Genomic DNA, 57,281 nt, shown 5'->3' on the forward strand with positions numbered 1-57,281 from the left:
CGAGCAATGACCGTTGAATGTGCTCCGCGAAGTTTTGGGATAGATCCGCCGATCGATAAGCAGGGGGGGGGCGTCCTACCTGCGTGGTCGCATTCAACGGAGCCGTCGGAGAAACCAGTGTAGAACGAATCCGGAGGGTAAGCGGTGAATCCGCTTACCCCTCAGTAGAGCCAAAAGAGCGGCCCGGTTCAGGCATAACGCCTGGGCAGAGCCGCTTTTTGTTGCGCCCCGGACAGGAATCGAACCTGCGACCAAGAGATTAGAAGGCTCCTGCTCTATCCGCTGAGCTACCGAGGCTGATGGCCGGCTACTGTTCACTCACTTGTCCACTCCAATTCCGGAGTCTCCAAATGTGTCCAGTGTGTGCCCACTCTCGTGGACGCCACTGCGGCCGGTGCTTAGTCTAGCAATTCGTTCAAGGCCGGGCGCGATGGCGGCCGCGGTCGTGCTGTCCGTCGTCGCCCAGGGCTGCGACGCACTGCCACAGGGAAGAAGGGTGTACCGATCAGACCCCGTTCCGTCCTGCCGCCCGTCGCCCAGGCTGCGCCGTCGGGGCGGCACAGACTTCCGCGGCTGGGCGTCCGGCGGGCGCCCAGCCGCGGAAGGTACTTGCTACTGGCCGGTTCCGGTGTCGGCGCCACCATCGACCGTGCCGCCCTGCCCATCCAAGCCCTGTTCCGGGATGTCTTCCGGTGCCGGTGTCTGGCTCGGCTCCGGTGCCTGACTCGGTTGCGGGGCAGGCTCGGCAGTCTGGCTTGTTTCCGGGGCAGGAGTTGGGCCCTGTTCGGTGCCGTTAGATCCGCCGCTTCCGGGCTCTTCAGTCTCGGTTGAGCTGTTGCCGCCGACCGAGGGATCGTCCGTGGTCACGGCGTCGTCGGCGTCGCCATCTCCAGTCTTCGCGGGCTCCTCGTCCTGCTTGGCCGGCTTGTCCGTTTGATCCGTGGCCTCCTGGTCTCCGCCCAGGGTGCCAAGGGTCGTCTTGTGGGCGCTTGAGGCATGGTCGATACCCGTAGTCGAGGAGACCAGGCTGGAAATCGGCTGGCTGGTGCCGAGCTCCACCGCGGTGATGCTGACCATCGCGATGGCGAAAGCCGCGGCGCTGGCCAGTCCAACCTTGACCCACGTCATCGGGGCGATGGGCTTTCGGGCGGGTTTAGGCTGCGGTTCGATCGGTTCGGACGGGGCGCTGGCGGCCACCTTTTCGACGTTCCGCAGGGCGCTCATTCGAGCCTTAGGGATTTTCTTCATGGCCACAGTGGCGGCCGAGCTCAGCGTCCGGGCATAGAGCGCGGCGCCAACGGTCGCGACGACGGAGCCAACTGCGGCGCCGATCAGTGTTCCGGCGACGCCGAGAAAGGACCCCACCAATGCGGAGGTTACCGCGGCCAGCGCCGAGGCGATAGTTTGGGCGCCACTCAGTCCGAGAGTGGGCTTGGGCTTGTCGTCGGCAGCGGAGTCGTCAGCCATTTGATACCTAATCCGGTCGGAGATTATTACGGATAGGTAACGATACCTGCCCGCGGACGGTTCCCGGCACGGCCGTTGTTTGAGTGAGACGCTGCCCACACCCGCCCTCCACAAGGACACCGCCCGGCGCCGCGGTCCACATGCCGCGTGGCCCGCTTCACCGCAGGCGCTGGAGCCGCGAGGCTCGATGGTGTCGGCAGGGCGCCGGCGCTACAGCGGACGGGAGAAGAGCATGAGCGACTACATTACGGTGCGCGGGACGGTTGGTACCGAGGTGCAGCAGCGGCGCACGCACGGCGGAGATGCCGTGGCGGAGTTCCGGCTGGCTTGCTCGGGGGACTGGCTGAACCGGGAGACCGGCGAGTGGGTCAAAGGGCAGACCAACTGGTACACCGTTCAAGCGTTCCGGGGCCTGGCGGAGAACCTGTGGCGCAGCCTGGCCAAGGGCGATCCGGTGGTGGTCAGCGGCAAGCTCAAGCTGCGGCAGTGGTCGACCGAGGACGGGAGACGCGGAACCGCTCCCGAGATCGACGCCGACACAGTCGGCCACGACCTGCGCCGCGGCTCTGCCTCGTTCACCAAGATCGCTGTGCCGGCTGCATCGCGCGAGGCCGCTGACGCCGGGCAGGGCGGCGCCGACTACCGCGCGATGGCCCTGGCCGGTGCCCGCGCCGGGGACGGAAATCCAACCGACGGAGAGTTCGGCCTCGAGCCAGGCTTGGGCGGCAGCGGCGGCAACGCCGACGAGGACCGGCAGGAGGAGGCACAGCTACCCCGGGCGAGTTGATCGGCTGGTGGAGTCAATGGGCCGCCGGGACAGGGGAATGCGGTGCGGCAGAATATGTGATCGTGGCGCGCAGCGACTAGCCTTGAGGGCATGGCGGAATTCATTTATACGATGTCCAAGGCCCGCAAGGCCGTTGGCGACAAAGTCATTCTGGACGACGTAAGCATGTCGTTCTTCCCCGGCGCCAAGATCGGTGTCGTCGGCCCCAACGGTGCGGGCAAGTCTACAATCCTGAAAATCATGGCCGGCCTGGACACCCCCTCCAACGGCGAAGCCAGGCTCAGCCCCGGTTACACCGTCGGCATCCTGCTGCAGGAGCCGCCGCTGAACGAGGAGAAGACCGTCCTGGGCAACGTCCAGGAAGGCGTCGGCGAAATCTACGGCAAGATCCAGCGCTTCAACGAAATCTCGGAAGAGATGGCCAGCCCGGATGCCGACTACGACGCGCTGCTCGAGGAAATGGGCAAGCTGCAGGAGGCCATCGACGCGGCCGACGCGTGGGATATCGACTCCCAGCTGGAGCAGGCCATGGACGCGCTGCGCTGCCCGCCGGGCGATGCCGACGTGACCGTGCTCTCCGGTGGCGAACGGCGGCGCGTGGCACTGTGCAAGCTGCTGCTGCAGAAGCCCGACCTGCTGCTGCTCGACGAGCCCACCAACCACCTCGACGCGGAAAGCGTGCTGTGGCTGGAGCAGCACCTGAAGTCCTACCCGGGCGCCGTCCTCGCCGTGACCCACGACCGGTACTTCCTCGACCATGTGGCCGAATGGATCGCCGAAGTGGACCGCGGCCACCTCTACCCGTACGAGGGCAACTACTCCACCTACCTGGAGAAGAAACGCGCCCGGCTCGAAATCCAGGGCAAGAAGGACGCCAAGCAGGCCAAGCGCCTGACCGAGGAACTGGACTGGGTCCGCTCCAACGCCAAGGGCCGCCAGACCAAGTCCAAGGCCCGTCTGGCCCGCTACGAGGAAATGGCTGCCGAGGCCGAGCGCACCCGGAAGCTGGACTTCGAAGAAATCCAGATCCCGCCGGGACCCCGGCTCGGCCAGCTGGTCATCGAGGCCAAGGACCTGTTCAAGGGCTTCGGCGACCGCGAGCTGATCAAGGACCTGTCCTTCTCGCTGCCGCGCAACGGCATCGTCGGCGTGATCGGCCCTAACGGCGTCGGCAAGACGACCCTGTTCAAGACGATCGTCGGACTCGAACCGCTGGACGGCGGGGAGCTGAAGATCGGCGATTCCGTGAAGATCTCGTACGTGGACCAGTCCCGCGGCGGCATCGACCCGAATAAGACCCTGTGGGAGGTCGTCTCCGACGGGCTCGACCACATCCAGGTCGGCCAGGTCGAAATGCCGTCCCGCGCCTACGTCTCCGCGTTCGGCTTCAAGGGCCCGGACCAGCAGAAGAAGGCCGGCGTGCTTTCCGGCGGTGAGCGCAACCGGCTGAACCTGGCGCTGACCCTGAAACAGGGCGGCAACCTGCTGCTGCTCGATGAGCCGACCAACGACCTGGACGTGGAAACGCTCTCCAGCCTGGAAAACGCGCTCCTGGAATTCCCCGGCTGCGCCGTGGTGGTCTCGCACGACCGCTGGTTCCTGGACCGAGTGGCCACGCACATCCTGGCCTACGAGGGCACCGAGGAAGAGCCCGCGAACTGGTACTGGTTCGAGGGCAACTTCGACTCCTACGAGCAGAACAAGGTCGAGCGGCTCGGCCCGGACGCGGCCAAGCCGCACCGCGTCACGCACCGCCGCCTGACCCGCGACTAGCACGGAAACATGGAACGGCCGGGCCCCGCTACGGAGCCCGGCCGTTCTGTTTGGCCGGTTTTCTGTCGCCCGTCGGGCGGGCGACTCCGGCTTACGGAATCCGGATCATGCCTTCCTGGGCGACCGTGGCGACGAGTTCCCCGGCCCGGTTAAAGATCTTGCCGACCGCGAGGCCGCGCGCACCGGAGGCGCTGGGGGAGGACTGCACGTAGAGCAGCCAGTCGTCCACCCGGACCGGCCGGTGCCACCACATGGCGTGGTCCAGGCTGGCGACGCTCATGCCCGGCGTGACCCAGCTGACGCCGTGCTGGCGCAGGATGGGTTCCAGCAGGGTGTAGTCGCTGCCGAAGGCCAGCGCGGCCCGGTGCAGGCCCTGGTCGTCGGGCAGCGGCCCTTTGGTCTTCATCCAGACGGCGTTGACCGCCTGGCGTTCGCCTTTGGCCTGGACATAGAGGGCGTCCTGGACATGGCGGACGTCGAACGGGCGGTGGTAGGCCATGTGCCGGGCCACCGGGTGGTCCACCTTGCCGAGCAGATCTGCGGTGCTCGGCAAGGTTTCCGGGTCCGGGATTCCGTCCGGGAAGTCTTCCTGGTGTTCGAGCCCCTCGGCCGGGGTCTGGAACGAGGCGATCATGGACAGGATCGGCACGCCGTTCTGGTAGGCATGGGTGCGGCGGGCGGAGAACGAACGGCCGTCGCGCAGCCGTTCGACGCCGAAGGTAATCGGCAGGTCGGCGTCGCCGGCGCGCAGGAAGTACCCGTGCATGGAGTGGATGGGCCGGTCCGGTTCCACGGTCCGTACGGCCGCGATGACCGACTGTGCCAGCACCTGGCCGCCGAAGACCCGGCCGCGCGGCTGCTTTTCGGAAACGCCGACGAAGATTTCCTCGTCCGAGTTCGCGCCGTCGGCATCGGAGAGGTCCAACAGCTCCAGCAGCACCGCCGTCGGATCGACGTGTTCCTCGATGGCGGTCATGTAGTCTCCTTGCCGATTACCCGCGGGTACGAACACCTCCGACAGTAGTTGGCACCGCTCAACCGCTCAACTCCGGGGCGCCCCCGGATGCCGGAGGACGCCGGTGAGCCAGCAGCGGGTTAGTTGCGGCTCCCGCGCTTTGAGAGGATGGCATCATGCCTACCGTTCCGCACCATGCCCCGAGGTTTCCGATCCAGCTGAGGTTCAGCGACATTGATTCCTACGGCCACGTGAACAATGTGACCTACCTGGGCTATCTGGAAACGGCCCGGGTGCTGCTGCACCAGCTGCGGCCGGAGCTGCCGGCTACCGCCGGCCACGAGCCGGGTGCGACCCTGCGTGAACTGGGCGGCGCCGGGAACCAGACGCTGGTGGGACGGCAGGAAATCGAGTACCGGGTACCGCTGGACTACCGGACCGAACCGGTGCACGTGGGCGTCTGGGTGACGAGGATCGGTTCTTCGAGCTTCGACCTGGGCTACGCCGTTGTGGATGCCGACACCGGGGAATGCGGCACCGTACATGCCCTGGGAGCCTCGACCATGGTGCTGGTTGCTGCGGCGACGGGAAGGCCGGTGCCGCTGCCGGACGCGTACCGCGCCGCCTTGCAGCTGTGGGCCGGGCCGCCGGTTCCGTTCCGCAACAGTGCGGGCGCGGCCGGTACGACCGAAGAGGCCGCAGAATGATGTCCTCCGGAACACCCGTCCTGCAGCTGTCCGATGTTCAGGTCGCGGCCGACTTGAAGACCTTCGTCAGCCGGTCCCGTGCCGCCGGTGACGGCGCCATCCACCTGCAGGCCTTCGGCAGTGTGCTGGCGGCCTATGTGTGCCTGATGCGGCCGCGGATTCTGGGCGAGGCGACACCGACGATCCTGGGGCTGCGGGTCATGCCGCTGGCGGCGCCGGCCGCCGTCGAGGAGACCGTCACGCTGGCCTCGGTCGGAGACCGGCTGGCCAGGATGGGGAACGAGGAAACCGGCCTTGCCCTTCCGCCCACGACCGTGACGGAATCCTGGACGGGTGTGCTGCCGCCGCGGTCCGGGTGGGAACACGTCGGCGGCCTCCAGGCCGAGGTGTTGGAGGAGGCTGCCCGGGCGGGCATCCGGGAGATTTCGGAGGCCCTGCCGGACAACCCGGGACAGCTCATCGTCAACAACGCACGCAGCACCGTCTGGAGCAGGCCGCTGACCGCGGCCGGCGGGCTGCCCGAATCGGCGGAGCTGCCGGCCGGGGCGGCGTTTGCCGCCCTCACCCTGGGCTTCCTCGACGGGAACCCGGCAGCGGTGTACCGGAACGGCCGCTGGCTGCGGCTCAGCACCGGCCGCGGCCACGTGCTGGTGCGCAGCGGCGCCTCGCTGTAGCGGAAGCCGGCCGCGTCGCAGGAGCAGGTCAGGCGCTGTTGACCATGGAGTGGGCGGCGCGCTCGAAGTAGTCCCAGAGCGTCTGTTCGTGCAGCGGCGGCAGTTCCAGGGCATCCACGGCGCGGCGCATGTGCTTGAGCCAACGGTCGCGGGCGTCGAAGTCCACCTTGAACGGCTGGTGCCGCATCCGCAGCCGCGGGTGGCCGCGCTGTTCGCTGTAGGTGCCGGGGCCGCCCCAGTACTGCTCCAGGAACATCCGCATCCGGACCTTGGCCGGCCCGAGGTCTTCCTCGGGGTACATCTGGCGCAGCACGTCGTCCTCTGCGATCCCGTCGTAGAAGACGTCCACGAGCTTCACGAACGTCTCGTGCCCGCCGACGGCGTCGTAGAAGTTGTCCGTGTACGAGGGCTGCCTGAACGCGTTCGCGGCGGCCGGCGCCGGGGTCAGCGTGGCCAGCGGCTGGCCGAAACGGGACGGAAGGGCCGCGCCGTCGGCCGGCTGTGCCGAACCGGGGCGCGCGGCGGGCAGTTCGGGGGTCTGGGGTGTTTCGCTCATCGATGGTCTCTGTTCGCTGATGCTGTCATGACCATTGTCTCAGCCCGAGACGACCCGGGGTTCGTGGTGGACGGGGAAGTTCACGCTGCGCGCAATGAAGCAGACCTTGTTGGCATCCGTGTGGAGCCGCTGGGCGAGTTCGGCCTGGCCCGGATCGCCGATGGCCACGCGGGGCCGCAGCGTCACGGACGTGAATTCGCCGCTGCCGTCGCGGTTCAGGCGCAAGGTGCCCTCGGCGTCGTCGTCGTAGGCCGTCACCACCAGCCCGTTCTTCACCGCGACGTGCAGGTAGGAGAGCATGTGGCACTGGGACAGGGCCGTGAGCAGCAGCTGTTCCGGGTTCCAGCGGTCCTTGTCGCCGTGGAAGGTGGGGTCGGCGGTGCCGGCCAGCTCCGGCAGCCCTGCCGCGCGCACCACGTGGTCCCGCCCGTAGCCGCGGTAGCTCGCGGTGCCTTCGCCGCGGTTGCCGGTCCAGTGGAGGGAAACTGCGTAGCGGTGCTCGGAAAGGTTCATGCCGCCATTAAACCCCGTGCTCCTGCAGACCGGCGGTACCGGCCGTGCCGCAGCTGCTTGGAGACCGCCTCTGCCCGGCGCAGACGTTTCAGCGGCAGGCGGTGATTTCGTAGAGCGACGCCGTGCCGTGGGAGGCGATCAGGCGGAAGCCCCGGGAGAAGTCGATGTCCTGGAACCCCGGCCAACGGTGTTTTTCGCTGTGCTGGTAGCCGCGGATCGGCTGGTCGTCGTACAGGTGGGTGGCACCGGTGCTGAGCAGCGCGTCGCAGACCCGCGGATCGGATGCGATATCGCGGAAATGGTGCCGCAGGTAGTCCTTGTCCGCGCTGCCGGCGCTGCTGACGTTCTGGAAATAGACGGTTCGGTGGCCCGTGAGGGAGTAGATGTAGGGCAGGCCGTTGAAGGGATCGCCGATGACGATCGCGTCGTCGGGCAGCAGCGGTTCCAGGGAGCGGATGAACTCCTGCTCGCCGCCCATCAGCGCGCGCCCGTCGCCGTGCTCCGTGATGCCGTAGCGGATCGAGGCCGCCTCCACCCGGACGTCGTGCCGGAAGCCGCCGGAGGTCACGAAGACGGCGGCCAGGACGGCAAACGCCAGCACCGCGGCCACCGATTGGCGCCAACGGGGCTGATTGCGGGTTTGGATAAGCCCGGCCAGCAGCGTGCACAGCCGCTCAAGGGCCAGGGCAGCGAAGACGATGCCGAAGGTGTGGACCAGCGGGGCGATCCGGGGCGGGTCGGTGTACCAGAAGCCGCTGAGCCAGCGGAAGGGGCGTTCTTCCGGGCCGGCCGCGAGGATGAAGAGCAGGATGGCCGCCGCCATTCCCGCAACGGCCGGCCGGGCGCGGGGGATGAAGCAGGCCCAAACGGTTCCGGCCGCCATGAGGATCCCGACGACGACGGCGTAGCTCTCCGGGGTGGCATCGTCGCTGTCCGGCTGGCGCGGCAGGTCGAAGAACAGCCACGCCAGGGCGTCGGCCCAGCCCGCGGTGGACCCGCGTGGATACGACAGGACGGCGGCCAGGAGGGTGGAGGTGGCCAGGACGAATCCGGCGGCACCAGCGGCGGCCGCCAGCAGCCCCGCCGCAGCGTAGAAAAGCGCGCGGCGGCTCCGCCATAGCCGGGCCAGGCGGAGCACGACGAAGCGCGCCAGGTAAAACCCGCCGAGCACCAGCAGGCTGCCGGCGGCGGAGGGGTGTATCCAGGTCGCGCCCAACGCGACCACCGCCAGCGCGGTGAGGTCCGCCGTCGTCCTTCGGTGCCCGCTGCGGGACGGGGGACTTTCGCCGGCTCCTGCCGCGGCCGGAGCGGCAGTACGGACAGCGGTTTCGGCGCCAGGGTCGGCCGCGCCCGGAGAAACGGGACGGACAGCAATGGCGCTCCGGGTGCCCGCGGCATCCGCATGCGCCTTTGCCTCCACGGGCACCCGGTACTGCAGTTCGATGCCGAGCGCGAGGATGGCCGGCAGCAGCGCCGCCGCGAAGCCGTTGGGCCACTGCCCGGCACGGAACATCTGGACAACAGGGAAGGCCAGCATGGAGGAAGCTATCACCGGCGCGAGGACCCACACGAGCGGCCGGGCGGGGAACAGCGCCCGGGCCAGCAGGGCCAGGGCGGCCGGCCACACCAGGCAGCCGATGACTAGGCAGGCCAGGTTCCCCGCCGTCACCACGTCGTCCGGGACCAGCGACACCATCGCATGCCAGCCGGCGGGATAGAACGACGGCGGCGCCCCGCCGAAGATCGGCCAGATGCTCCACGGGCTGGCCTGGCCGTTGTCCTTGATCCATTGCAGGACGTTCACGTGGTAAGTCGGGTCCCAGCCCTGCGAGACGCGGTGGATCGAGCCCATCGCCTCGAGCATCACCCGGCCGAGGACGAGCGCCGCGAGGGCGAGCGACGCCGCCAGCAACCACGTCACCGAGCGCGGGACGGCGAGGCGCGCCGCGGGTGGAGGAGCGATGGCCCGCCCGAGGAGCCGGCACCCGCCGATGCCGAGCGCCGCCAGCACGATGGCCGAGAGCAGGTTCCAGCGCACGCCGGCCGCCAGGCACACCATGGTGCCGACAGCCGCCAGCGCCGTCCCGGCGGCCGGGGCCAACACGAGGGAGCGGATGGCGGGCTGGCGCAGCGCCCGGAGGGCCAGGAAGCCGGGCAGGTAGAAGACGGCGAGCATGACAGCCAGCTGTCCGGCAACTGCCATGAGGACTCCCTTGCGCCACCAACCGTTGTGGAATTGTAGATCCGGGGGCGGGCCGTGCAGTACTCCCGCCGCGTGCTCATGGAACCGTAGGGGCGGCAGATGTCGCGCCGGTGAACGGCGGGAGAACGCACTCCTGGTTCCGGGCCTTGCCGAGACGGCGCTGCCCGCCGAAACGCGCGTTTCGGCGGGCAGCAGTTGGTTTGGACGATTCTCGGCTGGCTACCGGTCGGCGGCCTGCGCCTTCAGGGCCCGGACGACGCCGTCCTTGTTTTCCAGCACCAGCCGGCGCAGGGCGGGGGAGCGGTCCGCCAGGGACTCCAACCAGGCGTCCGTGGCGTCAACGGTGGCCTGCGTGGACAGCTGCGACGGATACAGTCCGACGACGATCTGCTGCGAGAGTTCGTGCGTGCGGGTGTTCCAGATGTCCTCGATGGCGCCGAAGTACTTCGCGGCATAGGGCTCCAGCAGCGTGGTGTCATGGACGCGGGTGAAGCCGGCGATGACCGACTGCTGGGTGGCGTTGGGCAGTTCGCCCTTGACGACGACGGACTCCCAGGCCGCCGCCTTCGCCTCGGCGGTGGGGATGGCGGCCTGCGCCAGGGCTGCGGCGCGCTGGCCGGTAGCGGTCTGGTCCCGCTCGAGTTCGGCGTCGATTTCGGCCTGGCCGAAGCGGCCGCCGGCCACGAGCGAGGTGAGCAGTTCCCAGCGCAGGTCGGCGTCCACGGTCAGGCCCCCCAGCGTGCGCTCGCCGGAGAGCAGCGCGGCCACGGTGTCCAACTGCCCGCCGGTCTGGGCGTGCACGGCGAAGGCCTTGGCGAACTGCAGCTGCGAATCGGACCCCTCGGCCGCCTCTCCGGCCAGTTCCCAGAGCCGGTCGGCGGCGGCGATGGTCAACCGCTTGCGGTCGTCCGGGTTCACGTAGAAGGTCAGCGTGGTGGCCAGCTGCCGCAGCAGCACCAGCACCACCGAGGAGTCCGTCTCGTAGGCGATATTGTTCAGCACCAGCTCCACGTATTCGCGGGCCGGGGTCTCGCCGTCGCGGGTGGCGTCCCAGGCCGAGCCGAGCACCAGGGTGCGCGGCAGCGACGCGGTGAAGTCCTTCACGTGGTCCTTCGAGGTGGCCAGGGACACCTCGTCCAGCCGGATCTTGGCGTAGGCCAGGTCGTCGTCGTTGAGCAGCACCAGCGCGGGACGGGCCAGGCCGGCCAGCTGCGGCACCTCGGTGCGCTCGCCGTCAACATCGAGTTCCTCGCGGTGGGTGCGCACCAGCTTGCCGGCGTCGTCCAGGTTGTAGAAGCCGACGGCGAGCCGGTGCGGCCGGATGGTCGGGTAGCCGTCCGGCGCCGTCTGGAGGATCGCGAACGAGGTGATGGCGCCGTCGTCGTCGGTGGAGATCTCCGCGCGCAGGGTGTTCACGCCGGCGGTCTCCAGCCACTTGGCGGACCAGTCCTTCAGGTCCCGGCCGCTGGAGGTTTCCAGTTCGCCCAGCAGGTCGGCCAGCTCGGTGTTGGCCCAGGCGTGCTTGCCGAAGTACTCGCGGACGCCGGCCATGAACTCCTCCTGGCCCACCCAAGCCACCAGCTGGCGGAGCACGGAGGCGCCCTTGGCGTAGGTGATGCCGTCGAAGTTGACCTGCACGTCCTCCAGGTCCTTAATCTCGGCGGTGATCGGGTGGGTGGACGGCAGCTGGTCCTGCCGGTAGGCCCAGGACTTCTCCATCGACGCGAAGGTGGTCCACGCATTCTCGTACTCAGTGGCCTCGGCGGCGGCGAGCGTGGACATGAATTCGGCGAAGGACTCGTTCAGCCACAGGTCGTTCCACCAGCGCATGGTCACCAGGTCGCCGAACCACATGTGCGCCAGTTCGTGCAGCACGGTGATGGCCCGGCGCTCCACCATGGCATTCGTGGGGCGGGAACGGAACACATAGTTTTCCAGGAAGGTGACCGCGCCGGCGTTCTCCATGGCGCCGGCGTTGAACTCCGGCACAAACAGCTGGTCGTACTTCTCGAAGGGGTACGGGGTGCCGAACTGCTTCTCGTAGAACTCGAAGCCCTGCCGGGTGAGGGTGAAGATGTTCTCCGCGTCCATGTACTGCATCAGCGACTTGCGCGCGAACACGCCCAGCGGGATGGTGCGGCCGTCGGAGCTGGTCAGCTCGCTGCGCACGGACTGGTACGGGCCGGCGATCAGCGCGGTGATGTAGGAGGAGATCCGCGGGGTGGGCTCGAACGCCCAGGTGGCGGCCGCACCGCCGTCGTCCGTGGATCCGACGTGCCGGGGCGCCGGGGTGGGGGAGTTGGAGATGACATCCCAGTGCGACGGCGCGGTGACGGTGAAGCGGAAGGCCGCCTTCAGGTCCGGCTGCTCGAAGACGGCGAACATGCGCCGCGAATCCGGCACCTCGAACTGGCTGTACAGGTAGACTTCGTTGTCCACCGGGTCCACGAACCGGTGCAGGCCCTCGCCGGTGTTCATGTACAGCGCGTCGGCGTCGATCTCCAGCACGTTGTGCTCCGCCAAATCCGGCAGCTGGATGCGCACGCCGTCGGAGACCTCGGCCGGATCCAGCGACTTGCCGTTGAGCGTGACCGAGCGGACGGTGTCCGTGACGGCGTCGATAAAGGTGGAACCGCCGGGGGTGGCGGTGAAGGTCACCACGGTGCGCGAGCCGAACACCTTGTCGCCGCGGGTGAGGTCCAGCGTGACGTCGTACGACTCCACGCGGAGCAGTTCGGCGCGGGCGCGCGCTTCGTCACGGGTGAGATTCAAACCTGGCAAGTTCGCCTCCAGAAGTACTTAGTGCCCCGGCTGCGCGGGACCGGACGGTGTGCGTGGCGGGACGCGATATGAAACAACCCTTGCACAATGTGGCCATTGTCTCACCGCGGCGGGGTGCCTAGCCACCCGCGAGGACCTTGGTCCACGCCGAGACATAACCGGATTCGTCGAAGCGCTGCAGGGTGTCGCGGCTGGAGCGGGCGAACCGCGAGCGCAGTTCCGGGTCGCGCATCAGCGCCAGGATGCCGTCGGCCAGCGCCTGCCGCCCGCCGAAGGGCACCAGGAAGCCGTTCTCGCCGTGCCGGATGACGTCGCGGGGGCCGTAGTTGGCGTCATAGGCCGCGACCGGCACGCCGTAGGACATGCTCTCCAGCAGGATCAGCGGGAAGCCCTCCGACGCCGACGTCAGCACCGTGGCGCACGCGGAGGCGTAGATGTCCGACGGGCTGTTGGTAAACGACGGGAAACTGACCGCGGCGCCGACGCCCAGTTCGTCGATGAGCGCCCGGACCGCTCCCTCCTCCTCGTCGCCGTAGCCGAAGCCGAAGACCTCCAGCCGCGCCCGCGGGTTGCCCTCGCGCACCAGGGCGAAGACCCGGATCGCCTCGTCCACCCGTTTCTTCGGGTGCAGCCGGGCCACCATCACCAGCCGGTCCGGATCGGTGGCGGGGCCCGGGTCCGGCTGCTCCGGCGGCGCCAGCTGGCCGATGGTGTGGAGCCGGTCGGCGTGGCCGAACTCGGCGGCGATGTCTTCGCGCTGCGCATCGGTGTGCAGGACCACGCCGTCCCAGGTGTCCAGGTTGTCCAGGAAGCGGCGCCAGTTGCGGCTGACGCCGGACCCCGCCACGTACGGGGGCTCCAGGTGGTTGCTGTGCACCGCCGCTATGCGCCGCAGGGTCGGATGCCTGACGCTGCCGACCACATCGTCCAGGTTCCGGCCGGGCAGGTTATTCAGGTTCTCGCGGAATTCCGAGGTCAGCACCGGTGCGTCCTCGCCGGCCAGCAGGTGTTCGAACGCGTGCCGGTAAAGCTCGCCCGGGTCGGCGAAGGTGAGGGCATCGCCGTCGTCGCGGGCCACGCCGTCGAACAGGTAGCTGCGCCCCCACTTGGGCGAGCCGGGATGGTGCGTGATGGTCAGGAAGCAGCGGCCGTCGCGGCCGATGAGGCGCTGGGCGGTGGGCGTCTTGAACGCTTCCTGGAAATGCTGGACCAGCACCAGGCGGCCCTGTTCGTCCATCTCCTCCCGGCGCAGCCGCGCGCGGTTGGGGGCCAGCCGTTCGACGGCGGCCACCGTGCCTTCGGGGTGGAACCGCACGTAGGACTCCTCGATCCCCTCGCGGAAGTACCCGAAGGCCAGCCCGGAGTTGCCGACCGGCACGATGTCGTAGTCGTCCTGGGGCGGCGGCTGCACGGGTTGACGCGTATCCGTGCCGGGGCTCGGATCCAACCCGTACAGGACGCTGCGGACCCTGACCTCCGGATGCAGGTGGCCGTCCGCCTTGAGGCCGGCCACATCGCGGGCGAGCCGGTGCTGCAGGCCCAGCACCTCGATCCAGATCCGTTCTGCCGCGCCGTTCCCGGCCAGCGTGTTGGCCCGGGTGCGCACCGCCTTGACCAAACCGCCGCGCTTGAGCGCCAGGGTGTTGACGGGAAAGTGGACGGTGAGCGGCACGATGGCATCCTGTCGTCAGGGATGCCGCCATTGTTCCGGCCCGCCGGACGCTAGTAAAGGGGCGGACGACGGTCAGCCCCGCGCGGCCGCCACGGCGAGGTCGTGTTGCTCGGCCGCGATGTCCAGCAGCCGTTCGGCCAAGCTCAGCGCCGTGTCCGGGGCGTTCCGGCGCAGGCGCGCATAGCCCTCCGGCGTGAGGACCTCCACGACGACCTTCCCCTCGGCCCGCACGTGGGTCCGGGACGGAGTGCCGCCGAGGCCCCCGAAGCTGGTTCCGGCGGAGAAATACCGGGCGGCGTGATTGTCCTCGGAGGCGCTGGCGTCCCCCGAGGCGTTGGCAGCCGTGCGTGCCTGGCCCTCCATGACCAGAACCAGGCCCGCGCCTTGCTCGCCCGCGGAAACGATGGCGGCGCCGTCGTCGTACGTTCGCCGCTCCAGGTAGCCCGCGAGCGTCTCGCGCTCGCCGGCGGGCAGGGTCGCCGCCACCGGGTGGTCCTGCAACTGCAGCCGTTCGCCGGTTGCCGGCTGTCCTCCGTGCCGGCCGAGGAGGCGGTCTTCGCACCACCGGGCGGCAGCGTCCAGGGACGGGAACGCCGTCGGCCGGCCGCCCGTGCCTGTCTCTTGCGCGGACAGCAACCCGGCCGGGTCCACGAAGATCAGCAGGCAGGGATCCGAGGTTGCCTGCAGCCGCAGGAACATGGTCTTGGTGCGGCTGCCGAGCTCGTCCAGCCGGCTGATGTCGATCACCAAAACCTCGTGCGTGGCGGCCAGGTCGGCGGCCATCCGGATGACCGTTTCCGCCTCGGGAAAGAGCATGTCGCCGTGGACCTCGAGGAAGCGCACCGTGTGGCCGTATTCGGCCAGCACGGCCAGCTCCCGCGCCGGGCGAACCCGCGGTGAGGGTTTCCCGGCCAGGGTGTAGTCGGCGCGGATCGTGGACCGGGCGCTGCGGGCCGCGTGGATGAAGTGCAGTCCCAGCTCCGCCGACAGCTTGCGGCAGACCTCGGTGCCGCGGACGCTGTTGCCGTGCCGGTCGAGCCGCGGCGAAAAGACGGCGAGCCCCAGCTGGCCGGGCAGCACCGCCAGGATGCCGCCGCTGACCCCGCTCTTGGCCGGCAAGCCAATGCCCGCCACCCAGTCGCCGGCGTCGTTGTACATGCCGCAGGTCGTCATCACGCTGAGCACGTGCTCGGCGATCCGGGGTGTCAGGACCTCCTCGCGGGTGATCGGGTTGACTCCGCGGTTGGCCAGGGTGGCTGCCATGATCCCCAGGTCGCGGCAGGTGACGCTGAGGGAGTTCTGCCGGAAATACAGGTCGAGGGCGGCCTCGGTGTCGTGCTCGATCACGCCCTGGCTCTTCAGCAGGTAGGCGAGGGCCCGGTTGCGGTCGCCCGTACGGAGCGCGGACTCGTACACCGTCTGGTTCATAACCAGGTCGCGTCCGGCACAGGCCGAATAATTCAGTCGGAGCTGCTCGAAGGCGTCGTCACCGTAGCGGTCGACCACCAGGGACGAGGCGGCGATGGCCCCGGCGTTGATCAACGCGTTGCGCGGCCGGCCGGTATCCGCTTCCAGGCTGATCTCGTTGTACGCGTCCCCGGAGGGCTCCACATCGATCTTCTCGCGCACGTCCTCGAAGCCGTGCCCGGCCAGCGCCATGGCATAGGTGAAGGGCTTGGAGATCGACTGGATGGAGAACTCGGACCGCGTATCGCCGGCCTCATAGGTGCATCCGTCGGCCATCGTCATGCTCAGCGCGAACAGATCCGGATCCTCGACCCCGAGTTCTTCCGGATCACCGGCCAGCGACCCCTCGGTGTTGCCGGCGAGGCCGGCAAGGACGGACTCGAGGTAGTCGCTGATTACTGGCTCCATAGGGGCACACTATCGACGGCGGCCGAAGCCCGACAGGGGTGCGGCACCGGAATCCGTTCCGCCGGCACCGCTCCAGTAGGCTGGAAGCCGTTATTCGCCCTCCCGCACGTCACAGAAGGACCGTCCATGCGCGTTCACATTGCCACCGACCACGCCGGCCTGGAACTGAGCCACCACCTGATCAAGCATCTGACCGGCCAGGGCCACGACGTCACCGACCACGGCCCCACCGCGTACGACCCAGAGGACGACTACCCCTCGTTCTGCATCCGCGCCGCGCTCGCCGTCGTCGAAGACCAGTCCGCCGGCGTGGAGTCGCTGGGCATCGTGCTCGGCGGCTCGGGCAACGGCGAGCAGATCGCAGCCAACAAGGTCAAGGGCATCCGGGCCGCGCTGGCCTGGAACCTGGACACCGCGAAGCTGGCCCGCGAACACAACGACGCCAACGTCGTCGCCGTCGGCGGCCGCCAGCACAGCGTCGAGGAAGCCACCGCCATCATCGAGGCATTCCTGGCCGAGCCGTTCTCCAACGCCGAGCGCCACGTCCGCCGGATCGGCAAGATCGCCTCCTACGAGACCACCGGCGACATCCCGGCCTAGCGGCCGCCGGTCATGCCAGAAGGCCATTCCGTCCACCGCCTGGCCCGCCAGTTCCAGGACGTTTTCGCCGGCCGGCGCCTCGCCGTGTCCAGCCCGCAGGGCCGCTTCGCCGCCGGCGCCGCCCGACTCGACGGGGCGCGGCTGCTGGCCGCCCGTGCACACGGCAAGCAGCTGTTCCTGGAGTTCGACAACGGCCTCGTCCTGCGCGTGCACCTGGGCCTCTACGGGGCGTGGAGCTTCGGCGGGGACGAGAGCTTCCGCGGCGCCTCCAGCATCGGGGCGCCGCGCCGGGTGGGGGAGCAGGAAACGTACGACGACGATGCGCCGGCCGCGTACTCCGGCCCGCCGGAGCCGGTGGGCCAGGTGCGCGTCCGGCTGGTGTCGGCCCACGGCTGGGCCGACCTGCGCGGCCCCACCGCCTGCGAGGTGCTCACGCCCGCGGAGGCGTCCGCCGTCGTCGGCAAACTGGGGCCGGACCCGCTGCAGGACGCGGCGGACCGCGGCGCCGAGTTCGTCCGCCGGCTGACCGCGAAGCGCACCGCGGTGGGGCAGTTGCTGATGGACCAGAACGTGGTGGCCGGGGTCGGGAACGTCTACCGCGCGGAGACCCTGTTCCGCCGCGGGCTGAACCCGTGGCTGCCCGGCCAACGGGTCCCGCCTGCGGAAGCGGCGCTGTTGTGGGCGGACATCGAGGCCGTCATGCGCGACGGAGTCCGCGACGGCAAGATCATCACCACCCGCCCCGAACACCGCGACGCCGAGGCCGTCGGCCGCTCGCTGCCGGTCTGGCCGGACAACGCCCACTACGTGTACAAGCGGCAGGGGATGCCGTGCCGGCTGTGTGGCACGCCGGTCGCCGTCACGGACATGGCCGCCCGCAAGCTGTACTGGTGCCCAACCTGCCAGCGGGCCTGAAGCGTTCGGGCCGCAGCCTGCCTCCCTGCGCCGCCGGCGCGCCCGCCCTTGCCCCCCGAATTTTCGGCCATTGCAGGGTTTATCGGCCAACGCAGGGTCCATAGCCCCTGCTCTCGACGATTTACCCTGCAACGGATGCGTCAGGGTAGGGGCGCATGGTTTCAGCCGCGTCGCGGCGCCCGGTTTCCGCCGCGTCGCGGCGCCCTCCGATTTGTCGAACGGGCCCGCCCTCGTGCTAAAGTTTCATCGTCCTCGGGGATGTAGCTCAATGGTAGAGCCTCAGTCTTCCAAACTGATTACGCGGGTTCGATTCCCGTCATCCCCTCGCGTCAGGGAGGCGGTCCGGCACGGGCCGCCTTTTCTGTTCGCAGCCGATTCAGTCATGCGACGACGTGTGCTGGCGGCGTCCGGTTGCACGGTGATTGTGCCGCAGGCCGGGTATGCCCGTAGACTTGCGTGTGCACTACGGGGCGTAGCGTAGTGGCTAGCGCGCCTGCTTTGGGAGCAGGAGATCGCAGGTTCGAGTCCTGTCGCCCCGACTCTGTATTCTTGGTGCAGATTTAACCCCAATAGCAATCAGGAGTTCTAACGCTGTGAAGAGCGCTGTCGAAAACCTCACCCCTACCCGGGTCAAGCTCAATGTTGAGGTCCCCTTTGAGGAACTGAAGCCCAGCATCGACGCGGCGTACAAGACCATCGCGAGCCAGATCCAGGTTCCGGGCTTCCGCAAGGGCAAGGTTCCGGCGAAGCTGATCGACCAGCGCGTCGGCCGCGGCTACGTGATCGAGACGGCGATTAACGAGGGGCTGAACGGCTTCTACCAGGGCGCCGTCGAAGAGACCGGCATCCGCCCGCTGAGCCGCCCCGAGGTTGAAATCACCGAGGTTCCCGACCCGGCCGCCACCGAGGGCCAGCTCGCCTTCCACGTCGAGGTCGATGTCCGCCCCGAGATCGAGCTGCCCGAGTACGCCGGCCTCGAGGTCACCGTCGAAGCTACCGAGGCTTCCGAGGAAGACATCCAGAAGGCGCTGGACGACCTGCGCGGCCGCTTCGGCACCCTGAAGAGCGTTGACCGTCCGGCCGTTGCCGACGACTTCATCACCATGGACCTGTCCGCCAAGGTGGACGGCGAAGAGGTGGACTCCGCCGCGGACCTGTCCTACCAGGTGGGCGCCGGCACCATGCTGGAGGGCCTGGACGAAGCCGTTACCGCGCTGAGCGCCGGCGAGGACGCCACCTTCGAGACCAAGCTTGCCGGCGGCGAGCACGCCGGCAAGGACGCCACGGTCACCGTGAAGGTCAAGGCCGTCAAGGAGCGCGAGCTTCCCGAGGCCGACGACGACTTCGCCCAGCTGGCCAGCGAGTTCGACACCATTGCCGAGCTGAAGGAAGACCTCGCCAAGCAGGCCGCCGACGCCAAGATTATGGAGCAGGGCGTCGAGGCCCGCGACAAGGTGCTGGACAAGCTGATGGAACTGGTCGAGGTTCCGGTTCCGGACTCCGTCGTCGAAGAGCAGATGGAACAGCACTTCCGCCCGGAGAACAGCCACGGTGAAGACCACGACACCGAGGAGCACCGCGCCGAGGTCCGCGAGAACACCGAGAAGGCCTTCCGCAACGAAATCGTGCTCGACGCCGTGGCCGACAAGGAAGAGCTGGGCGTCAGCCAGGCCGAGCTGATCGACTACATCGTGTCCTCCGCCGGCCAGTACGGCATGGATCCGAACCAGTTCGCGCAGCTGCTGGACCAGTCCGGCCAGGTCGGCATGATGGTGGGCGAGGTCCGCCGCCGCAAGGCCCTGGCCAAGGTGCTGGAGCTGGCCAAGGTCACCGACACCAACGGCAACGAGGTGGACCTGAGCGACTTCGTCCGCCCCGCCGGCGAGGAAGAGCCCAACGTCGAAGACATGATCCAGGCCGCCGAGGCCGAGGCCGCCAACGCCGAGGCCGGAGAAGCCGAAGCCGGAGAAGCCGAAGCGGACGCTGCCGACACCGAGTCGATCGAAGACACCGACGCCGCCGAAGAGGCCGCCGAGGACGCACCGAAGAAGTAGTAGCGGCGCTGCCGCTGGACGGACCGCCGGATCCCTTCCTGGGGAACCGGCGGTCCGCCGCTTTAATTCCCGCGCACGACGACGGTGCCCGGCTCCGGTGCAACGGTTTCCTCCCAGATCGACGGCGGCAGTGCCGGCGGAACCGGGCCGCTTTCCCGCCATCACCGGGGGCGGCCGTGCCGGTGGAACCGGGCCCACGCCCGGGCCGAGTGTGCCCCCAAAGGTCGCTCCGCCGTCGTCATTTTCTGCTGCGGGCAGAGCGTTTTCCCGCGCCGTCACGGGCCTGATGCGCCGTCAGCGAACAGCGCGCCGTGCGGGAGGAATCGGGCAGCGGAACACGTTACTGTCCAAGTAGGTAAACGACCTTAGGGCCACCGGTGACGGTACCGCCCGGGGAAGAAGCGAGAGGTATTTCAGCATGTCGAATGAATCCGCCACTCCGAGAATGGCTTCGGTCGATGCGGCCAGCCGCGAAGACTACATCTACAACCGCCTGCTCAAAGAACGCATCATCTGGCTGGGCTCCGAGGTGCGCGACGAGAACGCCAACGCCATCTGCTCGCAGCTGCTGCTGCTCTCGGCCGAGGACCCGGAGAAGGACATCTACCTCTACATCAACTCGCCCGGCGGGTCGGTGACCGCCGGGATGGCCATCTACGACACCATGAAGTTCATCCCGAACGACGTGGTGACCGTGGCCACCGGCCTGGCGGCCTCCATGGGCCAGTTCCTACTCTCCTCGGGCACCAAGGGCAAGCGCTACGCCACCCCGCACGCGCGCATCCTGATGCACCAGCCTTCCGGCGGCATCGGCGGCACGGCCTCCGACATCAAGATCCAGGCCGAGCTGATCCTGCATATGAAGCAGGTCATGGCCGAACTGACCGCCGAGCAGACCGGCCAGTCGGTGGAGCAGATCCTGATCGACAACGACCGCGACAAGTGGTTTACGGCCGAGGAAGGCCTGGCCTACGGCTTCTTCGACAAGATTTCGGCCCACGCCGGCGGCGTTTCCGGCGGCGGCGGGACCCAGGGCGGCTCCGCCTCCCAGGATTCCTGAGCCCACGCGCCACCGACCCGAATACAAGCAGGAGAATCTCATGGACTACAACTTCGGTGCCGCTGCCGGCGGTTTCGCCGCCAACATGCCGCAGAACCGCTATGTGCTGCCCCAGTTCGAGGAGCGCACGCCCTACGGCTTCAAGCGCCAGGACCCCTACACCAAGCTGTTCGAGGACCGGATCATCTTCCTGGGCGTCCAGGTCGACGATGCCTCCGCCGACGACGTCATGGCCCAGCTGCTGGTCCTCGAGTCGACGGACCCGGACCGCGACATCACCATCTACATCAACTCGCCGGGCGGGTCGTTCACCGCGATGACCGCGATCTACGACACCATGCAGTACATCCGCCCGGAAATCCAGACCGTCTGCCTGGGCCAGGCGGCCAGTGCCGCGGCCGTGCTGCTGGCAGCGGGCACCCCTGGCAAGCGGCTGGCCCTGCCGAACGCCCGCGTGCTGATCCACCAGCCGGCGCTGGGCGGCGGCGAACACGGCCAGGCCTCCGATCTGCAGATCCAGGCCGACGAGGTCATGCGGATGCGCAAGTGGCTGGAAGACGCGCTGGCCATGCATTCGGGCAAGGACGCCGCGCAGGTCAACAAGGACATCGAACGGGACAAGATCCTCACGGCCGCGGGTGCCCTGGAATACGGGCTGATCGACCAGGTGCTCGACTCCCGCAAGATCCACAAACCGGCGATCACCAAGTAAGTACCGTAAAATAGTCTCAATGCCTGCACTGCCCGTGGCGCGTCATATCGCACCGCGGGCAGTGTTGTTACTGAAACTGTCGGCGCAGTGAATTAGAGTTGTTGTCAGCTGGCCTCGGCGGCGCAGCGTCTGTCCGGCAATAATTCGGGCGGCGCAGCTGCCGCGACACAGCTGCCGACGTAGACCAAGTAAGGGGACGGATATGGCTCGCATAGGTGAGAGCGCTGACCTGCTCAAGTGCTCTTTCTGCGGCAAGAGCCAGAAACAGGTCCGCAAGCTGATCGCCGGCCCCGGCGTGTACATCTGCGACGAATGCATCGAGCTCTGCAACGAGATCATCGAAGAGGAGCTGGCCGAGGTGTCGGACCTGGGCAGCTTCGAACTGCCCAAGCCGCGGGAGATCTTCGACTTCCTGCAGGAGTACGTGATCGGCCAGGAGCCGGCCAAGCGGGCGCTGGCCGTGGCGGTCTACAACCACTACAAGCGAATCCAGTCCGGGCATGCGCCCAAGGGGACCGCCAACCTCTCCGATGCCAGCCCGCTGGAGGACGTGGAAGTTTCCAAGTCCAACATCCTGCTGATCGGGCCCACCGGCTGCGGCAAGACCTACCTGGCCCAGACGCTGGCCCGCCGACTGAACGTCCCGTTCGCCGTCGCGGACGCCACGGCGCTGACCGAAGCCGGCTACGTGGGCGAAGACGTGGAGAACATCCTGCTCAAGCTCATCCAGGCCGCCGATTACGACGTGAAAAAGGCCGAGCAGGGCATCATCTACATTGACGAGATCGACAAGATTTCGCGCAAGAGCGAGAACCCGTCCATCACCCGGGACGTCTCCGGGGAGGGCGTCCAGCAGGCGCTGCTGAAGATCCTCGAGGGTACGGTCGCGTCCGTGCCGCCGCAGGGCGGCCGGAAGCATCCGCACCAGGAATTCATCCAGATCGACACCACCAACGTGCTGTTCATCGTCGCCGGCGCCTTCGCCGGGCTAGAGGAGATTATCGGTTCGCGCGCCGGCCGCAAGGGGATCGGCTTCGGCGCCCCGCTCAAGGACGCGGCGGGGGAGAAGGACAGCTACGGCGAGGTCATGCCCGAAGACCTGTTGAAGTTCGGCCTGATCCCGGAGTTCATCGGCCGCCTGCCGGTGATCACCACGGTCTCCAACCTGGACCGCCCGGCCTTGATCAAGATCCTGACCGAACCGAAGAATGCCCTGCTGCGCCAGTACCAGAAGATGTTCCAGCTGGACGGCGTGGAACTGAGCTTCGAGCAGGAAGCGCTGGAGGCCGTGGCGGACCTCGCGCTGGAGCGTGGCACCGGCGCCCGCGGGCTGCGCGCGATCATCGAAGAGACCCTGCAGCCGGTCATGTTCGACCTGCCCAGCCGCGAGGACATCGCCTCCGTCGTGATCACCGCGGACGTGGTGCTGAACAAGGCGGAACCGGCGCTGATCTCCCACGACGTGGTCGCCAAGCGCCGGAACAAGTCGGCCTGACACTGCACTGCTCCGGACCACCGGACGATCGATCGAGGACCAGACAAGGGGACACACTATGGCCCGGACCGGCGGAAGCGCAGAGCTGCTCACGTGCTCGTTTTGCGGCAAGAGCCAGAAGCAGGTGAAGAAGCTGATCGCCGGCGGCGGCGTGTACATTTGCGACGAATGCGTCGGGCTGTGCAACGAACTGCTGGAGGAAGAATTCGGCGCCGGTGCCGCCTCCGAACTGCTGGAGCTGCCCAAGCCCCGGGAAATCTATGGCTTCCTGCAGGAGTATGTGATCGGCCAGGAACCGGCCAAGCGTGCCTTGGCCGTGGCCGTGTACAACCACTACAAGCGCATCCGCTCCGGCCACGCCGCCCCGGGCAGCGCCGGCCTGGCCGCCGCCGGCGGACTCCAGGACGTGGAAATCGCCAAGTCGAATGTCCTGCTGATCGGCCCCACCGGCTGCGGCAAGACCTACCTGGCCCAGACGCTGGCCCGCCAGTTGAACGTGCCGTTCGCGGTGGCGGACGCGACGTCGCTGACCGAAGCCGGCTATGTGGGCGAGGATGTGGAGAACATCCTGCTCAAGCTGATCCAGGCCGCCGGCAATGACATCAAAAAGGCTGAGCAGGGCATCATCTACATCGACGAGATCGACAAGGTGACCCGCAAGAGCGAGGGCCCCTCGATCACCCGCGACGTCTCCGGTGAAGGGGTGCAGCAGGCCCTGCTGAAGATCCTGGAAGGAACCGTGGCTTCGGTGCCGCCGCAGGGCGGGCGGAAGAACCCGCAGCAGGAGTTCCTCCAGATCGACACCACCAACATCCTCTTCATCGTCGCCGGAGCCTTCGCCGGCCTGGAAGAGATCATTGGCTCGCGGGCCGGGCGCAAGGGCATCGGCTTCGGCGCCCCGCTCAAGGACGCCGTCGCCCAGCAGGACAACTACGGCGAAGTCATGCCCGAAGACCTGCTCAAGTTCGGGCTGATCCCGGAGTTCATCGGCCGCCTGCCGGTGATCACCACCGTGGCCGAGCTCGACAAGCCTGCGCTGATCCGGATCCTCACCGAGCCGAAGAACGCGCTGATCCGCCAGTACCAGAAGATGTTCCAGCTGGATGGCGTGGAGCTGTCCTTCGAGCAGGACGCCTTGGAAGCGGTGGCCGACCTGGCGCTGGAACGCGGAACCGGCGCGCGGGGCCTCCGGGCCATCATGGAAGAAACGCTGCAGCCGATCATGTTCGATCTGCCCGGCCGCGACGACATCGCCACCGCCGTGATTACCGCCGAGACGGTCCTGACCGGGGCGGACCCCACCCTCATCCCGCACGACGTAGAAGCCATCCGCCGCCGCGATTCCGCCTGACCGCCCGTTTCGGGGGCACCGTTGCACGGGCACGTGCCGGGTCGGCGGAACAAAACCGTTGGCGCGGCAGTTACCCACAACAGTACGTATAACCAGTCCTCAAGAAGGAGCTCTTGCCGTATGTCTGAAAGCGCTGCGCCGTCCACCGTTGACTTCTGGTTCGATCCGGCCTGTCCGTTCGCCTGGATCACGTCCCGCTGGATGCTGGAGGTGGAGAAGGTCCGCGACGTCAAGGTCGACTGGCACGTGATGAGCCTGGCCGTGCTCAACGACGGCCGCGACGAGCTGCCGGAGGAGTACAAGGAATTCCTGAAGAAGGCGTGGGGCCCGGTCCGCGTGATCATCGCCGCCCGCGAACTGCACGGCGAGGCCTACGTGGGGAAGCTCTACGACGCCATGGGCACCCGCATCCACAACGAGGGCAACAAGGACTATGAGGCCGTGACTGCCGCCGCGCTGGAAGAGGTCGGCCTGCCCGCCGACCTGGCCCGATTCGCCACCTCCGACGAATATGACGAGCAGCTGCGCGCCAGCCACGAAGAAGGCATCTCCAAGGTGGGCGACGAAGTCGGCACCCCCGTCGTGGCCTTCAACGGCACCGCCTTCTTCGGGCCGGTGCTGACCCGCATCCCGCGCGGCGAAACCGCCGGAAAGATCTTCGACGGCGCCGTGGCCCTGGCCGAGTTCCCGTACTTCTACGAGATCAAGCGCTCCCGGACCACCAGCCCCGAGTTCGACTAACCGTTCGGACCTGGAGCGAACGCCTCAAGCGGGCGTCGTCCGCGGGACCCAGACGCCGCCGGCCGGCGCACCCTGGTTTCGGAAAACAATTCACGAAACTATGGCGTGTCGGCTTGCGCAGGAGTATAAATATCTATACGCATCCCCCAAAAGATGCGGGACCGAACACCAAAGATTCAGTGACAAGTAGTGGACCAGTTCCACAAACTGCCAGCCTGTGACGAGGCTCGGAAGACCTGAAGATCGGCGGAGTTCGCGAGACCCAAAGCGTCACCTTTGGATCAAAGAGTCGAAGCCCCACCAACGGCGAAACGCTGATGGGGCTTCCCCTCGTTAACGGGCCGGAACCGGCTGCCGAACGGCCTGGAGCCAGCCAGTGGGCAGGCCCTGACGCAGCTATCGGGCCGGCCAAGCCTCTGCTGCCCGACCGGCCGTGGCCCTGCTACTCGGCCGGTGCCTCGGCGGCCGCCAGCTCGACCTTCGTGACGGTCAGCTCGCCCTCCGCCTCGTTCAGCAGGACCTCGCGCGCATTGCCGGCGGCCTTCAGGTCGCCGAGCCCTGCCTGAAGTTGGGCCACCTGTGCGGCCGATCCGGTGATGGTCGCGGTGAGGACCTCGGTGCGCTGCTTGACCTTGGCTTCGGACTTCGCCTTGCGGATGCCGCCCAGCGCCTGTCCGACCGTCCCGAGCAGCCCCGTGTCGGCGGCGGAGGCAATCGAAGCGAGCCCCGCCGTCGTCGGCCATTCGGCGCGGTGCACGGAGCCGGCGCGCCACCAGCTCCAGACCTCTTCTGTGGCGAAGGGCAGGAACGGTGCGAAGAGACGCAGCAGGGCGTCGAGCGTGGTGGCCAGCGTGGCCAGGACCGAGGCCTGCTCCGCCTCGCCGGCGGCACCGTAGGCGCGGTCCTTGATCAGCTCGACGTAGTCGTCGGTGAAGGACCAGAAGAAGCTTTCGGTGACCTGCAGGGCGCGCGCATGGTCGTACTTCTCGAACGCGGCCGTCGCGGTCTCCACCACCTCGGCCAGCTGGCCCAGCAGCGACTTGTCCAACGGGTTGGTAACCACGGCGTCGTCCTCGGCAAGCACCGAAGCCTCGGTGGCACCCAGGTTCAGCACGAACTTGGAAGCGTTCAGCAGCTTGATGGCCAGGCGGCGGCCGATCTTCATCTGCGCGACCTCGTAGGCGGTGTCCGCACCCAGCTTCGCCGAGGCCGCCCAGTAGCGCACCGCGTCCGCGCCGAACTGGTCCAGCACGTCGGTGGGGACCACCACGTTGCCCTTGGACTTCGACATCTTCTTGCGGTCCGGGTCCAGGATCCAGCCGGAGAGCGCCGCGTGCTTCCACGGCGCGCAGCTGTTCAGCGAGTCGCCGCGCACCACGGTGGAGAACAGCCAGGTGCGGATGATGTCGTGGCCCTGCGGGCGCAGGTCGAACGGGAAGACGTTGTTGAAGAACGACTCGTCCCGGCTCCACTTGCCCACGATCTGCGGCGACAGCGAGGACGTGGCCCAGGTGTCGAGCACATCGGCGTCGCCGATGAAGCCGCCGGGCTGGTTGCGCTGCGACTCCTCGTAGCCCGGAGCGGGGTCAGCGGCAGGGTCCACCGGCAGCATCTCGTCGGAGGGCACGACCGGGTTGTCGTAGTCGGGGTTGCCGGAGGCGTCCAGCGGGTACCAGACCGGGATCGGCACGCCGAAGAAGCGCTGGCGGGAAATGAGCCAGTCGCCGTTAAGGCCTTCGATCCAGTTTTCGTAGCGCGAGCGCATGAACGCCGGATGGAATTCGATCTCCCGCCCCCGGCTGATCAGCCGTTCCCGCCGGTCCGCGTCGCGGCCGCCGTTGCGGATGTACCACTGCCGTGAGGTGACGACCTCCAGCGGCTTGTCGCCCTTTTCGTAGAAGTTGACCGGGTGGGTCATCTTCTGGGGCTCGCCGTCCAGTTCGCCGGCCTCGGACAGCAGCTCCACGATCTTCTCCTTGGCGGAGAAAACGGTCTTGCCGGCCAGCTCGGCGTAGTTCGCCTTGCCTTCCTCGGTGGTGATCCACTCCGGGGTGTCGGCAATGATGCGCCCGTCGCGGCCCACGATGGAGCGGGTGGGCAGCTGCAGTTCCCGCCACCACGTCACGTCGGTCAGGTCGCCGAAGGTGCAGACCATCGCGATGCCCGCGCCCTTGTCGGGCTTGGCCAGCGGGTGGGCCTTGACCTCCACCTCCACGCCGAACAGCGGGGACTTAACGGTGGTGCCGAAGAGCTTCTGGTAGCGCTCGTCGTCGGGGTTGGCCACCAGTGCCACGCAGGCGGGCAGCAGTTCGGGGCGGGTGGTCTCGATGTGGACCTTTTCGCCGTCGGCGGTTTCGAAGGCGTAGCGGTAGTAGGCGCCGGGCATCTCCCGGTCCTCGAGCTCGGCCTGCGCCACGGCGGTGCGGAACGTGACATCCCAGAGCGTGGGGGCCTCGGCCATGTAGGCGTCGCCGGAGGTCAGGTTGGCCAGGAAGGCCCGTTGGGAAACGGAGCGGGACACGTCATCGATGGTCCGGTAGGTCAGATCCCAGTCCACCGACAGGCCAAGGGTGCTGAAGAGGTTCTCGAAGACCTTCTCGTCCTCCACCGCCAGGGTTTCGCAGAGCTCGATGAAGTTCCGGCGCGAGACGACGTCGAAATCTCGCTGGTTCTTCGCCGGCGTGGCCGGCGGCTGGTAGTCCGGGTCGTACGCCACAGACGGGTCGCAGCGGACGCCGTAGTAGTTCTGCACCCGGCGCTCGGTGGGCAGGCCGTTGTCGTCCCAGCCCATCGGGTAGAACACGTTCTTGCCGCGCATCCGCTGGTAGCGGGCCAGCACGTCCGTCTGTGTGTAGGAGAACATGTGTCCCACATGCAGCGAGCCCGAAGCCGTCGGCGGGGGAGTGTCGATCGAGTAGACCTGCTCCCGCGTGGTTTCGGGATTGAACTTGTAGGTCCCCTCCTCGCGCCAGCGCCGGGTCAGGGCGTCCTCAAGGCCTTCGAGGGCGGGCTTGTCGGGAACGTTAACGGTAACGGGCGTGTCTGTGCCCGGGGTATGTTCTGCCATGCTGGCCATTCTTTCATGCCGGGCAGGGAATGAAGATTCTGCACGACGGCGGCGCAACCTACCTGCCTCGGCCCGCCTCGCGTAGCATGCGGCTATGACGGACGTTCAGATCAAGCGGGTCTACGAACCGGCCGACGACGGCGACGGCTACCGCGTGCTGGTGGACCGGATCTGGCCACGAGGCATCAAGAAGGATGCGGCAGGGCTGGACCTCTGGCTGAAGGAAGCGGGAACATCCGCCGAGTTGCGCAAGGAGTTCAGCCACCAGCCCGAGAAGTTCGAAGCGTTTACGGTGGCGTACCGGAAGGAGCTGGACGGTTCCGAGGCGCTGCAGCGCTTGCTGGAACTGGCCCGCGAGCATCCGAAGCTTTGCCTGCTTTATGGGGCCAAGGATGAGACGCACAACCAGGCGGCGGTGCTGCGGGACCTGATCCTGGAAGAACTCGGCGGGGAAGCCGGCTGACATGGCCCGCTGGATGGGGGTCCCCGGGTCGCTTGGTGCAGGGGGCGGGCAGCGCTGCTGCACTTGGCGCCCTGCCGTCCTGGGGTTGGTGGGTGCGGCGGTTTTGGGCGCTGCCCTGTCGGGCTGCGGGGCTTTCACCGGGTTCGCGGCCCCGCCGTGTTTGCCGCCGGAGTATTCGGTAAGCCCCGCGGAGGCGAGTCCGGGGCAAACCGTGGCGGTGTCAGCGCCGGACGCCGACTGTAACCCGCGGTACGGCAGCGACGCCCAGATCGAAGTGATGGTGGCCGACGCTTCCGGCGCAGAAGTCGTCCGCGAAACCGCTGCCATGAACGACGGCGGCGGTTTCACCTACACATTCACGGTCCCCACCGAAATTGCGGCCGGCGAAGCCTCGGTCACGGCGATGCCCTATAACGTCGACTGGTGCGATGACACCGGCCGGAACAACCGAACCGCAGAACCCCCTGTCATCACCCTGGCGCGGGCGTCGTGCGCGGTGCCCGTGAAGCCCCTCGTCATCAGCCGCTAGGCCGGACAGGCGAAACGAGGCCCGCCACCGGTCCGGCCCGGCGCTTGCCTAACCTTCGTTCGCCTGAGACGTTCTTCGGCCTCTCTGTGTCTGCCGTTACGCTGGGTTTCATGACCAAGCGCGCAGTAGTAACCGGAGCAAGTTCGGGTATCGGGGCAGCCACCGTAAGGGCGCTTTGTAGCAGTGGCTGGGACGTGGTGGCGGTGGCCCGCCGCGCGGACAGGCTTGCCGCGCTCGCCGAAGAAACCGGTGCTGTTGCGATGCCCGGCGATGTGACCGACCAAGACTCCGTCGACCAGTTGGTGGCCGAGGTGCTCGAGGGCGGCGGGATAGACGCTCTGGTAAACATCGCCGGCGGCGCCTTCGGAGTGGACTCGATCGCCGAGGGCAAGTTCGCTGACTGGGAGAAGATGTACGACGTCAACGTGCTCGGCTCGCTGCGGATGATCCAGGCTTTCCTGCCCGCCTTGCGAGAGAACGGCGAAGGCTCGGTGGTGCTGCTGACATCCACGGCAGGCATCGTGGCCTACGAAGGGGGCGGCGGCTACGTGGCTGCCAAGTTCGCCCAGCATTCCATGGCCGGCACGCTGCGACTGGAAGAAGCCGAACACAATGTGCGGGTGATCGACATCCTGCCGGGCTTGGTGCAGACCGAAGAGTTCTCGCTCAACCGCCTTGGCGGCGACCAGACGGCTGCGGACAAGGTCTATTCCGGCGTGGAGAAGCCGCTGCTCGCCGAGGACGTCGCCGACGTCGTGGCCTATTCGCTCAACCTCCCGCACCACGTGAACCTTGACCAGATTGTCATGCGCCCGGTGGCACAGGCGGCCGCGCACAAGCTGATCAGGAAGTAGCAAGCGCCAAAGCCTGGCGATTCCCCTTTCTCTGTACCGTGGACGCCTGGCTCAGGCCCGAAGTTGGCGCTGATCCGAAACCTGACGTCGCTTCACGACCGCGCGCATGGGGGGGCGCAAAGGCGCGTCGGCCAACCGCGGGACAAACACGACATCCGCGAACAAAGCCGGCTTTTCGCCCGCGTTTCGACAGCCGCGCCGCCGGGGCCGTAAACTTGAGTCATCAGCGCTGACCCGGCCATCACCGGTGAGCTTCCGGAAGAACAGCCCAGGCCAACATCCTGGGCCCAGTAGAACCGGACGGGTATGCCCGTCACAGCAGCGAATGAGTGGCTGTCCCTTTGCGCCGGTTCCGGCGCATCAGGCCGGCAAGTGAGGTGGTACCGCGGGTTCCGCCCCGGCAGCACGGTGAGGCTTTTTCAGCCGCACCGGAGGCACCGGAGCAGGGCACGTCCTCGCAGAAGTACCCACACTTGCCGAGCTGTCTTTCCAGGATGACGAACATGCCACAGATCTATCCCAAGGCTTCCACCGCCGGCGCTGCCGCTGCCGAGAGCTCGCCTAAGTTCCCCGAGATCGAGGAGCTGGTGCTCAAATACTGGCAGCAGGACGGCACCTTCCAGGCCTCCGTCGATGCCCGCGACGCCGGCAGCGACGGCAGCAACGAGTTCGTCTTCTACGACGGCCCGCCCTTCGCCAACGGCCTGCCGCACTACGGCCACCTGCTCACCGGGTACGTCAAGGACCTGGTGGCCCGCTACCAGACCCAGCGCGGCCACAAGGTGGAGCGCCGCTTCGGTTGGGACACGCACGGGCTGCCGGCCGAGCTGGAAGCCATGAAGCAGCTGGGCATGACGGACAAGCAGCAGATCCTGTCCATGGGCATCGACAAGTTCAACGACGCCTGCCGCACCTCCGTGATGAAGTACGCCGACGAATGGCAGAACTACGTCACCCGCCAGGCCCGCTGGGTGGATTTCGAGAACGACTACAAGACCCTCAACGTCGAGTACATGGAGTCGGTCCTCTGGGCCTTCAAGCAGCTGCACGAAAAGGGCCTGACCTACCAGGGCTTCCGCGTGCTGCCGTACTGCTGGCGGGACGAGACGCCGCTGTCCAACCACGAGCTGCGGATGGACGACGACGTCTACAAGATGCGCCAAGACCAGACGGTCACGGTCACCTTCCCGATCCGCGCCGACGGGTCGGACAACGCGCTGGCGGCGGAGCTAGCCGGCGTCAACGCGCTGGCCTGGACCACCACGCCGTGGACGCTGCCCACCAACGCAGCCCTCGCCGTCGGGCCCGAGATCAGCTACGCGGTGCTGCCGGCCGGCCCCAACGGGACGCAGGCCGCGGGGGAGAAGTTCCTGGTGGCGGAGGACCTGCTGGGCTCCTACGCCAAGGACCTGGGGTACGACGACGCCGCTGCCGCCACCGAGGCGGTGGCGGCCCGGTACGTGGGCGCCCAGCTGGCCGGGCTGCGCTACGAGCCGCTCTGGGACCACTACGCGGACGCCGCGAAGTGGGGCACCGGCAACGCATGGCAGATCGTCGTGGCCGACTACGTGACCACCACCGACGGCACGGGCTTGGTCCACCAGGCGCCGGCGTTCGGCGAAGACGACCAGAAGGTCTGCGAAGACAACGGCATCCCCGTGATCGTCTCCGTGGACGAGGGCGCCAAGTTCCTGCCCTACTTCGCCGAGGGCCCGCTGGCCGAGATCGCCGGCGTGCAGGTGTTCGAGGCGAACAAACCGATCACCCGGGTGCTGAAGGCCGACGGCCGGCTGGTCCGCCAGGCCAGCTACGAGCACAGCTACCCGCATTGCTGGCGCTGCCGCACGCCGCTGATCTACCGCGCCATCTCCTCCTGGTACGTGGAGGTCACCAAGTTCAAGGACCGCATGGTCGAGCTGAACCAGCAGATCAACTGGATCCCGGAAAACGTCAAGGACGGCCAGTTCGGCAAGTGGCTGGAGAACGCCCGCGACTGGTCCATCAGCCGCAACCGCTTCTGGGGTTCGCCCATCCCGGTGTGGGAATCGGACAACCCGGACTACCCGCGCCGCGAGGTGTACGGCTCGCTGGCCGAGCTGGAGGAAGCGTTCGGCACCCTGCCGCGCAACCACGACGGCGAGGTCGACCTGCACCGCCCGTACATCGATGAGCTGGTCCGGCCCAACCCGGACGACCCGACCGGCCAGTCCATGATGCGCCGCGTGGAGGACGTGCTCGACGTCTGGTTCGACTCCGGTTCGATGCCCTACGCCCAGGTGCACTACCCGATGGAGAACAAGGACTGGTTCGACAGCCACAACCCGGCCGACTTCATTGTGGAGTACATCGGCCAGACGCGTGGCTGGTTCTACACCATGCACGTGCTCGCGACCGCGCTGTTCGACCGCCCGGCCTTCCGCAACGTGATCAGCCACGGCATCGTGCTCGGCTCCGACGGGCAGAAGATGTCCAAGAGCCTGCGCAACTACCCGGACGTGTCCGAGGTCCTGGACCGCGACGGCTCCGACGCCATGCGCTGGTTCCTGATGGCCTCCCCGATCCTGCGCGGCGGCAACCTGATCGTCACCGAGCAGGGCATCCGCGACGGCGTCCGCCAGGTGATGCTGCCGCTGTGGAACGTGTGGCACTTCTTCAAGCTCTACACCAACTCCGCGAACAACGGGGCAGGGCATGAGGCCGTCTCCGTCCTCGGCGATACCGAACGGATCAAGGGCATGGAGTCCCTGGACCAGTTCATCCTGGCCAACACCGGGGACCTGGTCCGCGACATGACGGCCGCGCTCGATGCCTACGACGTCTCCGGCGCCTGCGACGCGCTGCGCGAGTACCTGGACACCCTGACCAACTGGTACGTCCGCCGCTCCCGCCAGCGGTTCTTCGACGAGGACCGCGACGCGTTCGACGTGCTCTACACCGCGCTGGAGGCAGTCTGCCGCGTGGCGGCCCCGCTGCTGCCGCTGGTCACCGAGGAGATCTGGCGCGGGCTGACCGGCGGGCGTTCCGTCCACCTGACTGACCTGCCCGACGCCGGCGAGTTCCCGCAGCTGGCCGAACTCGTGGAACTGATGGACGCCACCCGGCAGATCTGCTCCTCCGGCTCGAGCCTGCGCAAGGCCGCGAACCTGCGCGTGCGGCTGCCGCTGGCCTCGCTGACCGTGGTGGTGCCGGGCGCCGAGCGGCTCTCCGGCCAGTACGCCGTGATGATCCAGGACGAGCTGAACATCAAGTCGGTCCGGTTGATCGACGCCGCCGACGCCGCCCCGGAAGAGTTCGGCATCTCGCAGAAGCTGGTGGTCAACGCCCGTGCGGCCGGCCCGCGGCTGGGCAAGAATGTGCAGCAGGCCATCAAGGCCGCCAAATCCGGTGACTGGTCGGTGGACGACGCCGGCGCCGTCACCGCCGGGGGACTGCTGCTCGAGCCGTCGGAGTACTCCCTGGAAACCGTCGTGTCCGGGGACGCCGCGGCCGGCGCCGCCGTCACCATGCTGCCCGGCGGCGGGTTCCTGGTGCTGGATACCACCGTGACCGCCGAACTGGAGGCCGAGGGCGTGGCCCGCGACTACGTGCGCACCATCCAGCAGGCCCGCAAGGATGCCGGACTGGTGGTCAGCGACCGCATCCGCACCACGGTGACGGCCGACCAGTCCGTCCTGGACGCGCTGACCCTGCACCAGGGGCTGGTCTCGCAGGAAACCCTCACCGTGGACCTCGTCCTGGTGGCCGGGGACGGCGACGCCGTGTCCGTGGAAAAAGCCGGATCCTGAAGGGGCACCAAACCATGAGTGATGAATTCGGCGTCGAGAGCGTCTACGCGGAACTGCTGGGCCGCGCCCCGGAAAACAAGATGGAACCGCGCATGGAACCGCTGTTCCGGGCGATGGACATCCTCGGCGAACCGAACAAGGCCTTCGCCAGCATCCACCTGACCGGCACGAACGGCAAGACCTCCACGGCCCGGATCATCGAGGCCGGGCTGCGGGCGCACGGGCTGCGGACCGGCCGCTACACCAGCCCGCACCTGTCCAAGGTGACCGAACGGATCAGCATCGACGGCGAGCCCGTTGCCGACGAGACGTTCGTGCGGGTCTGGGACGAAATCCGGCCATACCTGGAAATCGTCGACCAGGAACTGGACGCCGAGGGCGCACCCCGGTTGACCTACTTCGAGTGCGTGACCATCCTGGCCATCGCCATCTTCGCCGACGAGCCGGTGGAGGTGGCGGTGATCGAGGTTGGCCTGGGCGGCATCACCGACGCCACGAACGTGGTGGACGGCCAGGTCTCCGTGATCACCCCGATCTCGCTGGACCACACCGACCTGCTCGGCGACACCACCGAGGACATTGCCCGGGAGAAGGCCGGGATCATCAAGCGCGGCGGCTACCTGGTCAGCGCGGCCCAGCCACTGGACGCAGCCCAGGTGCTGCTGGAACAGGCGCGGGACCTTCAGGTGCCCTTCCGCTTCGAAGGCGTGGAGTTCGGGGTCGAGTCCCGCAAGGTCGCCGTCGGCGGCCAGCAGCTGACCATCAACGGGCTGGCAGGCCGCTACCAGGACCTGCTGCTGCCCCTGCACGGCGCGCACCAGGCCCAGAACGCGGCGGTCGCCGTGGCCGCGCTGGAAGCGTTCCTCGGCGGCGGCGAAAAGGAACTCAACGTGGAAGTCCTGCGCGAGGCGTTCCTGGAGGTGACCTCGCCGGGCCGGCTGGAAGTAGTGCGCACAGCGCCGACGATCATCGTGGATGCCGCCCACAACCCCGACGGGATGAAGGCCAGCGCGCAGGCCATCCTGGAGGCGTTCAACTTCACGAAGCTCATCCCGGTGGTCGGCGTCCTGCAGGAAAAGGACGCCGTCGGCCTGCTGGCCCAGCTGCGCGAGCAGCTCCGCGACCTCACCGACGAAATCTGCGTCACCGAGTCCAACTCGCCGCGGGCCATTCCCGCCGAGCAGTTGGCCGAGGATGCCTTGGCGGCCGGTTTCCCCGAGGACGCCGTGCACATCGCGCCCCGGCTCGACGACGCGATCGAATGGGCCGTCGGCCGGGCCGAAGCCGACAACGACCTCGCCGGCGGCGTGCTGATCACCGGGTCCATCACCCTGGTCGCCGACGCCCGCATCCTGCTAGGAAAGTAACAAGATCCATGGCCAAACTGACCAAAGCCCAGCGCGAGTGGCGTCCGGACATGCCGAAAAAACGGCGCTCGATCAAGACGATGTTCGCCTCCACCGTGCTGCTGCTGGAAGCCTTCGTCGCCTTCTTCGCCACGCTGGTGGTGTTCGGGCTCTACCGGGACGACGTGCCGCCGGCGCTGATCCTCGGGCTCGGGATCGGCCTGAGCGTCCTGCTCGTGCTCTGCTGTGCCCTGCTCCGCCGCCCGTCCGGCTACGCCGTCGGCTGGGCGATGCAGGTGCTCCTGATCGCCACCGGCATCGTCGAACCGGTGATGTTCGTCGTCGGCGTGCTGTTCGCGCTGTCCTGGTGGTACGCCGTGCGCACGGGCGGCCGGTTGGACCGCGAGAACGCGCAGCGCGACGCGGAACAGGCGGAATGGGAACGCCGGCATGGCCCGGAGGCCGGCACCGGGGACGGCACCGGGGCCGGCGCCGCGGAGGGAACCGCCGGTGGCCCGGAGGCCGGCGCTGCGGACGACGCCGGGCGCTGACCTGCGCTGCCCGCGCGTCCCGTTAGGATTGAACGGGGTTTTCGGAGCTAATCGTGAAGCGAATGAGGAGAAATTGTGAGCGTTGAACGCACACTGGTACTGGTCAAGCCCGACGGCGTGTCCCGCGGTCTCACCGGCAGCATCCTGGCCCGCATCGAGGCCAAGGGCTACACGCTGGTCGAACTGAAGCTGGTCAACGCCACCCGCGAACTGCTGGAGCAGCATTACGAAGAGCACGTCGGCAAGCCGTTCTACGAGCCGCTGGTCGAGTTCATGCTCTCCGGCCCGGTCGCCGCCGCCGTGTTCGAGGGGCACCGGGTGATCGAGGGCTTCCGGTCGCTGGCCGGCACCACCGATCCCACCACCGCCGCCCCCGGGACGATCCGCGGCGACTTCGGCCGCGACTGGGGCGTGAAGGTGCAGCAAAACCTCGTGCACGGTTCCGACTCGCCCGAGTCCGCCGCGCGCGAGATCGGGATCTGGTTCTCCTAGACCCCTGAAGCAGCAGAGGCCGCGGCCCCCGACGGGGACGCGGCCTCTGGTTTATCCGGGTGCAGCCCGGGAAGGCAATCGCGGCGAGTCCAAGCTGTCCCGGCCAGCCCGGGAAGACGGTCCCGGTCAGCCCAGGAAGGCGTCGATGAAGGCCAGGAAGATCGTCCCGGCGGTCACGATCCACAGCAGGGCGGTCAGGGTCCAGGCCCAGCTGCCGGCAAAACGGACCACCGCCGCGGGCGCCTTGATCACGCCGTGCGCCAGGTTCCGCGCCGTGGTGTGCACCAGCATCGGGATCATGGCGGCCCACACGCCCATGCAGTACAGGCACAGGATGTGGATGTCGTAGAGCGCCTGGCTCCACAACCAGACGACGAAGACGAAGCCCAGCGTGACGCCGGCCTGCAGTCCCATCCAGTACCACCGGCGGAACCGCGCCCCCGCAAGGATCGCCACCGCCGTCGTGATGGGAACCGCGAAGGCGACGATCCCGATCAGCGGGTTGGGGAAGCCGAAGAGCCCGGCCTGCCAGTGCAGGAACACCTTGCCGCAGGAGACCCACGGGTTGATGTCGCAGCTGGTCACATGGCCCGGATTTTCGTAGGTGGCCAGCCGCTCCAGGACCAGGATGCCGGACATGATCCAGCCGACAACACCGGTGGCCAGCAGCAGCCACGCGAAGGGTTTCTCCCGGGCAACGCCGGGAACCCCGCTGTCCGGGAGTTGGCCGGGCGCTGTCGCGGCCGGGGATGTGGAGGTCTGCGCGTGGGTCTGCACCGTGTTCCTCGGGCTAGGGGGCATGTGGCTCGATTCTACGCCGGAGAGAACGCCCATTACTCACTAAATCGCACCCGGTGTGAGAGAATGATCGTGGCTAACAGCAGCCCCACATGCTGCTGTTGGTCCAGCGACAGGCTTCCAGGTCCGTCGGCGACGCTTCCCGAACAAGGAGCCCATCAATCCGGATGGGCGCTGGGAATCCGCCGGGCGGCCCTGCCGGTGAAGAGAAGGTTACGGCAGACGGAAAAGCGCCGCTGGTCCCCGGGTGTGCCGCGCCCCACGTGATGGCGCGAGCTCGGGTGATACCAAGACGACTTTCGGTGTCGGGCAGCCCAAGGCACCCGGATACCCGGCTACATGCCCCCAAGGGCACCGGGATGTGGCCGGTGCCGCAAGGGTTGGAGCACAACTTTAAATGGACAATGAACAGGTAATTCCCGCTACCTCCTCTCCGGTCGACGCGCCGGAGGTACCAGCCAAGAAACCGCCGCGGCCCCGCCGCAAGCCCACTGTGTCCGCACCGGCGCAGGACCAGTTGGACGTTGAACTGCCCGCAGCGGCACCCACCGGCCCCAACAACGACGGCGATGCCTCCACCGCTTCCCCCGCGGCCACGGCGCCCGACCCCGCGGTAGCCGCCGGGGAACAGCCGGCGGGGGAGCAGCCCGCAGGCCAGGGCCCCGCAGGCGGCCAGCCCGCCGAGGCCGCCCCGGCGACCACCCGGGCCCGCCGGCCGCGCAAGACCGCCGCCCAGAAGGCCGCCGAAGCGGCGGCCGCCCAGGACACTCCGACGGAAGATGCCGCCGCGGCGGAGCCGGGCACCGTCCCGGCAGCCGCCGGTGAACCCGGCGCCGAGCCGGGCGAAGAAGCGCCGCCGGCCAAGACCCGCACGCGCCGGCCGCGCAAGACCGCCGCCGACAAGGCCGCCGAAGCCGCCGCACAGGAAAGCATTCCCCAGGACGGCGCCGAGGCGCAGCCGGCCGCCGAGGCTCAGCCTGCCGTTGAACCCGCCGAAGCCGAAGGCGTCCTGGCCGCCGGAGAAGCGGCCGAGCCCGCCGAACAGCCGGCCGGCCGACGTCGCACCGCCGCCACCCGCACCCGCCGCAGCAGCAAGGCGCAGGCCACCGCAGCGGCAGCCGCCGAACTCACCGTCGCCGAGGGCGAAGCGCCGGCTACGGCCCCCGCCACCACGGCACCCGCCACCACGCAGTCCACCCCGGGAGCGGGCGAGGGGGACGCCGCCGAAGCCGTCGCCGGACACACCGCCGGGACGGAAACCGAAGCCGGAAGCACGGCAGGGGAGCAGCCCGCAAAGGCGCCCACCCGCCGTCGTCGTTCCACCGCGGCCGCCGCCCCTGCTGTTGAGGAAACCCCCGCCGCCACGGAGACCGCCCCGGCCGCCGCCGAAGCTGAGCAGTCGGCCGCCGGGGGAGACCCTGCCGAAGAAACCTCCGCAGACGCGGGACTCGGCGCCGATCCCTTCACCATCCCCTCCTCGCCGGTGTCCCTGCTCTTCCACGCCCCGGACCTGTCCGCCGTCGCCGCCAAGCCCGAACCGGCCGCCGCCGCCGGCGAATCGGACGAGGACGACGAGGACGGCGGGCGTCGCCGCAGCCGGCGCAACCGCCGCGGCCGCACCCGCAACCGCTCCGAGGCCGAAACCGGCAGCGACGAGGCCGGCAGCACCGAAGAAAGCGACGAGGCCGCCGAAGCCGCCGACGAGGGTGCGGCAGGGGAGAAGGACGGCGTGACCTCGCGCCGCCGCCGCCGCCGCCGCCGCGGGGATGCCGACCTGGAACTCACCGGCGGTGCCGACGACGACCCGCCCAACACGGTCACCCGGGTCCGGGCACCGCGGCCGATCACCGAGACCGCCCCCAGCAACAAGGTGGCCTCGGTCAAGGGGTCCACCCGGCTGGAGGCCAAGAAGCAGCGCCGCCGCGAATCGCGCGAGACGGGCCGCCGCCGCCAGGTCATCACCGAGGCCGAGTTCCTGGCCCGGCGCGAATCCGTCGACCGCCAGATGGTGGTCCGCCAGCGCGACGACAGGATCCAGATCGGCGTGCTCGAAGACGGCGTGCTGGCCGAGCACTTCGTGTCCAAGACCCAGCAGGACTCGCTGATCGGCAACGTCTACGTGGGCAAGGTACAGAACGTGCTGCCCAGCATGGAAGCGGCCTTCATCGACATCGGCCGCGGCCGCAACGCCGTGCTCTACGCCGGCGAGGTCAACTGGGACGCCGCACACCTCGACGGGCAGCCGCGCCGGATCGAACTCGCGCTCAAGTCCGGCGACTCGGTCCTGGTGCAGGTCACCAAGGACCCGGTGGGCCACAAGGGCGCCCGCCTGACCAGCCAGATTTCGCTGCCGGGCCGCTTCCTGGTCTACGTCCCCGGCGGCTCCATGACCGGCATTTCCCGGAAACTGCCCGACGTGGAACGCAACCGGCTGAAGAAGATCCTGAAGGAACATGTTCCCGACGGCGCCGGCGTGATCGTCCGCACCGCGGCCGAGGGCGCCAGCGAAGAAGAGCTGATGAACGACATCAACCGGCTGCGCGCGCAGTGGGAAGGCATCGAATCGCGTGCCGGGTCCACCAAGACGCTGGCCCCGGAGCTGCTCTACGCCGAGCCGGACCTGACCATCAAGGTGGTCCGCGACGTGTTCAACGAGGACTTCTCCAAGCTGGTGGTCTCCGGCGAGGAAGCCTGGGACACGATCGAGGCCTACGTGACCTATGTGGCCCCCGACCTGGTGGACCGGTTGGAGAAGTGGACGTCGGAGACGGACATTTTCGCCGCCCAGCGGATCGACGAACAGATCCACAAGGCGCTGGACCGCAAGGTCTTCCTGCCCTCCGGCGGTTCCCTCGTGATCGACCGCACCGAGGCCATGACCGTGGTGGACGTCAACACCGGCAAGTTCACCGGCTCCGGCGGCAACCTGGAAGAAACCGTCACCAAGAACAACCTGGAAGCGGCCGAAGAAGTGGTCCGCCAGCTGCGGCTGCGCGACATCGGCGGCATCATCGTCATCGACTTCATCGACATGGTGCTGGAGTCCAACCGAGACCTGGTGCTGCGCCGGCTGGTGGAATGCCTGGGCCGCGACCGGACCAAGCACCAGGTGGCCGAAGTGACCTCGCTGGGCCTCGTCCAGATGACCCGCAAGCGCATGGGCACCGGGCTGCTGGAAGTCTTCGGCGAGCAGTGCGAGCATTGCGCCGGCCGCGGCGTGATCACCCACGACGAGCCGGTGGAACACCGCCGCCCCGCCGCGGCCACCGAGCACCACCAGGTCCGCATCGAAAAGCGCTCCGAACGGCAGTCGCGCAGCGAGAAGCGCCGCAACCGCGGCCAGGGCGGGCAGGAGACTGCCGCCGAGGCCCCGGCCGCCGTGGGCCATGACGACGACGCCGAGCGCCGGGCCAAGGCCGAGGCCGCCCGCGCGGCACTGGCCACCATCGCCGCCGCCGCGCACGCCGCCCACGAGGCGGAAGAGCACCCGGAGACGGCCAAGGCCAAACAGCAGGGCGGCGAACAACCCGCCGGCGCCGGCAAGCCCGAAGCGGCGGCGGCCGGTACGCCCGCCGGAGCGTCGGGCCAGCCCTCCGGACGCAAGCGCAGGTCGCGCCGCGCCGACGACCCCGGCGTGGCACCCGCCGTGCCCGCGGCCCCGGCCGGCGACGGACCCGAAACCGCCGTGCTGGAGATCAACGGAGAGACGGTGGCCATCCCGCGCGCCGTGCACAGCCCGGCGACCGCCCCGGAAGAGCCGTCGCTGACCTTGGAGAGCCTCACCGAGGCGTTCAACAAGGTTGCTCCGGTGGAGAAACCGGAGCCCAAGGTTGCTCCGGTGGAGAAACCGGAGCCAGCCGCGGCGGAGACATCCGGCGCTGCTGCCGAACCACAGGCCGCGCACGGTGACGCCCGGTCCACGGCGACCGCCGAACCGCAGGCGCCTGCGCCGGCCGCCGTCCGCAAGCCGCGTCGCCGTCGTGCCGCCAGCAGCCCCCAGGGTGCCGCGGACGCTCCCGTCCAGACGGTGGACGCCATCCCGGCCGAGAACGACGGCGGCCACCGCCACGCAGCCACGGCCCCGGCCGCGTCCGCACTGGCCGAAGCGGCAGCGGACAAGAACGAAGCCGCCGCTCCGGTGGTGCTGGGTGTAGGAGTACCGGCCTCGGAACTGTAGGCAGGGTCGTATGCCCGGGCAGGCCGCGGACCGCATCGGTTCCGCGGCCTGCCTGCGTCTGGCGCGGCTGTGCCTGGTTCCGGGTGGCCCGGTGCCCGCCACGGCTGGCCGCCACGGCTGCCCGCCCGGCAGGTGCGGACACCGTCTCCAGCCCACTTCCCGCAGCGGAATCAACGCACGCCGTGTCGCGGCGGCGAAATGCACGTGCCTGGCCGGCTCGGCCGGTAGTATTGTCAGGTGCGCCCGAGCGGATTGCAGTCCGCCCGTGCCAGGAGAAGATGACGCCAGAGCCCGTCCCGGCACCCCCGGAGCCCGCTGGTTTGCGGCTGATAGCCGTAATAGCGTAATCTAGATCTTCGGTGCGTACGCCTTCGAAGGGTTTCCACCCGCAGGCGCGGATGCACAGTGCTTTCCAGGCCGTTATGTCGTGCCTGCGTATTCGAGCAAAAACTGTAATAAACGTCTAGAGAAGTGAGTTCCCAAGTGGTGTACGCGATTGTCCGCGCCGGCGGCCGCCAAGAAAAGGTTTCCGTTGGAGACCTCGTGACCCTTGACCGCGTCCCCGGCGAGGCCGGTAGCACCATCGAGCTGCCTGCTCTGCTCCTGGTCGACGGCGACAAGGTCACCTCTGCTGCCGATGCTTTGGCCAACGTCAAGGTCACCGCCGAGATTGTCGAAAATCTCCGCGGCCCGAAGATCGTTATCCAGAAGTACAAGAACAAGACCGGCTACAAGAAGCGCCAGGGCTACCGTTCTGCACTGACCAAGGTCAAGGTCACCGACATCGCGTAAGCGGTCGGCTGACTTTTAGTAAACGTTCCTTCAGAAACAAAGGTAGGCAAATCAGATGGCACATAAGAAGGGTGCGAGCTCCACTCGCAATGGTCGCGATTCCAACGCACAGCGCCTTGGCGTGAAGCGCTTCGGTGGCCAGGTAGTTTCCGCCGGCGAGATCATCGTCCGCCAGCGCGGCACGCACTTCCACCCCGGCGCCAACGTCGGCCGTGGAGGCGACGACACGCTGTTCGCCCTTGAGGCCGGTGCCGTTGAGTTCGGTACCCGCCGCGGACGCCGCGTCGTGAACATCGTCGCTGCCGCTGCGGAGTAATCCAAGCAGCTAACAGCTTTCCAGTGAGGCGGGCCGTCGGTCCGCCTCACTGGTGTTTTAACCAGACTAGAATCACTGGTGGGCCGTTTCGGTTCGCGCCCACCGGCACAGAGGAGATCGATCACGTGGCAACATTCGTTGACCGGGTAGTCCTGCATGTATCCGGCGGATCCGGTGGCCACGGTTGCGTCTCCGTCAAGCGCGAAAAGTTCAAGCCGCTGGGCGGGCCCGACGGCGGCAACGGCGGCAACGGCGGCGACGTGATCCTTCGCGTGGACCCCCAGACCACCACGCTGCTGGACTACCACCACGCCCCGCACCGGCACGCCACCAACGGCGGCCCGGGGATGGGGGACTGGCGCGGCGGCAAGAACGGCGCCACGCTGGTGCTGCCCGTCCCCGACGGCACCGTGGTCAAGACCAAGAACGGTGATGTTCTCGCCGACCTCGTGGGCGATGGCGCCGAGTTCGTCGCCGCCGCCGGCGGCCAGGGCGGGCTGGGCAACGCCGCGCTGGCATCGGCCAAGCGCAAGGCACCCGGATTCGCCTTGCTGGGCATTCCGGGCGACGAGCGGGACATCGTCCTGGAGCTGAAGTCCATCGCCGATGTGGCGCTGGTCGGCTTCCCGTCCGCGGGCAAATCGAGCCTGATCGCGGCCATGTCCGCCGCCCGCCCCAAGATCGCCGAGTACCCGTTCACCACGCTGGTGCCGAACCTGGGCGTGGTCCAGGCGGGCGATATCCGTTTCACCATCGCCGACGTGCCGGGCCTGATCGAGGGCGCCAGCGAAGGCAAGGGACTGGGCCACAACTTCCTGCGCCACGTGGAGCGCTGCGCCGCACTGGTGCATGTGCTGGACTGCGCGGCGCTGGAAGCCGACCGCAACCCCCTCTCCGACCTCGAGATCATTGAGCGGGAACTGGAACAGTACACCGTGGACATGAGCTACGCCGGCGCCGACGGGGACGTGGTCCCGCTGAACCAGCGGCCCAAGCTGGTGGTGCTGAACAAGGTGGACGTGCCCGACGGCCGCGACATGGCCGAATTCGTGCGCCCCGAACTGGAAAAGCGCGGCTACCAGGTGTTCGAAGTCTCCGCCGCCACCCACGAGGGGCTGCGCCAGCTCGGCTTTGCCATGGCCGGGATTGTCGCCGCCGCCCGCGCCGAAGCGAAGGCCGCCCCGCCGAAGGTGGCCCCCGCCGTCCTGCGCCCGCGCTCGGTGAACGAGCGGGGCTTCATCATCCGGCGCGAGGAAAAGAACCTGGAACCGCTGTTCCGGGTGCTCGGAGACAAGCCGGAACGCTGGGTCAAGCAAACCGACTTCAACAACGACGAAGCCGTGGGCTACCTCTCCGACCGGCTGGCCAAGCTGGGCGTCGAGGACCAGCTGTTCAAGTCCGGCGCCCGCCCCGGCGACACCGTGGTGATCGGCGAAGACGACGCCGTGGTCTTCGACTGGGAGCCCACCATGGCCGCCGGCGCCGAACTGCTGTCTTCCCCCCGCGGCACGGACCTGCGCCTGATGGAGTACATCCGGCCCACCCGCGAAGAGAAGCGCGAGCAGTACCAGGAGCGGAAGGAGGCCAGGGCCGCCACCCGCGCTGAGCTCGAGGCCGAACGCAAGTCCGGCATCTGGACCGCAGAGGAAGACAATGACGACGACGATGCGCGCTGAGCCGGCCACGGCGGCCGACCGGACCCTGCTGGCCACGGCCGGACGCCTGGTGGTCAAGGTCGGCTCGTCGTCGTTGACCTCGGTGGCGGGAGGCATCTCCGAAGAGGCCCTGCTGTCCCTGGTGCAGGTGCTGGCCGCCCGCCGGAACGCCGGCACCGAAGTCATCCTGGTGTCCTCGGGCGCCATCTCCGCCGGACTGGCCCCGCTGGGCCTGGCCCGCCGGCCGCGGGACCTGGCGACCCAGCAGGCCGCCGCCAGCGTGGGCCAAGGCCTGCTGATGGCCCGCTACACCCAGGCCTTCGGCGCCCGCGGCATCACCGTCAGCCAGGTGCTCCTGACCGCCGAGGACCTGATGCGGCGCCAGCACTACGCCAACGCCTACCGCGCGCTGCACCGGTTGCTGCACCTCGGCGTCGTCCCCGTGGTAAACGAGAACGACACCGTAGCCACCCACGAAATCCGCTTCGGCGACAACGACCGGCTGGCCGCCCTGGTGGCCCACCTGGTCAAGGCCGACGCGCTGGTGCTGCTCTCGGACGTGGACGCGCTCTACGACGGCCCCCCCAAGGACGGCGCCCGGCGGATCCCGCTGGTGGCCCGGCTCCAGGACCTGGACGGCGTGAACATCGGCCGCACCGGCGCCGCGGGCGTGGGCACCGGCGGCATGGTCACCAAGGTGGAGGCCGCCGGCATCGCCGCCGGCTCGGGCATCCCGGCCCTGGTCACCTCCACGCCGAACGCGGCGCGGGCCCTGGCCGGCGAGGACGTGGGCACGTGGTTCGCCGCCAGCGGCACCCGCCGGCCCCCGCGGCTGCTCTGGCTGGCACATCTGGCCTCCGTGCAGGGCAGGCTGGTGCTGGACGACGGCGCCGTGCAGGCCGTGCGAGAGAAGCACCGGTCGCTGCTGCCGGCCGGCGTCGTCTCGGTGAAGGGCGACTTCGAACCGGGGGATCCGGTGGAGCTGGCCGACGGCGACGGCCGCGTGGTCGCCCGCGGCCTCGTCAACTTCTCATCCTATGAGCTCCCGCGCATGCTTGGCCGCTCCACCCGGGAACTGGCCGCGTCGCTCGGCCGGCAGTACGAGCGCGAAGTCATCCACGTCGACGACCTCGTCCTGCTCTGAACCACCGCGCCGACCCGCTGCGGCAGCGTAACGTGACCTCCGTCGTCGTGCTGTGCCGCACCCACGGGCTAAAATCGAGGGTATGACCCAGACAGCCTCTTCCCAGTCCCCGGCCGACGAGCTCGAAGACGGCCGGAAACCGGACGCCGCCGCGGCCGTCGCGGCGATCGCCGGACGGTCCAGGACCGCGGCGCGCCGCATGGCTCGCGCCAACCGGGCATGGAAGGACAAGGCGCTGCAGGAGATCGCCGACTCGCTGATCACCCGGCGCGACCTGGTGCTGCAGGCCAACCGCCAGGACCTGGACGAGGGCAAGTCGAACGGCACCAGCGCCGCACTGCTGGACCGGCTGACCCTGGACACCAAGCGCATCGACGGCTTGGCCGCTGCCCTGCAGAACCTGGCCGCGCTGCCGGACCCGGTGGGCACCGTCATGCGCGGGCAGACCCTGCCGAACGGGTTGCGGCTGCGCCAGGTCCACGTGCCCATGGGCGTGGTCGCCGCCATTTACGAGGCGCGCCCGAACGTCACCGTCGACATTGCCGGCCTGGCCCTCAAGAGCGGCAACGCCGTGATCCTGCGCGGCGGCAGCGCGGCGCGTCACACCAACGTGGCGCTGCTGGGCATCATCCGCGACGCGTTGGACCGGGTGGGCCTGCCCTCCGACGCGGTGCAGAGCGTGGACGACTACGGCCGCGACGGCGCCACCGCGCTGATGCAGGCGCGCGGCCTCGTGGACGTGCTCATTCCGCGCGGCGGCCGCGAGCTGATCCAGTCCGTGGTGAACAACGCGAAGGTGCCGGTGATCGAGACCGGTGAGGGCAACGTTCACATCTACCTGGACGAATCGGCCGGCACGGAGATGGCCGTGGACATCCTGCTCAACGCCAAGACCCAGCGGCCGTCGGTCTGCAACACCGTCGAGACCCTGCTGGTGCACCGCGACGCGGCCGCCTCGGCCGACGTGCTCGCGGCGCTGGCCGGCGCCGGCGTGCGGCTGCATGTGGACCAGCGGGTGGCCGGCATCCTGCCGTCCGGCGTCGAGGCCCAGACCGCGACCGACGAGGACTGGGGCCGCGAGTACATGGACCTGGACCTGGCGGTGGCAATGGTGGACTCCGTTGACGATGCGGTCAAGCACATCCGCACCTGGACGACCGGCCACACCGAGGCCATCATCACCAACGACCTGCGCAACGCCGAGAAGTTCATCGCCGAGATCGACTCCGCGGCAGTGATCGTCAACGCCTCCACCCGGTTCACCGACGGCGGGGAGCTGGGCCTGGGCGCGGAGGTGGGCATCTCCACGCAGAAGATGCACGCCCGCGGGCCGATGGGGCTGCGCGAACTCACCACCACGAAGTGGATCGTCCAGGGCGACGGCCAGGTCCGCGACTAGGCATGTGCCGGCCGGCCCGTCCGGCCGAATCACGGTTCCGCGCCCGGAACGCGTACCATGAGTAGGAAGCCATATCCCGTCCGCCTGCGCGCGGCCGGGCTGAAGAACCGCAAGGGAGAATCATGCTGTCTCAGGTCCTCGACGCCGCACTCGTGGCCAGCGAAGCCGCCCACGTCGAACTACCGGTCCCCGCCTGGGCGATCGGCGCCGGTTTCATGGCCGCCTTCCTGATCATGATGTTCGCCACCATCGCGTTCACCAGCGTCGGACAGCGCCACTCGGCGGTCGAGGAGCACGTTGACCCGCACCGCCAGCATCCGAACAAGCACGATCACGGCCAGGCCGCGCGCCGCTAGCCGTTCGTGTCCGCGCTGCCCGTCAAAGCCCCGCACGCCGGAGACCTGCACCTCACTTACCCGGGGCGCAAGCTCCGGCTGGGCGTCATGGGCGGAACGTTTGACCCGATCCACCACGGGCACCTCGTGGCGGCCAGCGAAGTGGCGTCGGTCTTCGGCCTGGACGAGGTGGTCTTCGTGCCCACCGGCCAGCCCTGGCAGAAGAGCGGACGCGAGGTCAGTCCGGCCGAGCACCGCTACCTGATGACGGTGATCGCCACCGCATCGAATCCGCAGTTCACGGTGAGCCGGGTGGACATTGAACGCCCGGGTCTGACCTACACCATCGACACGCTGCGGGACCTGCGCGCGAGGCGTCCCGACGCGGAACTGTTCTTCATCACCGGCGCGGACGCGCTGGCGCAGATCATGTCCTGGAAGGACATTGACGAGCTGTGGTCGTTGGCGCACTTCGTCGGAGTGACCCGGCCGGGCCACGAGCTGCACGATTTGGGCCGCAAGGATGTGAGCCTGCTGGAGGTTCCGGCGATGGCCATTTCCTCCACGGACTGCCGGGAGCGCGTGGCCGAGAACCAGCCTGTCTGGTACTTGGTGCCGGACGGCGTAGTACAGTACATAGCCAAGTATGGTCTCTACCGGCGCGCGCCGGACGGCGCCGTCGCCCTGAGCCAACTGCAACCAAGCCAATGAAATCAGTCGTTTACTTCTGGGTGATCAGCAAAGCATGAGCAATCAATCCCAGCCGCCGCCCAGCCGCCGGGACATCCGGCGGCAGCGCGACGGCGCCGGTACGGGTCCGGAGAACGCCTCCGGGGATGTCTCCCAGACACCGGATGACCAGGCAGGTGCCACGGTCGATGGCGGGGGAGAAGTTGCCCAGGCGCCGTCCGGCGACAGCCGGACGGAGTCTCGCGAACGCCAGGGCGAGCGGTCTTCGCAGACCCGCGCCCGCGAGCGTGAGGCCCGCCGTGCGCTCAAGACCCTGACCGAGGCGCTGCCCAAGATCCCGGCGCCCGAGCAGGAACAGATTCCCACCCGGCGCCAGCTGCGCCAACAGCAGTTGGAGCGCGAGAACCGCCTCCCCACGTCCGGCGCCCCGACCGGGGACCGGCCCGGGAACCCCAACGGCCCCGCCGCCACGGCGGGCAGCCGCGCGCGCACGTCGGGCGCTCCCGCCGGCGCGCGGGCCCGGACATCCGGTGCCCCGGCCGCCCCGGCAGACGCGCGCGCCCGGACCTCGGACGCGCCGGCGGATGTCCCGTATGAGCCGCAGCGACCGCCGATCGAGGGCGGGCGACGGGCCCGGCGCAGCGGGGACACCGGCCGGCATCCGGTCCAGTCTCCGGCCGCCGCGCCGGACAAGCCGCTCTCGGAGGCCGCGCGCGAGGCCGTCGACGCCGGCGAGATGACCGTTGAGCAGGCGCTGGCCGCCCGCGATCTGCTGATGGGCCAGGCCAAGAACATGGTGGCCATGATGGAATCCCGGCAGGAGCAGGACCCGCATGACGTGGACCTGGAACTGCTGGCCCAGCAAAAGGCCCTCGCCGAGCGTGCCGCCGTCCTGAACCGCAGGGCCGCGGACAAGAAGCGGCTCAGCGACGAAAACGAACAGCGCCGGCACACGGCCATGGAGCGGCCGGCGGCGGACATTGCCTCCGCACCGATGGAATTCGTGGCCGTCCCGGGGACCGACCGGCACGTGCTCCGGCCGTCGTCGACATCCTACGTTCCGGTGGTGACGACGCCGGCTCCAAACCAAGCACCGTCCGCTCCGGCGCAGGCCCCGCCCGGCCGGCAGCAGGTGCCCGCCCGCCGGAAGCCGGCACCCGAAACGGTCAAGCCGCAACCGCCGGCGGCGACCCAGGCTGTGCCGGCAGGATCAGGGAAGCCGGCGGGGCAGGACCGGAAACCCGTTCCGACGCCGGTGGACACGGCCGCGTCGGCACCGCCGCGATCGAAGATCCTGGCCCAGGCCGAAGCGCTGGCCGAAGGGCGCGGTGCCACCATCCATCCGCTCAAGGCCAGCAGCGCCTACGGGCTGGACCCCCTCGACGCCCGGACGGCAGGGCTCGACCGGGTCCGCCGGGTGAGGCTCGCAGTCGGTGGTGCGCTGGTGCTCGGCGCCGCTGCGTTCGCGGCGGGTATCGCCATGATGCTCGGTATTTTTGGCGGCTAACGCCGCCGCTCAATCGCTGGTTCACATTCCAAGGAGACACATGACCGCACCCGAGAGCTCAATCGCCATTGCGCGCACTGCCGCGAAGGCAGCCAGCGACAAAATCGCCGAAGACATCGTCGCCATCGATGTCAGCGAACGGCTGGCGATCACCGACGTGTTCCTCATCGCCTCGGCACCCACCGAGCGGCAGGTCAATGCCATCGTCGACGGCATCGAAGAGGAGCTGCACAAGCAGGACCTGCGACCGGTCCGCCGCGAAGGCCGGTCCGAGGGGCGCTGGGTGCTGCTCGACTACGCAGGCGTGGTCATCCACGTCCAGCATCAGGAAGACCGCGTCTTCTATGCCCTGGAGCGTCTGTGGAAGGATTGCCCGTTCATCGACTTGCAGCTGGACGCGAAGGCCGCATCGACGGACACGGAGTAGCCGGGGCGGATGGGTACTGCCGGCCGGAACCGATCCTCCGCCGGCCGCCCGGAACCATCCGCTGATTTGGAATCCGTGCGAGTCTCTGCATAGAATATTCAAGTTGCTTCGAAGGAAGCGGCGCGGAATCCGCGAGGATAACGGGGCTGTGGCGCAGCTGGTAGCGCACCTGCATGGCATGCAGGGGGTCAGGGGTTCGAGTCCCCTCAGCTCCACTCCGTGAAGCACCATCGGTGATATTCACGCAGCGGAATATATTGCCGTTTTGGCGAATCATTCCATTCCAGGGGCTGTGGCGCAGCTGGTAGCGCACCTGCATGGCATGCAGGGGGTCAGGGGTTCGAGTCCCCTCAGCTCCACCAATCAGCGAAGGTCCGGTGCAAACAAACTGTTTGCACCGGACCTTTTTGTATCCGCCAAGCGCCACAACTCCTTCAAACCCCGGTACTTCAAGGCGAAAGCGCTGTGCTCCTGCCTTTCCTCTGCGGATCTGCGCACAGATTCAGCTGTGGGCGAACGCGCCGTTGCTCCGGTTGGGAAAGAAACAACCTGTGGCGGGACCGGCGGCGCCTGCCCTGGCGAAGCCCTCAGGTGCGCCTGGTCGTGATGCTCATGTCGCGCAGGATCACTGACAGCTGATCCATGAACAGGCCGAGCTGGGCGTTCTGCCGGTCGTTGATCAGCAGCGCAAAGATATTCCGTGCCAGCCGGATTTCCGGGACGTCCAGCACCACGATGCCGTCGGGCCCGTTGTGCATCGCGAGCTCCGGAACCAGCGCGGCGCCCAGACCCGCGGCGGCCATGGCGAGGCTGGCGTTGAAGTCGTCGCAGTAGGCGACCACCCGCGGGTGGAGGTTGCAGCTGGCGAAGAGGCGCTCGATCACGGTGGCGTCCGCCGTGCCGGGATGGTGCATGATCCAGGGCATCTCCGCCAACTGGGAGGCCGTCACCGAAGCCCCGGGCCGAATGCCCCATGATTCGGGCAGTACCACCCTGAAATTGTCGTCGCCGATCCATTGCCGGCTCACCGTGTTGGGCCAGGCCAGCCCGCCCTGGCCGACCTGGAACACCAGAGCGACGTCGAGTCCGCCGCCGGCCCGCAACCCTTGGATCGTCTGGCCCGGCTCGGCGACGGATACCTTGAGGTTGATCCCCAGGCCCGGCCATCCGGGGGCCTGCAGCAACCGGGGGAGTACGTAGGTGGCCAGGCTGGGAAAGATCCCGAGCCTGACCTCCTGCGTGCTGGTGTCCTGGCTGCGGGCGGTGGCAGCCAGCAGCGCATCGATGTCCGTGAGGACCTTGGCCGCGTGCCGGGACATCACCATCGCCGTTTCGGTCGGCTGCACGCTGCGCGCCGAGCGCTCGAACAGCTTGGCGCCCGTCTCGCGCTCCAGCGCGGACATCTGCTGCGAAACGGCCGAGGCCGTATAGCCCAGGTTGGCCGCGGCCGCGGCAAACGACCCGCGCCGGGTCACTTCGAGCAAGGTGCGCAGGTGCACCGTGTTGACCATCAGCCCTCCTGTGGCTCATTCACCCTTGCGCTAAGCCTACCTTGGGCTCTGCGAGAGCCGCGGGCCGCACTTGGAGGAATCCCGCGGGCCGCCACAGCGTTGTGTTAAGGGTGCCGCATTCACGCGAGGGGGAGTGGTTCGAAGCCCGGACGTGCTGCACTGGCAGTCAGGGGGTGAAAGCCGCCCGACCACGGAGCATGGAGCCGCCCGAATGGTCCGGCCGTATCGTCCGGCCGATTGTCCGAGGTGGCCGCTAAGGTCCCGAGCACGGGAGCGGCAGCAGAAAAAACGACGGACGCCGGGACCACAACATCTAGTGGTGCCGGCACTAGGGGCGACACGCCGACGAAACGGCGACACGAGACTTTCCGAAGTTGTGGGCAGCCCATCCACAGGCTGTGGATGGCGCCCTGGAAAGGCCGGAATATCAACTGTTTAACCCCCGAAAATATCCCCATGGGCTGTGGACGAAGGTGGGCACGGAATGACATACTTGTAATACATCATCTTGGGGTTCCGAACGGTTGAGTCCACTAGATGTAGTATTGGAACCGCTGGCGGGCAGCGAGCGCGGGTTCTTCTCAGGGACAGCCGCACAGCCAGAAATCAGCAGAACGCCGTACCGAGAATTAGGGGAGAAGGACCATGACTGTAACGGTTTACACCAAGCCAGCATGCGTGCAGTGCAATGCCACGTACCGGGCTCTGGACAAGAAGGGCATCGCCTACCAGAGCGTTGACCTGTCCCAGGATCCGGAAGCGCTGGAGCGTGTCCGTTCCCTTGGTTACATGCAGGCGCCCGTCGTCGTCACCGAGCAGGACCACTGGTCCGGGTTCCGCCCGGACAAGATCGAGGAGCTGGCCCAGGCCGCTGCCTCGGTAGCCTGAGCGGATTCGTTCGGAACCAGAACCAAACGCCATGACCGAGCTGCTGATGAGTGAGGCCGCCAGGCGTGAGGCGGGTCCTGCAACCGGCGGGACCGCCGAGACGGACCTGATCTATTTCTCCTCCGCCTCCGGCTACACCGACCGCTTCATGCAGAAGCTGGGGCTGCCGGCGGCACGGATCCCGCTGCGCACCCAGCAGGAGACGCTGCACGCGCTCCGGCCGTTCGTCCTGGTACTGCCGACGTACGGCGGCGAATCCGGCCGGAATTCGATTCCGCCACAGGTCATCAAATTCCTCAACCGCGAGGAGAACCGGCGCCTGCTCCGTGGAGTGATCGGCTCCGGCAACACGAACTTCGGCACAACGTACTGCCTGGCGGCGGAGAAGATCGCCGCAAAGTGCCAGGTGCCGCTTCTCTATCGATTCGAACTCATGGGCACGTCCGAGGACGTCGACCGGGTCAAGCAAGGATTGGAACACTTTTGGAAACGACAGTTGCACCCGCAGCCGTAGCCGATGCCAAGGCAGAATTGCCGGCGGCATTTAAGGGACTGGGCTACCACGAACTCAATGCCATGCTCAACCTTTACGGCCCGGACGGGAAGATCCAGTTCGAGGCCGACCGCGAAGCTGCCCGCCAGTATTTCCTGCAGCACGTTAACAACAACACCGTGTTCTTCCATGACCTGGAAGAAAAACTCGACTACCTGATCAAGAACGACTACTACGAGCGCGAGACGCTCGACCAGTACACGATGAACTTTGTCCGGTCGCTCTACGACCGGGCCTACAAGAAAAAGTTCCGCTTCGAGACGTTCCTGGGCGCGTTCAAGTTCTACACGTCCTACACGCTCAAGACCTTCGACGGCAAGCGTTTCCTGGAGCGCTACGAAGACCGTGTCTGCATGGTGGCCCTCCACCTGGCCAGGGGCGACGAGGAACTGGCGAACCGGCTGGTGGACGAGATCATCGACGGCCGCTTCCAGCCGGCCACGCCCACGTTCCTGAACGCGGGCAAGAAGCAGCGCGGCGAGCTGGTCTCCTGCTTCCTGCTGCGCATCGAAGACAACATGGAGTCGATCGCCCGCGGCATCAACTCCGCCCTGCAGCTGTCCAAGCGCGGCGGCGGCGTCGCGCTGTCGCTGACCAACATCCGCGAGCACGGCGCGCCGATCAAGCAGATCGAGAACCAGTCCTCCGGCGTCATCCCCGTCATGAAGCTGCTCGAAGACAGCTTCTCCTACGCCAACCAGCTCGGCGCCCGCCAGGGTGCCGGCGCGGTGTACCTGCATGCCCATCACCCGGACATCTACCGCTTCCTGGACACGAAGCGCGAGAACGCCGACGAGAAGATCCGGATCAAAACGCTCTCGCTGGGCGTTGTCGTCCCGGACATCACGTTCGAGCTGGCGAAGAAGAACGAGGACATGTACCTGTTCTCCCCGTACGACGTCGAACGCGTCTACGGGGTGCCGTTCTCGGACATCTCCGTCTCGGAGAAGTACTACGAGATGGTCGACGACAGCCGGATCAAGAAGACCAAGATCAGCGCCCGCGAGTTCTTCCAAACGCTGGCCGAGATCCAGTTCGAATCGGGCTACCCGTACATCATGTTCGAGGACACGGTGAACCGCGCGAACCCGATCCACGGCAAGATCATCATGTCCAACCTCTGCTCGGAGATCCTGCAGGTTTCCTCGCCGTCGCTGTACAACGAGGACCTCACCTACGCCGAGATCGGCAAGGACATTTCCTGCAACCTCGGCTCGATGAACATCGCCAAGACGATGGACTCGCCGGACTTCGGCACCTCCATCGAGACCGCGATCCGCGCGCTCACCGCGGTGTCGGACATGTCCTACATCAACTCGGTGCCCTCGATCGCCGAAGGCAACCTGCAGTCGCACGCCATCGGCCTGGGCCAGATGAACCTGCACGGCTACCTGGCCCGCGAGCGGGTCCATTACGGTTCCGAGGAAGGCCTGGACTTCACCAACATCTACTTCTACACGGTGCTGTTCCACGCGCTGCGTGCCTCGAACAAGCTCGCGATCGAACACCGCCAGACCTTCGGCGGCTTCGAGCAGTCCAAGTACGCCTCGGGCGAGTTCTTCGACAAGTACACCGAGCAGGAATGGGTACCGCAGACCGACCGGGTCAAGGAGCTCTTCGCCCACGTGGAGATCCCCGCCCAGGCCGACTGGCGGGAGCTGAAGGCCTCCGTCATGGAGCACGGGATCTACAACCAGAACCTGCAGGCCGTCCCGCCCACCGGTTCGATCTCCTACATCAACAACTCCACGTCCTCGATCCACCCGGTGGCCTCCAAGATCGAGATCCGCAAGGAAGGCAAGCTGGGCCGCGTGTACTACCCGGCCCCGTACCTGACCAACGACAACCTGGAGTACTACCAGGACGCCTACGAAATCGGCTACGAGAAGATCATCGACACCTACGCCGCGGCCACCCAGCACGTGGACCAGGGCCTGTCGCTGACGCTGTTCTTCAAGGACACCGCCACCACCCGCGACATCAACAAGGCGCAGATCTACGCCTGGCGCAAGGGCATCAAGACCATCTACTACATCCGGCTCCGCCAGCTCGCGCTCGAGGGGACCGAGGTAGAGGGCTGCGTCAGCTGCATGCTGTAGCAGACCCGGACAACTGAAAAGTACGACGGCGGGTGCCCGCCCGCCGTCGTACGGGCACCGACGGGAAGCCGGACATCCGGCCACCACCCGCTGGCCCAGCCGGCAGCACCGCGGCCGGCATTCGGGCACTATGGAACAAGACAGACCTTGGGAAGAAGGGGACGCGATGACAGCCGAGAAGGTCAAGCTTCTGCACCACGTGGAAGCGATCAACTGGAACCGGATCGAGGACGAGAAGGACGTTGAGGTCTGGAACCGGCTTTGCAACAACTTCTGGCTGCCCGAAAAGGTCCCGCTGTCCAATGATGTGCAGTCCTGGGGCACGTTGACCGAAGACGAAAAGCTGCTCACCATGCGCGTCTTCACCGGCCTGACCCTGCTGGACACGCTCCAGGGAACAGTCGGCGCCGTCAGCCTGATCCCGGATGCGCTGACTCCGCATGAGGAAGCCGTCTACACGAACATCGCGTTCATGGAGTCGGTGCATGCCAAGAGCTATTCGTCGATCTTCTCCACCTTGTGCTCCACCAAGGAGATCGACGAGGCGTTCCGGTGGTCCACCGAGAACGAGAACCTGCAGAAGAAGGCCCGGATCATCGAGGGCTACTACTACGGCGATGACCCGCTCAAGCGCAAGGTCGCCTCCACGCTGCTGGAGTCCTTCCTGTTCTACTCAGGCTTCTACCTGCCGATGTACTGGTCCTCACGGGCCAAGCTGACCAACACCGCGGACCTGATCCGGCTGATCATCCGCGACGAGGCGGTGCACGGTTACTACATCGGCTACAAGTTCCAGAAGGGCGTCGAGGGGGAGTCCGAGGCGCGCAAGCAGGAGCTGAAGGACTACACCTTCGAGCTGCTCTACGAGCTGTACGAGAACGAGGTGCAGTACACCCACGACCTCTACGACGCCGTCGGCCTGTCCGAGGACGTCAAGAAGTTCCTGAACTACAACGCCAACAAGGCGCTGATGAACCTGGGCTACGAGGCGATGTTCCCGTCCACCGTGACCGACGTGAACCCGGCCATCCTCTCCGCCCTGAGCCCCAACGCGGACGAGAACCACGACTTCTTCTCCGGCTCCGGCTCCTCCTACGTGATCGGCAAGGCCGTCAACACCGAAGACGAAGACTGGGACTTCTAGGTCCTCCTCCCTCCCTCTTTCTTCCATTGGGGGATCGCGGCCGTCCCAGCAAGATGGTCGCCTCCGGGTAATATGAACGGCCTATCTGAGCAACGCTCAGGTAGGCCGTTCCTTTAGCTGCCTTCGGGAACGGCCGGAAGTGACTGGGACAGGCGCGCTTGTAACCGGAACAACCATCGATTCCAACTGTGAGGGGCGGAGAATATCTTGGATCTCTTGGGCGGGATGAGCCGCGACGAACTCCGCGTCTTTTCCTGGTGTGCGGCCGCCGTCTTTGCGCTAGTGGCCGGCGCGTGGCGTCCCCGCAGGCTTCATTGGACTGTTCTTGGTTCCGTCCTCCTCTTCGCGGCCCTTAATGCGGTTGCCGGGATCTACGTCCTGAACCATTTCCGTGATTCACGCTGGTCCACAGGGGGAGAACCGCCGCTGAGCGCTCCGTCGCTTTCCGGGACGCCTGTCGTGGGGGAGTTTCTGGGCCCGCTGGACACCGCTCTTGATGGAGTCGTCGGTGGCGTGAACGAGTTCCTGGCCTTCAGGCATGCGCTTCCCGTAGCGCTCGAGTTCCTTGCCGCGTCCGGCTGGGCCCTGATGGTGGCGTTCCCGCTGGGCATCCTCGCGGCCGGCATCAGTTACTCCGTGGCCAGGCGCCGGACGGCGCAGTTCGACCAGTATCGCGTCACCGTTGACCTGCTCAAAGATGAGCTCGAGCAGATCAAGCGGCAAATATCGGCAGGGGCATCGGTCGACACGGCACGCCCTGCCGGGGACGGGGTCACTGTCGTGCGGCCTGACTAACCCGCTCCGTTGGGCTTAAGTCCGCCCGTGACCCATCATGCAACTCCGGACACGCGGCGTCCCATCTCGGTTTTGGTCAGCCTTCGACTCGTATGTCGGTTTGCAGGTCACGGAGCGAGAGTCGGTCGGTCGCAGTGCGGAAGTCGGTAATCACACTATGCTGCGGATTGAACATTGCTTCCGCCGTGTACTCTGCATCGTCGATGTAAACCATCGAGAGACGAATGCCACCTTCTTGCCGTTCCACGCCCGTGATGCGCTGGTTGTCTTGGTGCCCGCCCCAGATGCGCATGCTGAGGGGATAAAAGAGCTGGATTTCATCAGGAAGCCAGTCCGGTCGTTGGAATCCGATCGTTTCGACTCTGTTGCCGGTCCTGATGACGCGGCCGTCGGAGGGATTGAACGTGATGCTGCCGCCATCGCCTTCGACGCTCCAGCTGTGCTCGCCATCGCTGATGCGGACTTTCGTGCTAACAATGTTTCCTTCGTGGTCGGTCCTGTCCACAACGCCCGACATGGGGTACCGCAGGACCGAATTGCGCACCGCTGACAACAATTCCAGCAATGCTTCGAACTCCTCGCGCCCGCTCACAACCACCTGCTCTCGACCGCAGACGCGGCACGTAAGTATTGAACCGGATAATCCCAACTTAGGCGCTGCGACCCCTTCATGCCAGACGTTGCCCTTGCTAGTTGAAAGCTGGTTCACTCTGGCTCTTTTGGTTCACTTGATCATTTTGATAAAGACGAGGGCAGAGGTGAGTCGCGTTCGATCTGTCAACGATTGGCGCCTTGGCAACCGGTGGAAGAGTTAGGTGCGGGAAAACCTTAACATGAGCATCGACATTGCTTCCGCCCCTAATGTACACCTTTGGGTGTGACGTTCTCGCCTGCCTCCTGATTTCCCATTCGCACGTGGGAGAAAAGGATGCATTTGATCTTGAGCGGTTCTAATTCACCCTCTATTCAAGAGGGTGGTGAAACTGCCCCGGAACCCATTGACACTCGGAAAACCGCAGACGTACGTTGGGCGCACTGTGCGCCTGGCTGGGGGAAGGAACGCAGGGACCGTG

Annotated in this window: 45 protein-coding genes, 5 tRNA genes and 1 pseudogene; 38 read left to right on the forward strand and 13 right to left on the reverse strand. The window is 67.6% G+C overall.

Translation table 11 applies throughout. From position 1 onward, the window contains the following. Positions 1-224: 224 nt before the first annotated feature. Positions 225-297: transfer RNA gene (locus tag AC5RW2_RS06775), tRNA-Arg, on the reverse strand. A 315-nt stretch (positions 298-612) separates the two neighbouring features. Further along, positions 613-1,467 carry a hypothetical protein gene (locus AC5RW2_RS06780; protein ID WP_494073835.1) on the reverse strand — a complete coding sequence of 285 codons (855 nt, stop codon included), beginning with the start codon at positions 1,465-1,467 and terminating at the stop codon, positions 613-615. Between the two features lie 232 nt (positions 1,468-1,699). Between AC5RW2_RS06780 and AC5RW2_RS06785 the strand changes: the two genes are divergently transcribed. Both AC5RW2_RS06785 and ettA read left to right on the forward strand, forming a co-directional pair. Further along, positions 1,700-2,254: a single-stranded DNA-binding protein gene (locus tag AC5RW2_RS06785; protein ID WP_494022971.1), complete on the forward strand. Its 555-nt coding sequence runs from the start codon at positions 1,700-1,702 to the stop codon at positions 2,252-2,254. A 90-nt stretch (positions 2,255-2,344) separates the two neighbouring features. Continuing rightward, positions 2,345-4,027 carry an energy-dependent translational throttle protein EttA gene (gene ettA / locus AC5RW2_RS06790; protein ID WP_493999891.1) on the forward strand — a complete coding sequence of 561 codons (1,683 nt, stop codon included), beginning with the start codon at positions 2,345-2,347 and terminating at the stop codon, positions 4,025-4,027. A 91-nt stretch (positions 4,028-4,118) separates the two neighbouring features. Here the strand turns inward: ettA and AC5RW2_RS06795 are convergent, their stop codons facing one another. After that, the gene (locus AC5RW2_RS06795) at positions 4,119-5,003 is read right to left on the reverse strand and encodes an acyl-CoA thioesterase (protein WP_494073836.1); all 885 of its coding nucleotides are present in this window, start codon (positions 5,001-5,003) and stop codon (positions 4,119-4,121) included. A 155-nt stretch (positions 5,004-5,158) separates the two neighbouring features. On the opposite strand from AC5RW2_RS06795, the gene AC5RW2_RS06800 reads away from it, so the two are divergent. Both AC5RW2_RS06800 and AC5RW2_RS06805 read left to right on the forward strand, forming a co-directional pair. After that, complete coding sequence (locus tag AC5RW2_RS06800; RefSeq protein ID WP_494073837.1) at positions 5,159-5,689, forward strand: acyl-CoA thioesterase; 531 nt, start codon at positions 5,159-5,161, stop codon at positions 5,687-5,689. Further along, on the forward strand, positions 5,686-6,363 hold the full coding sequence (locus AC5RW2_RS06805) for a DUF8185 domain-containing protein (RefSeq protein ID WP_494073838.1): 678 nt from the start codon (positions 5,686-5,688) through the stop codon (positions 6,361-6,363). The genes AC5RW2_RS06800 and AC5RW2_RS06805 overlap by 4 nt, the downstream gene beginning before the upstream one ends. 28 nt (positions 6,364-6,391) lie before the next feature. Here the strand turns inward: AC5RW2_RS06805 and AC5RW2_RS06810 are convergent, their stop codons facing one another. The 6 genes from AC5RW2_RS06810 to glsA all read right to left on the reverse strand — a co-directional run bounded on the left by AC5RW2_RS06810 (position 6,392) and on the right by glsA (position 15,963). After that, positions 6,392-6,919 carry a globin gene (locus tag AC5RW2_RS06810; protein ID WP_494073839.1) on the reverse strand — a complete coding sequence of 176 codons (528 nt, stop codon included), beginning with the start codon at positions 6,917-6,919 and terminating at the stop codon, positions 6,392-6,394. Positions 6,920-6,958: 39 nt separating this feature from the next. Further along, positions 6,959-7,432 (reverse strand): OsmC family protein, encoded by a 474-nt coding sequence (locus tag AC5RW2_RS06815; protein ID WP_494049854.1) that lies wholly within the window; start codon positions 7,430-7,432, stop codon positions 6,959-6,961. An 88-nt stretch (positions 7,433-7,520) separates the two neighbouring features. Next, positions 7,521-9,635 carry a DUF6541 family protein gene (locus AC5RW2_RS06820; protein WP_494073840.1) on the reverse strand — a complete coding sequence of 705 codons (2,115 nt, stop codon included), beginning with the start codon at positions 9,633-9,635 and terminating at the stop codon, positions 7,521-7,523. Positions 9,636-9,854: 219 nt separating this feature from the next. Beyond that, entirely contained in the window at positions 9,855-12,407 is a 2,553-nt protein-coding gene (gene pepN / locus AC5RW2_RS06825) for an aminopeptidase N (protein WP_494073841.1), read from the reverse strand. A 127-nt stretch (positions 12,408-12,534) separates the two neighbouring features. Continuing rightward, entirely contained in the window at positions 12,535-14,088 is a 1,554-nt protein-coding gene (locus AC5RW2_RS06830; protein ID WP_494073842.1) for a glycosyltransferase, read from the reverse strand. 72 nt (positions 14,089-14,160) lie between these two features. Beyond that, positions 14,161-15,963: a glutaminase A gene (gene glsA / locus AC5RW2_RS06835; protein WP_493999883.1), complete on the reverse strand. Its 1,803-nt coding sequence runs from the start codon at positions 15,961-15,963 to the stop codon at positions 14,161-14,163. 126 nt (positions 15,964-16,089) lie between these two features. On the opposite strand from glsA, the gene AC5RW2_RS06840 reads away from it, so the two are divergent. From AC5RW2_RS06840 to AC5RW2_RS06885, 10 genes are all read left to right on the forward strand, one after another. Next, on the forward strand, positions 16,090-16,563 hold the full coding sequence (locus tag AC5RW2_RS06840) for a ribose-5-phosphate isomerase (protein ID WP_493999882.1): 474 nt from the start codon (positions 16,090-16,092) through the stop codon (positions 16,561-16,563). Between the two features lie 12 nt (positions 16,564-16,575). After that, entirely contained in the window at positions 16,576-17,478 is a 903-nt protein-coding gene (locus AC5RW2_RS06845; RefSeq protein WP_493999881.1) for an Fpg/Nei family DNA glycosylase, read from the forward strand. A gap of 254 nt (positions 17,479-17,732) precedes the next feature. Continuing rightward, positions 17,733-17,803: transfer RNA gene (locus AC5RW2_RS06850), tRNA-Gly, on the forward strand. Between the two features lie 141 nt (positions 17,804-17,944). Further along, positions 17,945-18,017, forward strand: a tRNA-Pro gene (locus tag AC5RW2_RS06855). 54 nt (positions 18,018-18,071) lie between these two features. Then, positions 18,072-19,532 carry a trigger factor gene (tig, locus tag AC5RW2_RS06860; protein ID WP_494073843.1) on the forward strand — a complete coding sequence of 487 codons (1,461 nt, stop codon included), beginning with the start codon at positions 18,072-18,074 and terminating at the stop codon, positions 19,530-19,532. 445 nt (positions 19,533-19,977) lie between these two features. Beyond that, positions 19,978-20,592 (forward strand): ATP-dependent Clp protease proteolytic subunit, encoded by a 615-nt coding sequence (locus AC5RW2_RS06865; RefSeq protein ID WP_493999879.1) that lies wholly within the window; start codon positions 19,978-19,980, stop codon positions 20,590-20,592. A gap of 40 nt (positions 20,593-20,632) precedes the next feature. Next, positions 20,633-21,304, forward strand: a complete 672-nt coding sequence (locus tag AC5RW2_RS06870) for an ATP-dependent Clp protease proteolytic subunit (protein ID WP_493977440.1) — start codon at positions 20,633-20,635, stop codon at positions 21,302-21,304. Positions 21,305-21,506: 202 nt separating this feature from the next. After that, positions 21,507-22,799 carry an ATP-dependent Clp protease ATP-binding subunit ClpX gene (gene clpX, locus AC5RW2_RS06875; RefSeq protein ID WP_493977441.1) on the forward strand — a complete coding sequence of 431 codons (1,293 nt, stop codon included), beginning with the start codon at positions 21,507-21,509 and terminating at the stop codon, positions 22,797-22,799. A gap of 58 nt (positions 22,800-22,857) precedes the next feature. Beyond that, positions 22,858-24,150: an ATP-dependent Clp protease ATP-binding subunit ClpX gene (gene clpX, locus AC5RW2_RS06880; RefSeq protein ID WP_494026014.1), complete on the forward strand. Its 1,293-nt coding sequence runs from the start codon at positions 22,858-22,860 to the stop codon at positions 24,148-24,150. Between the two features lie 120 nt (positions 24,151-24,270). Further along, on the forward strand, positions 24,271-24,891 hold the full coding sequence (locus tag AC5RW2_RS06885; protein ID WP_493999877.1) for a mycothiol-dependent nitroreductase Rv2466c family protein: 621 nt from the start codon (positions 24,271-24,273) through the stop codon (positions 24,889-24,891). 442 nt (positions 24,892-25,333) lie between these two features. On the opposite strand, the gene valS is transcribed toward AC5RW2_RS06885, so the two are convergent. Continuing rightward, complete coding sequence (gene valS, locus AC5RW2_RS06890) at positions 25,334-27,958, reverse strand: valine--tRNA ligase (protein ID WP_494073844.1); 2,625 nt, start codon at positions 27,956-27,958, stop codon at positions 25,334-25,336. A 94-nt stretch (positions 27,959-28,052) separates the two neighbouring features. Here valS and AC5RW2_RS06895 point away from each other — a divergent pair, with 94 nt between their 5' ends. From AC5RW2_RS06895 to ndk, 7 genes are all read left to right on the forward strand, one after another. Beyond that, positions 28,053-28,421 carry a DUF488 domain-containing protein gene (locus AC5RW2_RS06895; protein ID WP_494073845.1) on the forward strand — a complete coding sequence of 123 codons (369 nt, stop codon included), beginning with the start codon at positions 28,053-28,055 and terminating at the stop codon, positions 28,419-28,421. Between the two features lie 217 nt (positions 28,422-28,638). Further along, positions 28,639-28,950: a hypothetical protein gene (locus AC5RW2_RS06900; RefSeq protein ID WP_494073846.1), complete on the forward strand. Its 312-nt coding sequence runs from the start codon at positions 28,639-28,641 to the stop codon at positions 28,948-28,950. 110 nt (positions 28,951-29,060) lie between these two features. Continuing rightward, positions 29,061-29,804 carry an SDR family oxidoreductase gene (locus tag AC5RW2_RS06905; RefSeq protein ID WP_494073847.1) on the forward strand — a complete coding sequence of 248 codons (744 nt, stop codon included), beginning with the start codon at positions 29,061-29,063 and terminating at the stop codon, positions 29,802-29,804. 503 nt (positions 29,805-30,307) lie between these two features. Continuing rightward, positions 30,308-33,589 carry an isoleucine--tRNA ligase gene (gene ileS / locus AC5RW2_RS06910; RefSeq protein ID WP_494073848.1) on the forward strand — a complete coding sequence of 1,094 codons (3,282 nt, stop codon included), beginning with the start codon at positions 30,308-30,310 and terminating at the stop codon, positions 33,587-33,589. Between the two features lie 14 nt (positions 33,590-33,603). Then, entirely contained in the window at positions 33,604-34,956 is a 1,353-nt protein-coding gene (locus tag AC5RW2_RS06915; RefSeq protein ID WP_494073849.1) for a bifunctional folylpolyglutamate synthase/dihydrofolate synthase, read from the forward strand. A gap of 8 nt (positions 34,957-34,964) precedes the next feature. Next, complete coding sequence (locus AC5RW2_RS06920) at positions 34,965-35,486, forward strand: DUF4233 domain-containing protein (RefSeq protein WP_493999870.1); 522 nt, start codon at positions 34,965-34,967, stop codon at positions 35,484-35,486. Positions 35,487-35,561: 75 nt separating this feature from the next. Further along, positions 35,562-35,978 carry a nucleoside-diphosphate kinase gene (ndk, locus tag AC5RW2_RS06925; protein WP_493977451.1) on the forward strand — a complete coding sequence of 139 codons (417 nt, stop codon included), beginning with the start codon at positions 35,562-35,564 and terminating at the stop codon, positions 35,976-35,978. Between the two features lie 126 nt (positions 35,979-36,104). Here ndk and AC5RW2_RS06930 read toward each other — a convergent pair whose 3' ends face one another. Further along, a complete protein-coding gene (locus tag AC5RW2_RS06930) occupies positions 36,105-36,779 on the reverse strand; it encodes a vitamin K epoxide reductase family protein (protein ID WP_493999869.1) in 675 nt (224 codons plus the stop codon). Between the two features lie 394 nt (positions 36,780-37,173). Here AC5RW2_RS06930 and AC5RW2_RS06935 point away from each other — a divergent pair, with 394 nt between their 5' ends. From AC5RW2_RS06935 to AC5RW2_RS06990, 12 genes and pseudogenes are all read left to right on the forward strand, one after another. After that, on the forward strand, positions 37,174-40,953 hold the full coding sequence (locus AC5RW2_RS06935) for an Rne/Rng family ribonuclease (RefSeq protein WP_494073850.1): 3,780 nt from the start codon (positions 37,174-37,176) through the stop codon (positions 40,951-40,953). Positions 40,954-41,436: 483 nt separating this feature from the next. After that, positions 41,437-41,745 (forward strand): 50S ribosomal protein L21, encoded by a 309-nt coding sequence (gene rplU, locus AC5RW2_RS06940; RefSeq protein WP_493977453.1) that lies wholly within the window; start codon positions 41,437-41,439, stop codon positions 41,743-41,745. A 55-nt stretch (positions 41,746-41,800) separates the two neighbouring features. After that, entirely contained in the window at positions 41,801-42,061 is a 261-nt protein-coding gene (gene rpmA, locus AC5RW2_RS06945) for a 50S ribosomal protein L27 (RefSeq protein ID WP_136785451.1), read from the forward strand. A gap of 125 nt (positions 42,062-42,186) precedes the next feature. Then, positions 42,187-43,701 (forward strand): annotated as a pseudogene (obgE, locus tag AC5RW2_RS06950) (GTPase ObgE); the annotation flags it as partial. Positions 43,702-43,714: 13 nt separating this feature from the next. Then, positions 43,715-44,860: a glutamate 5-kinase gene (proB, locus tag AC5RW2_RS06955; protein WP_493999867.1), complete on the forward strand. Its 1,146-nt coding sequence runs from the start codon at positions 43,715-43,717 to the stop codon at positions 44,858-44,860. A gap of 82 nt (positions 44,861-44,942) precedes the next feature. Beyond that, positions 44,943-46,259 (forward strand): glutamate-5-semialdehyde dehydrogenase, encoded by a 1,317-nt coding sequence (locus AC5RW2_RS06960; protein WP_493999866.1) that lies wholly within the window; start codon positions 44,943-44,945, stop codon positions 46,257-46,259. A 122-nt stretch (positions 46,260-46,381) separates the two neighbouring features. Further along, entirely contained in the window at positions 46,382-46,615 is a 234-nt protein-coding gene (locus AC5RW2_RS06965; RefSeq protein ID WP_493999865.1) for a hypothetical protein, read from the forward strand. A gap of 45 nt (positions 46,616-46,660) precedes the next feature. Beyond that, positions 46,661-47,305 (forward strand): nicotinate-nucleotide adenylyltransferase, encoded by a 645-nt coding sequence (gene nadD / locus AC5RW2_RS06970; protein WP_494001261.1) that lies wholly within the window; start codon positions 46,661-46,663, stop codon positions 47,303-47,305. Positions 47,306-47,339: 34 nt separating this feature from the next. Continuing rightward, on the forward strand, positions 47,340-48,791 hold the full coding sequence (locus AC5RW2_RS06975; protein ID WP_493999864.1) for a hypothetical protein: 1,452 nt from the start codon (positions 47,340-47,342) through the stop codon (positions 48,789-48,791). Positions 48,792-48,831: 40 nt separating this feature from the next. Further along, positions 48,832-49,218 (forward strand): ribosome silencing factor, encoded by a 387-nt coding sequence (rsfS, locus tag AC5RW2_RS06980; RefSeq protein ID WP_493999863.1) that lies wholly within the window; start codon positions 48,832-48,834, stop codon positions 49,216-49,218. Between the two features lie 142 nt (positions 49,219-49,360). Continuing rightward, positions 49,361-49,433 (forward strand) — tRNA-Ala (locus tag AC5RW2_RS06985). Positions 49,434-49,504: 71 nt separating this feature from the next. Further along, a tRNA-Ala gene (locus tag AC5RW2_RS06990) sits at positions 49,505-49,580 on the forward strand. A 225-nt stretch (positions 49,581-49,805) separates the two neighbouring features. Here AC5RW2_RS06990 and AC5RW2_RS06995 read toward each other — a convergent pair. Continuing rightward, positions 49,806-50,729, reverse strand: a complete 924-nt coding sequence (locus AC5RW2_RS06995; protein ID WP_493999862.1) for a LysR family transcriptional regulator — start codon at positions 50,727-50,729, stop codon at positions 49,806-49,808. Between the two features lie 645 nt (positions 50,730-51,374). Between AC5RW2_RS06995 and nrdH the strand changes: the two genes are divergently transcribed. From nrdH to AC5RW2_RS07020, 5 genes are all read left to right on the forward strand, one after another. After that, positions 51,375-51,617: a glutaredoxin-like protein NrdH gene (gene nrdH, locus AC5RW2_RS07000; RefSeq protein WP_127513743.1), complete on the forward strand. Its 243-nt coding sequence runs from the start codon at positions 51,375-51,377 to the stop codon at positions 51,615-51,617. 31 nt (positions 51,618-51,648) lie between these two features. Continuing rightward, complete coding sequence (gene nrdI / locus AC5RW2_RS07005) at positions 51,649-52,131, forward strand: class Ib ribonucleoside-diphosphate reductase assembly flavoprotein NrdI (protein ID WP_494014090.1); 483 nt, start codon at positions 51,649-51,651, stop codon at positions 52,129-52,131. A 17-nt stretch (positions 52,132-52,148) separates the two neighbouring features. Beyond that, positions 52,149-54,269 (forward strand): class 1b ribonucleoside-diphosphate reductase subunit alpha, encoded by a 2,121-nt coding sequence (nrdE, locus tag AC5RW2_RS07010; protein ID WP_494073889.1) that lies wholly within the window; start codon positions 52,149-52,151, stop codon positions 54,267-54,269. A gap of 166 nt (positions 54,270-54,435) precedes the next feature. Then, a complete protein-coding gene (gene nrdF, locus AC5RW2_RS07015) occupies positions 54,436-55,413 on the forward strand; it encodes a class 1b ribonucleoside-diphosphate reductase subunit beta (protein WP_494073851.1) in 978 nt (325 codons plus the stop codon). Positions 55,414-55,638: 225 nt separating this feature from the next. Then, positions 55,639-56,208: a hypothetical protein gene (locus AC5RW2_RS07020; RefSeq protein ID WP_494014089.1), complete on the forward strand. Its 570-nt coding sequence runs from the start codon at positions 55,639-55,641 to the stop codon at positions 56,206-56,208. A 76-nt stretch (positions 56,209-56,284) separates the two neighbouring features. Here the strand turns inward: AC5RW2_RS07020 and AC5RW2_RS07025 are convergent, their stop codons facing one another. Beyond that, positions 56,285-56,917, reverse strand: a complete 633-nt coding sequence (locus AC5RW2_RS07025) for a hypothetical protein (RefSeq protein WP_494014088.1) — start codon at positions 56,915-56,917, stop codon at positions 56,285-56,287. Between the last annotated feature and the right edge of the window lie 364 nt (positions 56,918-57,281).

It is taken from the genome of Arthrobacter sp. B0316-1-20 (genome assembly GCF_059091865.1).

What these genes read in the sequence shown, in the direction of transcription:
- AC5RW2_RS06780 (WP_494073835.1), bottom strand. Translation starts at nt 1,467, where the DNA reads ATGGCTGACGACTCCGCTGCCGACGACAAGCCCAAGCCCACTCTCGGA.
- AC5RW2_RS06785 (WP_494022971.1), top strand. Translation starts at nt 1,700, where the DNA reads ATGAGCGACTACATTACGGTGCGCGGGACGGTTGGTACCGAGGTGCAG.
- ettA (WP_493999891.1), top strand. Translation starts at nt 2,345, where the DNA reads ATGGCGGAATTCATTTATACGATGTCCAAGGCCCGCAAGGCCGTTGGC.
- AC5RW2_RS06795 (WP_494073836.1), bottom strand. Translation starts at nt 5,003, where the DNA reads ATGACCGCCATCGAGGAACACGTCGATCCGACGGCGGTGCTGCTGGAG.
- AC5RW2_RS06800 (WP_494073837.1), top strand. Translation starts at nt 5,159, where the DNA reads ATGCCTACCGTTCCGCACCATGCCCCGAGGTTTCCGATCCAGCTGAGG.
- AC5RW2_RS06805 (WP_494073838.1), top strand. Translation starts at nt 5,686, where the DNA reads ATGATGTCCTCCGGAACACCCGTCCTGCAGCTGTCCGATGTTCAGGTC.
- AC5RW2_RS06810 (WP_494073839.1), bottom strand. Translation starts at nt 6,919, where the DNA reads ATGAGCGAAACACCCCAGACCCCCGAACTGCCCGCCGCGCGCCCCGGT.
- AC5RW2_RS06815 (WP_494049854.1), bottom strand. Translation starts at nt 7,432, where the DNA reads ATGAACCTTTCCGAGCACCGCTACGCAGTTTCCCTCCACTGGACCGGC.
- AC5RW2_RS06820 (WP_494073840.1), bottom strand. Translation starts at nt 9,635, where the DNA reads ATGGCAGTTGCCGGACAGCTGGCTGTCATGCTCGCCGTCTTCTACCTG.
- glsA (WP_493999883.1), bottom strand. Translation starts at nt 15,963, where the DNA reads ATGGAGCCAGTAATCAGCGACTACCTCGAGTCCGTCCTTGCCGGCCTC.
- AC5RW2_RS06840 (WP_493999882.1), top strand. Translation starts at nt 16,090, where the DNA reads ATGCGCGTTCACATTGCCACCGACCACGCCGGCCTGGAACTGAGCCAC.
- AC5RW2_RS06845 (WP_493999881.1), top strand. Translation starts at nt 16,576, where the DNA reads ATGCCAGAAGGCCATTCCGTCCACCGCCTGGCCCGCCAGTTCCAGGAC.
- AC5RW2_RS06865 (WP_493999879.1), top strand. Translation starts at nt 19,978, where the DNA reads ATGGCTTCGGTCGATGCGGCCAGCCGCGAAGACTACATCTACAACCGC.
- AC5RW2_RS06870 (WP_493977440.1), top strand. Translation starts at nt 20,633, where the DNA reads ATGGACTACAACTTCGGTGCCGCTGCCGGCGGTTTCGCCGCCAACATG.
- clpX (WP_493977441.1), top strand. Translation starts at nt 21,507, where the DNA reads ATGGCTCGCATAGGTGAGAGCGCTGACCTGCTCAAGTGCTCTTTCTGC.
- clpX (WP_494026014.1), top strand. Translation starts at nt 22,858, where the DNA reads ATGGCCCGGACCGGCGGAAGCGCAGAGCTGCTCACGTGCTCGTTTTGC.
- AC5RW2_RS06885 (WP_493999877.1), top strand. Translation starts at nt 24,271, where the DNA reads ATGTCTGAAAGCGCTGCGCCGTCCACCGTTGACTTCTGGTTCGATCCG.
- valS (WP_494073844.1), bottom strand. Translation starts at nt 27,958, where the DNA reads ATGGCAGAACATACCCCGGGCACAGACACGCCCGTTACCGTTAACGTT.
- AC5RW2_RS06895 (WP_494073845.1), top strand. Translation starts at nt 28,053, where the DNA reads ATGACGGACGTTCAGATCAAGCGGGTCTACGAACCGGCCGACGACGGC.
- AC5RW2_RS06905 (WP_494073847.1), top strand. Translation starts at nt 29,061, where the DNA reads ATGACCAAGCGCGCAGTAGTAACCGGAGCAAGTTCGGGTATCGGGGCA.
- ileS (WP_494073848.1), top strand. Translation starts at nt 30,308, where the DNA reads ATGCCACAGATCTATCCCAAGGCTTCCACCGCCGGCGCTGCCGCTGCC.
- AC5RW2_RS06915 (WP_494073849.1), top strand. Translation starts at nt 33,604, where the DNA reads ATGAGTGATGAATTCGGCGTCGAGAGCGTCTACGCGGAACTGCTGGGC.
- AC5RW2_RS06920 (WP_493999870.1), top strand. Translation starts at nt 34,965, where the DNA reads ATGGCCAAACTGACCAAAGCCCAGCGCGAGTGGCGTCCGGACATGCCG.
- AC5RW2_RS06930 (WP_493999869.1), bottom strand. Translation starts at nt 36,779, where the DNA reads ATGCCCCCTAGCCCGAGGAACACGGTGCAGACCCACGCGCAGACCTCC.
- AC5RW2_RS06935 (WP_494073850.1), top strand. Translation starts at nt 37,174, where the DNA reads ATGGACAATGAACAGGTAATTCCCGCTACCTCCTCTCCGGTCGACGCG.
- rpmA (WP_136785451.1), top strand. Translation starts at nt 41,801, where the DNA reads ATGGCACATAAGAAGGGTGCGAGCTCCACTCGCAATGGTCGCGATTCC.
- proB (WP_493999867.1), top strand. Translation starts at nt 43,715, where the DNA reads ATGACGACGACGATGCGCGCTGAGCCGGCCACGGCGGCCGACCGGACC.
- AC5RW2_RS06960 (WP_493999866.1), top strand. Translation starts at nt 44,943, where the DNA reads ATGACCCAGACAGCCTCTTCCCAGTCCCCGGCCGACGAGCTCGAAGAC.
- AC5RW2_RS06965 (WP_493999865.1), top strand. Translation starts at nt 46,382, where the DNA reads ATGCTGTCTCAGGTCCTCGACGCCGCACTCGTGGCCAGCGAAGCCGCC.
- AC5RW2_RS06975 (WP_493999864.1), top strand. Translation starts at nt 47,340, where the DNA reads ATGAGCAATCAATCCCAGCCGCCGCCCAGCCGCCGGGACATCCGGCGG.
- rsfS (WP_493999863.1), top strand. Translation starts at nt 48,832, where the DNA reads ATGACCGCACCCGAGAGCTCAATCGCCATTGCGCGCACTGCCGCGAAG.
- AC5RW2_RS06995 (WP_493999862.1), bottom strand. Translation starts at nt 50,729, where the DNA reads ATGGTCAACACGGTGCACCTGCGCACCTTGCTCGAAGTGACCCGGCGC.
- nrdH (WP_127513743.1), top strand. Translation starts at nt 51,375, where the DNA reads ATGACTGTAACGGTTTACACCAAGCCAGCATGCGTGCAGTGCAATGCC.
- nrdI (WP_494014090.1), top strand. Translation starts at nt 51,649, where the DNA reads ATGACCGAGCTGCTGATGAGTGAGGCCGCCAGGCGTGAGGCGGGTCCT.
- nrdF (WP_494073851.1), top strand. Translation starts at nt 54,436, where the DNA reads ATGACAGCCGAGAAGGTCAAGCTTCTGCACCACGTGGAAGCGATCAAC.
- AC5RW2_RS07020 (WP_494014089.1), top strand. Translation starts at nt 55,639, where the DNA reads ATGAGCCGCGACGAACTCCGCGTCTTTTCCTGGTGTGCGGCCGCCGTC.